General features: G+C 31.3%; 52 protein-coding genes (1 of these 52 running past the window's edge). 23 read left to right on the forward strand and 29 right to left on the reverse strand.

All coding sequences use genetic code 11. From position 1 onward, the window contains the following. Window positions 1-140: 140 nt before the first annotated feature. Window positions 141-1316: a tyrosine-type recombinase/integrase gene (locus G5V56_RS16895; RefSeq protein ID WP_166967307.1), complete on the reverse strand. Its 1176-nt coding sequence runs from the start codon at window positions 1314-1316 to the stop codon at window positions 141-143. An 81-nt stretch (window positions 1317-1397) separates the two neighbouring features. Between G5V56_RS16895 and G5V56_RS16900 the strand changes: the two genes are divergently transcribed. After that, window positions 1398-1811: a hypothetical protein gene (locus tag G5V56_RS16900; protein ID WP_166967309.1), complete on the forward strand. Its 414-nt coding sequence runs from the start codon at window positions 1398-1400 to the stop codon at window positions 1809-1811. Window positions 1812-2085: 274 nt separating this feature from the next. Here the strand turns inward: G5V56_RS16900 and G5V56_RS16905 are convergent, their stop codons facing one another. The 3 genes from G5V56_RS16905 to G5V56_RS16915 all read right to left on the reverse strand — a co-directional run bounded on the left by G5V56_RS16905 (window position 2086) and on the right by G5V56_RS16915 (window position 4824). Further along, the gene (locus tag G5V56_RS16905) at window positions 2086-3723 is read right to left on the reverse strand and encodes a recombinase family protein (RefSeq protein ID WP_166967312.1); all 1638 of its coding nucleotides are present in this window, start codon (window positions 3721-3723) and stop codon (window positions 2086-2088) included. 7 nt (window positions 3724-3730) lie between these two features. Continuing rightward, window positions 3731-3898 carry a hypothetical protein gene (locus G5V56_RS16910; protein ID WP_166967314.1) on the reverse strand — a complete coding sequence of 56 codons (168 nt, stop codon included), beginning with the start codon at window positions 3896-3898 and terminating at the stop codon, window positions 3731-3733. A 65-nt stretch (window positions 3899-3963) separates the two neighbouring features. Beyond that, on the reverse strand, window positions 3964-4824 hold the full coding sequence (locus tag G5V56_RS16915) for a hypothetical protein (RefSeq protein WP_166967316.1): 861 nt from the start codon (window positions 4822-4824) through the stop codon (window positions 3964-3966). 79 nt (window positions 4825-4903) lie between these two features. On the opposite strand from G5V56_RS16915, the gene G5V56_RS16920 reads away from it, so the two are divergent. The 3 genes from G5V56_RS16920 to G5V56_RS16930 all read left to right on the forward strand — a co-directional run bounded on the left by G5V56_RS16920 (window position 4904) and on the right by G5V56_RS16930 (window position 5897). After that, window positions 4904-5275 carry a hypothetical protein gene (locus G5V56_RS16920; protein ID WP_166967318.1) on the forward strand — a complete coding sequence of 124 codons (372 nt, stop codon included), beginning with the start codon at window positions 4904-4906 and terminating at the stop codon, window positions 5273-5275. Further along, window positions 5268-5456: a hypothetical protein gene (locus G5V56_RS16925; protein WP_166967320.1), complete on the forward strand. Its 189-nt coding sequence runs from the start codon at window positions 5268-5270 to the stop codon at window positions 5454-5456. Before G5V56_RS16920 ends, G5V56_RS16925 begins: the two co-directional genes overlap by 8 nt. 201 nt (window positions 5457-5657) lie before the next feature. After that, window positions 5658-5897 carry a hypothetical protein gene (locus tag G5V56_RS16930; protein WP_166967322.1) on the forward strand — a complete coding sequence of 80 codons (240 nt, stop codon included), beginning with the start codon at window positions 5658-5660 and terminating at the stop codon, window positions 5895-5897. A 148-nt stretch (window positions 5898-6045) separates the two neighbouring features. Here G5V56_RS16930 and G5V56_RS16935 read toward each other — a convergent pair whose 3' ends face one another. Genes G5V56_RS16935 through G5V56_RS16945 form a run of 3 tightly spaced genes read right to left on the reverse strand, consistent with a single transcriptional unit; the run spans window position 6046 to window position 8607 of the window. Beyond that, entirely contained in the window at window positions 6046-6957 is a 912-nt protein-coding gene (locus tag G5V56_RS16935) for a helix-turn-helix domain-containing protein (protein ID WP_166967324.1), read from the reverse strand. A gap of 8 nt (window positions 6958-6965) precedes the next feature. Continuing rightward, on the reverse strand, window positions 6966-7730 hold the full coding sequence (locus G5V56_RS16940) for an SDR family NAD(P)-dependent oxidoreductase (RefSeq protein WP_166967326.1): 765 nt from the start codon (window positions 7728-7730) through the stop codon (window positions 6966-6968). 10 nt (window positions 7731-7740) lie between these two features. Next, window positions 7741-8607, reverse strand: coding sequence for an SDR family oxidoreductase (locus G5V56_RS16945; RefSeq protein WP_166967328.1), 867 nt, complete (start codon window positions 8605-8607; stop codon window positions 7741-7743). Window positions 8608-9364: 757 nt separating this feature from the next. Between G5V56_RS16945 and G5V56_RS16950 the strand changes: the two genes are divergently transcribed. From G5V56_RS16950 to G5V56_RS16960, 3 genes are read left to right on the forward strand one after another with little or no spacing between them, the layout of a single operon-like run. Beyond that, window positions 9365-9907 (forward strand): DUF488 domain-containing protein, encoded by a 543-nt coding sequence (locus tag G5V56_RS16950; RefSeq protein ID WP_166967330.1) that lies wholly within the window; start codon window positions 9365-9367, stop codon window positions 9905-9907. Window positions 9908-9912: 5 nt separating this feature from the next. Next, the gene (locus tag G5V56_RS16955; RefSeq protein WP_166967332.1) at window positions 9913-10392 is read left to right on the forward strand and encodes a DUF488 domain-containing protein; all 480 of its coding nucleotides are present in this window, start codon (window positions 9913-9915) and stop codon (window positions 10390-10392) included. 3 nt (window positions 10393-10395) lie between these two features. Next, entirely contained in the window at window positions 10396-10998 is a 603-nt protein-coding gene (locus G5V56_RS16960) for a dual OB domain-containing protein (RefSeq protein WP_166967334.1), read from the forward strand. Between the two features lie 42 nt (window positions 10999-11040). On the opposite strand, the gene G5V56_RS16965 is transcribed toward G5V56_RS16960, so the two are convergent. Both G5V56_RS16965 and G5V56_RS19150 read right to left on the reverse strand, forming a co-directional pair. Beyond that, on the reverse strand, window positions 11041-11967 hold the full coding sequence (locus tag G5V56_RS16965; RefSeq protein WP_166967336.1) for a hypothetical protein: 927 nt from the start codon (window positions 11965-11967) through the stop codon (window positions 11041-11043). Between the two features lie 93 nt (window positions 11968-12060). After that, on the reverse strand, window positions 12061-12186 hold the full coding sequence (locus G5V56_RS19150; RefSeq protein WP_262886930.1) for a hypothetical protein: 126 nt from the start codon (window positions 12184-12186) through the stop codon (window positions 12061-12063). A gap of 136 nt (window positions 12187-12322) precedes the next feature. Here G5V56_RS19150 and G5V56_RS16970 point away from each other — a divergent pair, with 136 nt between their 5' ends. Genes G5V56_RS16970 through G5V56_RS16980 form a run of 3 tightly spaced genes read left to right on the forward strand, consistent with a single transcriptional unit; the run spans window position 12323 to window position 14130 of the window. Then, on the forward strand, window positions 12323-12976 hold the full coding sequence (locus tag G5V56_RS16970; RefSeq protein ID WP_166967338.1) for a hypothetical protein: 654 nt from the start codon (window positions 12323-12325) through the stop codon (window positions 12974-12976). Next, on the forward strand, window positions 12963-13370 hold the full coding sequence (locus tag G5V56_RS16975) for a hypothetical protein (protein ID WP_166967340.1): 408 nt from the start codon (window positions 12963-12965) through the stop codon (window positions 13368-13370). Before G5V56_RS16970 ends, G5V56_RS16975 begins: the two co-directional genes overlap by 14 nt. Then, window positions 13357-14130: an ImmA/IrrE family metallo-endopeptidase gene (locus G5V56_RS16980; RefSeq protein WP_166967348.1), complete on the forward strand. Its 774-nt coding sequence runs from the start codon at window positions 13357-13359 to the stop codon at window positions 14128-14130. Before G5V56_RS16975 ends, G5V56_RS16980 begins: the two co-directional genes overlap by 14 nt. Before the next feature lie 1231 nt (window positions 14131-15361). Here G5V56_RS16980 and G5V56_RS16985 read toward each other — a convergent pair. The 3 genes from G5V56_RS16985 to G5V56_RS16995 are packed head-to-tail and all read right to left on the reverse strand — an operon-like array spanning window position 15362 to window position 18200. Beyond that, window positions 15362-17587 carry a nitric-oxide reductase large subunit gene (locus tag G5V56_RS16985; protein ID WP_166967350.1) on the reverse strand — a complete coding sequence of 742 codons (2226 nt, stop codon included), beginning with the start codon at window positions 17585-17587 and terminating at the stop codon, window positions 15362-15364. A gap of 25 nt (window positions 17588-17612) precedes the next feature. Continuing rightward, window positions 17613-17948, reverse strand: a complete 336-nt coding sequence (locus G5V56_RS16990) for a cupin domain-containing protein (protein ID WP_166967352.1) — start codon at window positions 17946-17948, stop codon at window positions 17613-17615. A gap of 12 nt (window positions 17949-17960) precedes the next feature. Beyond that, window positions 17961-18200 (reverse strand): 2Fe-2S iron-sulfur cluster-binding protein, encoded by a 240-nt coding sequence (locus tag G5V56_RS16995; RefSeq protein WP_166967354.1) that lies wholly within the window; start codon window positions 18198-18200, stop codon window positions 17961-17963. 400 nt (window positions 18201-18600) lie between these two features. On the opposite strand from G5V56_RS16995, the gene G5V56_RS17000 reads away from it, so the two are divergent. The 4 genes from G5V56_RS17000 to G5V56_RS17015 all read left to right on the forward strand — a co-directional run bounded on the left by G5V56_RS17000 (window position 18601) and on the right by G5V56_RS17015 (window position 21565). Further along, entirely contained in the window at window positions 18601-19035 is a 435-nt protein-coding gene (locus G5V56_RS17000) for an RrF2 family transcriptional regulator (protein ID WP_166967356.1), read from the forward strand. Between the two features lie 49 nt (window positions 19036-19084). Then, window positions 19085-19816, forward strand: a complete 732-nt coding sequence (ric, locus tag G5V56_RS17005) for an iron-sulfur cluster repair di-iron protein (protein WP_166967359.1) — start codon at window positions 19085-19087, stop codon at window positions 19814-19816. A gap of 104 nt (window positions 19817-19920) precedes the next feature. Beyond that, window positions 19921-21132 carry a hypothetical protein gene (locus tag G5V56_RS17010; protein WP_166967361.1) on the forward strand — a complete coding sequence of 404 codons (1212 nt, stop codon included), beginning with the start codon at window positions 19921-19923 and terminating at the stop codon, window positions 21130-21132. Next, window positions 21104-21565 (forward strand): hemerythrin domain-containing protein, encoded by a 462-nt coding sequence (locus tag G5V56_RS17015; protein WP_166967363.1) that lies wholly within the window; start codon window positions 21104-21106, stop codon window positions 21563-21565. Before G5V56_RS17010 ends, G5V56_RS17015 begins: the two co-directional genes overlap by 29 nt. Before the next feature lie 31 nt (window positions 21566-21596). Here the strand turns inward: G5V56_RS17015 and G5V56_RS17020 are convergent, their stop codons facing one another. The 9 genes from G5V56_RS17020 to G5V56_RS17060 all read right to left on the reverse strand — a co-directional run bounded on the left by G5V56_RS17020 (window position 21597) and on the right by G5V56_RS17060 (window position 29972). After that, on the reverse strand, window positions 21597-22379 hold the full coding sequence (locus G5V56_RS17020; protein ID WP_166967365.1) for an ABC transporter permease: 783 nt from the start codon (window positions 22377-22379) through the stop codon (window positions 21597-21599). Beyond that, the gene (locus tag G5V56_RS17025) at window positions 22372-23079 is read right to left on the reverse strand and encodes an ABC transporter ATP-binding protein (protein WP_166967367.1); all 708 of its coding nucleotides are present in this window, start codon (window positions 23077-23079) and stop codon (window positions 22372-22374) included. The genes G5V56_RS17020 and G5V56_RS17025 overlap by 8 nt, the downstream gene beginning before the upstream one ends. Next, window positions 23073-24317, reverse strand: coding sequence for a nitrous oxide reductase family maturation protein NosD (locus G5V56_RS17030; protein WP_166967369.1), 1245 nt, complete (start codon window positions 24315-24317; stop codon window positions 23073-23075). The genes G5V56_RS17025 and G5V56_RS17030 overlap by 7 nt, the downstream gene beginning before the upstream one ends. Continuing rightward, window positions 24318-25718 carry a nitrous oxide reductase accessory protein NosL gene (locus G5V56_RS17035; RefSeq protein ID WP_317166448.1) on the reverse strand — a complete coding sequence of 467 codons (1401 nt, stop codon included), beginning with the start codon at window positions 25716-25718 and terminating at the stop codon, window positions 24318-24320. It abuts the gene before it with no gap. A gap of 26 nt (window positions 25719-25744) precedes the next feature. Continuing rightward, on the reverse strand, window positions 25745-26179 hold the full coding sequence (locus G5V56_RS17040) for a nitrous oxide reductase accessory protein NosL (RefSeq protein WP_166967373.1): 435 nt from the start codon (window positions 26177-26179) through the stop codon (window positions 25745-25747). Window positions 26180-26208: 29 nt separating this feature from the next. Next, on the reverse strand, window positions 26209-26808 hold the full coding sequence (locus tag G5V56_RS17045) for a hypothetical protein (RefSeq protein WP_166967375.1): 600 nt from the start codon (window positions 26806-26808) through the stop codon (window positions 26209-26211). A gap of 100 nt (window positions 26809-26908) precedes the next feature. After that, window positions 26909-28873: a Sec-dependent nitrous-oxide reductase gene (gene nosZ, locus G5V56_RS17050; RefSeq protein WP_166967377.1), complete on the reverse strand. Its 1965-nt coding sequence runs from the start codon at window positions 28871-28873 to the stop codon at window positions 26909-26911. Window positions 28874-28893: 20 nt separating this feature from the next. Further along, window positions 28894-29463 carry a fasciclin domain-containing protein gene (locus G5V56_RS17055; protein ID WP_166967379.1) on the reverse strand — a complete coding sequence of 190 codons (570 nt, stop codon included), beginning with the start codon at window positions 29461-29463 and terminating at the stop codon, window positions 28894-28896. Window positions 29464-29471: 8 nt separating this feature from the next. Next, window positions 29472-29972 (reverse strand): c-type cytochrome, encoded by a 501-nt coding sequence (locus G5V56_RS17060; protein WP_166967381.1) that lies wholly within the window; start codon window positions 29970-29972, stop codon window positions 29472-29474. Window positions 29973-30110: 138 nt separating this feature from the next. Here G5V56_RS17060 and G5V56_RS17065 point away from each other — a divergent pair, with 138 nt between their 5' ends. Next, window positions 30111-30542 (forward strand): RrF2 family transcriptional regulator, encoded by a 432-nt coding sequence (locus G5V56_RS17065; RefSeq protein WP_166967383.1) that lies wholly within the window; start codon window positions 30111-30113, stop codon window positions 30540-30542. Window positions 30543-30820: 278 nt separating this feature from the next. On the opposite strand, the gene G5V56_RS17070 is transcribed toward G5V56_RS17065, so the two are convergent. From G5V56_RS17070 to G5V56_RS17100, 7 genes are all read right to left on the reverse strand, one after another. Next, window positions 30821-32869: an IPT/TIG domain-containing protein gene (locus G5V56_RS17070; RefSeq protein WP_166967385.1), complete on the reverse strand. Its 2049-nt coding sequence runs from the start codon at window positions 32867-32869 to the stop codon at window positions 30821-30823. A 169-nt stretch (window positions 32870-33038) separates the two neighbouring features. Beyond that, on the reverse strand, window positions 33039-33674 hold the full coding sequence (locus tag G5V56_RS17075) for a response regulator (protein ID WP_166967387.1): 636 nt from the start codon (window positions 33672-33674) through the stop codon (window positions 33039-33041). Continuing rightward, window positions 33671-35590, reverse strand: coding sequence for a tetratricopeptide repeat-containing sensor histidine kinase (locus G5V56_RS17080; RefSeq protein WP_166967389.1), 1920 nt, complete (start codon window positions 35588-35590; stop codon window positions 33671-33673). The genes G5V56_RS17075 and G5V56_RS17080 overlap by 4 nt, the downstream gene beginning before the upstream one ends. 52 nt (window positions 35591-35642) lie before the next feature. Continuing rightward, on the reverse strand, window positions 35643-36554 hold the full coding sequence (locus G5V56_RS17085; protein ID WP_166967391.1) for a hypothetical protein: 912 nt from the start codon (window positions 36552-36554) through the stop codon (window positions 35643-35645). Between the two features lie 10 nt (window positions 36555-36564). Then, entirely contained in the window at window positions 36565-38145 is a 1581-nt protein-coding gene (locus G5V56_RS17090; RefSeq protein ID WP_166967393.1) for a leucine-rich repeat domain-containing protein, read from the reverse strand. Between the two features lie 20 nt (window positions 38146-38165). Then, window positions 38166-39536 (reverse strand): leucine-rich repeat domain-containing protein, encoded by a 1371-nt coding sequence (locus tag G5V56_RS17095; RefSeq protein WP_166967395.1) that lies wholly within the window; start codon window positions 39534-39536, stop codon window positions 38166-38168. A gap of 34 nt (window positions 39537-39570) precedes the next feature. After that, window positions 39571-40044: a hypothetical protein gene (locus G5V56_RS17100; protein ID WP_166967397.1), complete on the reverse strand. Its 474-nt coding sequence runs from the start codon at window positions 40042-40044 to the stop codon at window positions 39571-39573. Between the two features lie 711 nt (window positions 40045-40755). Between G5V56_RS17100 and G5V56_RS17105 the strand changes: the two genes are divergently transcribed. From G5V56_RS17105 to G5V56_RS17140, 8 genes are all read left to right on the forward strand, one after another. Next, window positions 40756-43500, forward strand: coding sequence for a substrate-binding domain-containing protein (locus tag G5V56_RS17105; protein ID WP_166967399.1), 2745 nt, complete (start codon window positions 40756-40758; stop codon window positions 43498-43500). A 348-nt stretch (window positions 43501-43848) separates the two neighbouring features. Then, window positions 43849-45165: a sugar porter family MFS transporter gene (locus G5V56_RS17110; protein WP_166967401.1), complete on the forward strand. Its 1317-nt coding sequence runs from the start codon at window positions 43849-43851 to the stop codon at window positions 45163-45165. A 10-nt stretch (window positions 45166-45175) separates the two neighbouring features. Further along, window positions 45176-46792 carry a glycoside hydrolase family 32 protein gene (locus tag G5V56_RS17115; RefSeq protein WP_166967403.1) on the forward strand — a complete coding sequence of 539 codons (1617 nt, stop codon included), beginning with the start codon at window positions 45176-45178 and terminating at the stop codon, window positions 46790-46792. Between the two features lie 11 nt (window positions 46793-46803). Continuing rightward, window positions 46804-49959 carry a SusC/RagA family TonB-linked outer membrane protein gene (locus G5V56_RS17120; RefSeq protein WP_166967405.1) on the forward strand — a complete coding sequence of 1052 codons (3156 nt, stop codon included), beginning with the start codon at window positions 46804-46806 and terminating at the stop codon, window positions 49957-49959. Between the two features lie 12 nt (window positions 49960-49971). Beyond that, window positions 49972-51714: a RagB/SusD family nutrient uptake outer membrane protein gene (locus G5V56_RS17125; protein WP_166967407.1), complete on the forward strand. Its 1743-nt coding sequence runs from the start codon at window positions 49972-49974 to the stop codon at window positions 51712-51714. Window positions 51715-51920: 206 nt separating this feature from the next. Beyond that, the gene (locus tag G5V56_RS17130; protein WP_166967409.1) at window positions 51921-54113 is read left to right on the forward strand and encodes an alpha-galactosidase; all 2193 of its coding nucleotides are present in this window, start codon (window positions 51921-51923) and stop codon (window positions 54111-54113) included. Between the two features lie 42 nt (window positions 54114-54155). Next, window positions 54156-55040, forward strand: a complete 885-nt coding sequence (locus tag G5V56_RS17135) for a carbohydrate kinase family protein (RefSeq protein ID WP_166967411.1) — start codon at window positions 54156-54158, stop codon at window positions 55038-55040. A gap of 139 nt (window positions 55041-55179) precedes the next feature. Further along, complete coding sequence (locus G5V56_RS17140; RefSeq protein ID WP_166967413.1) at window positions 55180-55812, forward strand: HAD family hydrolase; 633 nt, start codon at window positions 55180-55182, stop codon at window positions 55810-55812. Window positions 55813-56356: 544 nt separating this feature from the next. Here the strand turns inward: G5V56_RS17140 and G5V56_RS17145 are convergent. Next, window positions 56357-57671: the 3' portion of a PAS domain-containing hybrid sensor histidine kinase/response regulator gene (locus G5V56_RS17145; RefSeq protein ID WP_166967415.1), read on the reverse strand. Its footprint extends 2576 nt past the window's final position; the window shows 1315 of its 3891 coding nt (coding positions 2577-3891); its start codon lies beyond the right edge, outside the window; it ends in the stop codon at window positions 56357-56359.

Raw genomic sequence — 57671 nt, forward strand, 5'->3', positions numbered from 1 at the left:
TCACTGTATAGTATAATTTTAAATACGAAAATTAGTAAATTTTATTTGAAATATGAGAATTTTCTTCAAAATTATTTACTCTTGGTAGCATTCAAATTTAGTTTAATAACCAAATAATATAGTTCAGGAAGGAAAAATTATTAATAACGTTTTTTTAGCCTCAATGTATCTTGATTATTAGCTTCTTGGCTGATCTTTTTTACAGCAACATCTAATGGGCTTTCTATTCTTAGTAAATCCTTTTTTGAGACATGTGTATAAATCATTGTTGTTTCTGGTTTGGCATGCCCCAATAATTCTTGAATGTATCTTAAATCAATACCATTTTCTAATAAATGAGTTGCGTAGCTATGTCTAAGGGTATGAGGTGTTACTTTTTTTCTGATGTTGGCAGCTTTACAAGACCTTTTTAAAAATGCTCTAACACTTTCTGGACTGTATTTTTCTGAGGGTTTGCCTTCTGCGAAGAATACTTCTGGCTTATATGTATTTAAATAGTTTAACATTAATGGAATACAACTCTTGGCTAAAATGATGTTTCTGTCCTTTCTCCCTTTGCTGTTTTTTATAATAAGTTGTCTTCTTTGAATATCTATATGTGTCAATTGTAAGTTTATAAGCTCACTTATTCTCAATCCCGCAGAGTAAATCATGGCTATTATGGCTCTATGTTTTAAATTTTTAGTACATCTAAGGATATTAATAATTTCTTCGTTGGAAAGCACGGTGGGCAATATGTTGGATCTTTTTGGTCTATCGAGAGTAAGATTATCTATTTTGCTGTAAGGATAAAAATTCATAAACAGTTTTATGGCACTTGTAAACTGACGATGTGTGCTGATACTGTAATGTCTTGGAATAAATACGTTTTCTATGAAGAGCTCTACATGTCTGTTTGTTAATTCTTCAAGGGGGACAAGGTTAATAAAGTCAAAAAAATCAGCAATAAAAGAGAAATAGGTCTTAATGGTGCTTTCACTGTAGCATTTTCCTCTTAAATAGGATACATAAGCCCTAATGATTTCTTTGTTTTTTTCTGAAATCACCCGCTTCTTTTTGACTGATAATTGGGAGGGTAGTTTATAAATGGATTGGTCAATAGTAATTATAGCGATTGAATCAAAAATTTGATTTGTTAGTTCTAGATGATGGTCTGTGAATGGCGTGTGCCAGCACCTTCTTGAAACACTCCAATTAAAAACCTTTGTACGTTTTATTGCAGAAATTAATTGGTCATTATATTTAAAGTAAACAAAAATCAAGTCTTGATTTTTGTAATATCCTCTTTTAATGTTAACTGTTGGCAATGTATTCATAAGCTAAAATTCATGAAAAAAAACAGTATATTTAATTAATAAACGCTTATATACGCATATAAGCGTTTAAAAATAAGCTTAATGAATACACAATATTGTTTAGCATGTGGTAAGGAACTTAAAGGGCGTTCTGATAAGAAGTTCTGTGATAGTCAATGCAGGAGCACTTTTCATAATACGAATAGAGCACCTCATGAATTGGAGATTCAAAACATAAATAGTGCGCTACGTCGAAATAGAAGTTTGATGGCCCATTTTTGTCCAAGTGGCAAAAGCACTGTTGATAAAGATGTTTTGACAAAACTGGATTTTAAGTTTGATTTGTTTACCCATATTTTCCCTTTTAAAAGTGGGACCTACTTTTTTTGTTACGATTATGGGTTCTTACCCATCATGGATAAAGGAACCGAAAAGATGGTAATAGTTCAAAAACAGTCTTATATGGAAAATTTAAATTTTCATCCATGGGATTTTAATATTGTAAAGAATAAATAGGCTTGTATGAAAATTATAGCTGATGAGGCATCCTGATATCAAATAATGGACTTGACAGTTTTTAAATTTGGAACATCTGGGAACGGGTAACGCCGTAATTGGATTTAATGAAACTTTTAAATCCGTCAAGTCAATTAATAATTAATTTACTAAATTGCCTAAATATTATCAATAATCTGAAAACTAAAAACTGCATACGTTTTTGCATACGATTTTATAAATTGAAGGGGCTGTGAGCCCAGTAAATGTGCTTAAAATTTAACTAACACAGAGCTCATAACCCGAAGGTCACTGGTTCGAGTCCAGTTCCCGCTACTAAACAAGACTCAGGTATATTTTGTATTTGAGTCTTTTCTTTTTTACTGATATAATTGGCTTTAAATGAGTTTGTTAAATCAAAAATCATATTGACTTTACTGGTTCGACATTCCTTGTTTTTTAAAGAAAATTTAAAACCTTCAGGAAATACGATATTTTGGAATACCCTTTTATCGTTATAGTTTAGGGATTTATAGAATTCACTGGGGTTTTCAGCGATTTTAAGAAATATTTTCAATAACTTTTGGTGGTTCGACTTTTTTGAGGGCAAGTTTAAAAGTTGTTTAGTTTTTTCATCAATTTTAATTTTTAATTTCAATCCATGTTTTTCAAAAATATCGTCTGATATTTTGCCTAATGCAAATCGATATTCCATATCATCATAATTCTTCTGTAACTCCGTTATTTCAGTTTTTAAGATCCGTTTCTTTTCACTCAAGTTTGACATTTCAGTATCAATTATTTTTTCCAATTGCTTCGAAAAGAGATTGTGAAAAGGTTTTGAGAACTTAAATGAATCTATAGCTTTTATAAATTGTTGGTTCAGTCCATCATTAAGAGATTTGGATCTGGTATTTGCATTTGCAGTTTTGTTGCATTTACCGCACTTATAATAATAGATTTCTTTTCTTTTATTAAAGTAAGAAGTCATGGTATTATCACAATCGTCGCAAATAAGAAATTTTGGAACCAAGGGCGTGCTTGTCTTACCGTTAATCTTGGGAATACCAATTTGATTGGAATTGGACATCTTAGTTTGTAATAGTTTATATTCTTTCTTAGTGATAATTGGCTCCCAATGACCTTTTATTTCAACTCCTGGAACCAGGCTATTTGTAAAGTAACCCGTATAAAATAGTTTACTCCACATAGCGTTAAGGCTTTGTTTAGGTATATTAAGACCCTCTAAAAGAAGCCAGTCCAAGATTTCCTTGTCCGTGTAGTTTTTATAAAGCTTCAACCTAAATGCTTCTTTTAATAAAAGGCCTTCAGAATTAAGCTTAATTTCCTGTTTTGCCTGAACTTTAAGTGGATCTGTTACTCTAGGTCCAAAATGATTATAACCTCTTGGAGCTCGCCCTAAAAACGTACCTTTTTCTATGGCGTCTTTCATACCAGGAATAATAACATCCTGACGACTAAAATTTTCTTTTTGAGCTTGAAGTAATTGTGTGGAAAATTCATTTTCATTACGTTCTGTAAACGTGTTATCACCCGTACTAACGGAATAGAGAAACACATTGTATTTTCGTCTTAAACTTACAAAAAGTTCTATGTGTTCAGAACCCGCTCTTCCAAATCTGCTTGGAGACCAGATTAAAATAATTTTTGGACGTTTGCTAGCTGGAGTTTTCTTGATGGCATTGATAAGTTCGTTTAATGTTTTCTGGGTGTTTATTCTCTTGGAACTTTCATACTCAGCATCAAACTCTTCAGATATGATCAGATGGTGTTTTTCGGTAAATTCTTTAATGCGTTTCACTTGAGACCTAATGCTGCCATTATTCATGAATTGCTCTTTAGAAGAAACTCTGGTATAAGACCACACGATGGCTCCGTAGAAATCTAAAATGGTGTATTCTTTTCTTTTCATCTTTTAACTATTTGATGTTATCATAAATCAGTTTCGTAAATTGATATAAGCTCAAAGCAAATTCATCATCTTGATTTTTTTGTAAAACTTGATGTGAATCTGTCAAACATTCCAATATCTCTGATTTACTTAATAATTGTGTTTCTTGAAGTTCCTGATTTGATTTTCGGCCCATAGCGAGATAGGATTAAATCAGGCTGTATGTTCAGGAACTGAATGTGTTGTACAAAAGTTTTCATGTTATTTGGTGATTAATGTTAGTTTGTAATTATCTTGACTTCTCGGGTCAATTAATAGTTTGGAACCCTTTGGGATTTTATTTCTTAAAAAGAAATCTGCCAACTCCTCTTCTTTTACATGGCTTTCAGTAATTTTTCTAGTCTTTATATGGCCATGGTCAAAAGCTATTTCAACTGTTTTTGGCCTTTTAAATAAGACTATTTCCCTAATTTGATTTTCTAAATTGCTGAGATATGCTAAATTCTTATCTTTTATTTTAAGATCAATACTTATAATTTTTGATAATTTATCCAATATAGGAATTGAAATTATTGGATATTTAAATGTTAAGCTGCCAAGCTTTAAAAATTGCTCATTGTTGTTTGATAGAAATATATGTTCATTAGTAAGTGGGCTGTACAAGATAAAATGTGGTTGCCCAATATTATTAATACATGACTTGAGCATATCGGTAAAATGATTTATCTCATCTCTAAGTGTGTCCATGACCTTTTCATCTTGGAGTTGATTGGAGAGTATTGATTTAGCCATTTCTGAAAGACCAGACTTCGCTGAATTAATATTTTTTAAAATAACTTGGTCTGCATATTTATTTTCTTTTGGTACCTCCCATACTTTATATGTTAGTAACTTTAATTTTTCAGTACTTAACCCCATATCTGTAAGATCTTTAACAATCATGAGCCAGATTGCTTCAGGAATATTCATCCGTCCATGCTTTTGATCAATTTGGAAAAAATAAGGAATCACTTTATTTTTTCTCCAATAGGAAACCTGTCTGGAACTTACTCCTAATTCTTTTGGAAGAATATATTTTTCGTAGAAAGATTCGCCAAATTTTATATAATATTCATCGGTCATAATTATTAAATTTACACAAATGTAAATAATTAATAATAAAAAATACTATATTTGTAAATATAATTTAAATTTAGTCTATATGGAAACTGTAGTTAATAAGCGTATTTGTCCCCATTGCGGAAAAGAGTTTGTTCCAAAAAGATCAAACCAAGTTTTTGATAATGATAAATGTAGAACAGATTATAATAATAAAAAGAATAATGATAAGCGAAGGCTATTAGCTTCAATTAATAAACCATTGTTGAAGAACTTTGATGTATTTAGTTCGATTGTTGGTGATGAACCATTTAAAATTGTTCATAAAGAGTTTTTAAGAGGAGCTGGATTAAACTTTTCTGTTTTTACACACCTATTTAAAGATGAAAAAATTAATAAATACTGTTATTCAATTTATCATTTCTATTACTTTAAAGTTGATGAGAATCACTATAAAATTGTAAATAATGGTTGATATAGATTTAGAAAATATTCAAATGCTTACTCCCAAAGATATTGATATGGTTGAACTATCCAATGTCAAAGAATTGAACAAAGAAAACACTTATTTAAAATATGGTTTAATTATAAGTTTCCTTTTAATTATTGGTTTTTCAGCTTATGTGATGCAAAAAAAGAATGATGAAAAAAATTAATTTTAATTATTCTCTCACTAATCTCTTCTTCTGAAATTTTAGTTAAGTTTTTTCTTACTAAAATTTTATATATTTAAACTCTCCTAATAATTATTTTATGGCTTTGCGGTTTTCCGCAATTTAGGTTTATGTCTTGTATTTTCATTTATAATGCTAAATTATAAAACCTATATTATTAACTAAATACTTAAATAATATAATATGGATCAATTAATTATTGAAGCAATTGGAAAACAGAATGTAATTGAATTTTTTTATGAAGGAAATCTTAGAGTTGTAGAGACCTATCGTGAAGCTATCGATGGTTGTAAATTTATTAGATTGAGAGTACAAAAACAGAATCAAATGGCTTTTATCAAGTTGTTGAAGCACATTTTATTTGTGGGGAGGGAGTGCAAAGCACGTAGCAACACAAGTCAGCTTCAGCTGATTGTGACCTAACGGTAAATTGTATGAGTAGTGGCAGATTGCGTGGTAGTTACCTGTCAAACCGCTACGCTGTTTGAGCGGGCTACAAACTTTAATATTTACTACATCACCTGCCATTACTTATACAAAATGTTAGCTGTAGTGGTTTCTGTAATGTTAATTAATTATATAATTTCCGAAATTCTAAAGGTGTCAATTCCGTTTTTTTCTTGAATAATTTCCCGAATGATTGTGGGTGTTCAAATCCTAAGCTGTAAGCAATTTCATTTACTGATAACTCTGTAGTTGAAAGTTTCTCTTTTGCTAATTGCATCAATTTTTCGTGAATAAATTCTTGAGTACTTTTACCCGATAGTGTTTTTAATAATCTGCTTAAATAATTGGGTGATAAGTTTAATGAACTAGAGAGATAATTAACTGTTGGTAATCCATTTTCCTGTAAGTCTTTGTTTTTAAAATAATTATTTAAAAGTGTTTCGAATTGCTCAAGTATTCTATGGTTAGTTTTTTTACGAGTAATAAATTGACGTTGGTAAAACCGCTCTGAATAAGTGAGTAATAATTCCAATTGTGAAATGATAACATCTTGACTGAATTTATCAATATTTGAATTGTATTCTTGATTAATATTTTGCATCAAATCGGTTAACGTATTTTGTTCCTTATCCGAAAGATGTAGTGCTTCGGTTAGTTCGTAACCAAAAAAGTCATATTTCTCAATTTTTTGAGCCAAAGATGTATGCCATAAAAAATCGGGATGAAAAATAAGCAACCATCCCGAATGATTTAGTTTTTGTTCATCTTCTACCTCAATACGCATTACTTGATTTGGTGCGATGAAAGCTAATACGCCTTCGTCAAAGTCATATTCCTGTTGTCCATATTTCATTTTACCATTAAATACCTGTTTCAAGGCAATCGAATAAAAACCGTGTGTAAAACTTGAAACCGTCAAATTTTCTTTTCTTTTAATATCGGCAAAATTAATTACGCTAACCAATGGATGTTGTGGTTTTGGTAACTGCATTAATCTATGATATTCGGTTATATTTTTTATGTGAAGTATAGACATAAGTTTTTTTAAATCATTTGTCCACCAGACACTTCAATGCGTTGTGCGTTTATCCATTTTGCATCATCGGAACATAAAAAGGCAACAACACCTCCAATATCATCTGGTAACCCAACACGACCCAAAGCTGTGTTAGTGGCTATAAAGCTATTCATTTTTTCATTATCTCTAACTACTCCACCACCAAAATCAGTTTCAATAGCTCCTGGTGCAATGACGTTTGAGCGAATTTTTCTTTCGCCTAATTCTTTTGCTTGATACTTTGTTAAGGTTTCAATAGCACTTTTCATAGCTGCATACGCTGAAAATCCGTTTAATGCAAAACGTGTAAGTCCTGTTGACACATTGACAATTCCACCACCATCATTTAGAATGTTCAATGCTCTTTGAGTTAATAAATAGGTGCCTTTAAATTGAATATTATAAATTGTATCCAATTGTTCTTCCGTAGTTTTAGCAAAAGGTACGTTTAATCCAATTCCTGCATTATTAATGAGGTAATCGATTTTTTCAACTCCGAATTTGGATTTAATTGACTTTTTAACAATCGCAAAGAACTCTTCAAAATTATTGAATTCAGTAACATTTAATTGAACCGCAATAGCTTGTTGTCCTAAACGCTCAATTTCTTTGATAACCTCTTTAGCTTTATCTTCGTTGTTGTTATATGTTAGAATTATATGAATTCCTTTTTTTGCCAATTCTAAAGCCATATTTTTTCCTAATCCACGACTTCCACCTGTTACTAAAGCAATTTTTATTTCGTTTTTCATTTTGTTTGTTTTATAAATTGAATAATATTTTTAAGCCCTCTTTTAGGTTTTTTGGTTTACGTCCGAGATATTGTTGCAATTCATTTGTAACCATTTCCTCTTGTCCGTTTTTAATATCAAGATTAAAACCAACTATCTTTTTGACCATTGATTCAGGAACTCCGTTTTCTAACATTATTTTTTTGAATGGCTCAACTTCAATAGGTTTGTAATTTACCTGTTTGCCCGAAAGTTCAGTCAGTGCAGTTGCAACATCATAAAAAGAATATGCATTAGAACCCGTAAAATTTAATGTTTGGTTTTTGAAACTTTCGTTCATTAAAACATTAGCGATTGCCTCGGCTTGTTCAGCTTTTAAAACATAGGCAACTTTTCCATTTCCAGCAGGTTGTAATATACCTCTCTCCAATACGTTTTTGCCAACAAAAAGTGGTAATACATCCATATACAAAGCATTTCTGAAAATGATATATTTCAATCCGCTTTGTTTAACATAGTCTTCAGTCAGGAAATGTTCTATCATTAGTTTATTTACTAACGTGTTTTTGTCTTTTAAAGAACGACTTGTATAAGCAATGTTCTGAACACCTTTCTTTTTTGCAGTATCAATAACGTTTCTATGTTCTTGCATTCTATCGCCTTGGTCTCCCGAAGAAATTAGTAAAACGGTATCTACATTCTCCATCGCTTTTTCAAGTGATTGCACATCGCTATATTGCCCGATAAACGCGTTTAATCCTCTTTTTTCAAATTCAATTTTGCTTTCTTCTTTTCTTGTAAGCACCGAAATATTTTCAGCTGTCCCAGTTTTTAGAAATGTTTTAATAACTGTACTCCCTAATTCTCCAGTTGCTCCAGTAATTAATATTTTTTTCATTTTCCAATTTTTAAAAGTGAAGTACAAAGGTTAAATAGATAAGTGATAGTTTTGTAGCCAAAACTATCTTTGTATCAGCCAAATCGGATAAATGACTGTAGTTTGTTGATTAGCAAGATGTTTTTTCGCCATTACAGCTAACATATGGATAAACGCAATTGCGTTTATCAACATTATATTTATCATGATAAATATACTTAATTTTCTTACATATCCAGAGGGTTTTAAATAAAAATATTTACTTGATTTTTATATGGGAGAAGAGATAAAGGATAAATACAAGTTAATTGAGAAAGAAATCAACGATTTATAGCAACTTGAATTGTTTTTAATCCAATAAAATAAAAATTTAAATGTTTTTAAAGCTATTTAAAACAAATTAAAAGGTTTTGAAAACGTATTAATTGGAATTTATATGTTCTAATTTTTATTTTATTGCTTGTTTTTTCCAAGTTATTCAATGAAATATTTTATTATGAAGGCTTCGCTACATTTTTAAGTGCGTTGTTTTTTCAAAAAACATAACTAACTATAATTGATTTCAGAGGCCTAATAATTTGTACTATAATGTACCGCGTTATGTAACTTGAGCTTTGGTTAAAAGCGAAAGTTGTTATTACAGTTTTTGAAAAAATTTATTCTAAAAAGTTTCTTCTACAATGTTAAAGGAACACTTTTTATGCGACGACGTAGGAGGGAAGCGTAATGTGTGTGGAATGGGCTTTGTTATATAAATTTTATAGCTTAACTTTGAGATATGGCAGATGTAATTTTTTCAATTGGGCATGGAAATAAAAGTATTGATTCATTTATTGATGAATTAAAACAATTTGATATTGAATTTTTATTAGATGTTAGGACTTCACCAATGTCTAAATTCAATCCTCAATTTAATAGACCTTTACTTGAAGAAGATTTGAAAAAGCATATGATTACTTATGTTTTTGCAGGTGAACAATTAGGTGGGCTACCAAAAGATCCGACCTGTTATACAAATGGTAAAGTAGATTATTCTAAAATAAGAGAAATGCCTTTTTTTCAAGACGCTATAAAAGTTTTAGTTGAAGCGAACAACGAGAACATGAAAATTGCTTTAATGTGTAGCGAGTCAAACCCTTCAGAGTGTCATAGAAGTAAATTAATTGGTCAGGAATTATTAGAACATAATATTTCACTAAATCATATTGTATCAAATAAAATAAAAGATCAAAAAACAGTGATAGATGAGCTTACAAAAGGTAAAGGCCTTGATAATTTATTTGGAGAAGAAGGCTTGACTTCTAGAAAAACATACATCTAAAATTTATGAACTTTTATACAATTGGAGTTTATAACTCTAACGAAAAAGAATTCTTCGATAAATTAATTACAAATAAAATAGACGTGTTTTGTGATATTCGTCAAAGACGTGGTGTTAGAGGTTCTAAATATTCTTTTGTTAATAGTAATAAACTTCAAAGTAAATTACAAGATTCAGGAATTAAGTATTTTCATTTTCTAGGTTTAGCACCAAACAAAGAAATTAGAGAGTTACAAAAGTTAGCCGATTTAAACAATCATGAATTAAAAAGAGATAGAAAAACTTTAGGACAAGTATTTATTAAAGAGTATAAAAATCAGGTAGTTAATCATTTTAACTTTGTTGAATTTTTGGAAGAACTAAAAAAAGCCAACGCAAATAATATTGTATTGTTTTGTGTTGAAGAATCATATAAAGCTTGTCATAGGTCATTAGTCGCAGAAAAATTAAACAGTGAGTTTGGGTTCAATGTCAAAAATATTTAAATATTGGAAGTACTAATAACATCAAAAACTCACGTAGGAAATTCAGCATGTGTTGGAGGAATAGTTTTAGAAACATTACAATTTGTAAGATTATTAAATGGTAAGAACACTTATCAACCTGGTGACACAGAATTAGAAATAGGTCAAATTTGGGAAATAGATTTTGCTTCACATCCTGATGTTGCACCTCATGTTGAAGACGTATATGTAATTAATAAAAAATTTATTAGAACTTTAGCTGACGTTAGAGCATTTGTTGTTAAAAATCTAAATGTTTGGGAAGGTAAACCTGAAATTTTATTTGATGGATTACTCAAGTGGACAGGTAATGGAAGTGGTTTTTTGGATAACCCAAATAATTTACCTCAAAATAGTGTAGGTTTTTGGATTAGTGATCGTGATTTAATTTTAGAAGATAATCGCTACTTTGTTTATAAAAGAAAACGAATATGGAAAAGTCGTAAATTTAGTTACGTAGGCTTTCCAGATAGGATTTCAGTAATTCCAGCCGGCACCTTGATAAGAGTTTCATTAGCAAAATGGTGGAAACCAGAAGATATTGCGATTGGACATCGATGTTATTTACAATTATCTGGTTGGTATTAAATTAAGAAAAGGAGGAAACCCTTTTCTTAAAGAGTTTCCTACCTATGACACTTTACCATATAATTGAATTAATTTATCTATATCTATTGATGGATAATGAGATTTTACATAATCCTGAAAATCAATAAGTGAACCACTATAGCTTTTCACATATTTAATTAATTCATGTTTTGGCTTTCTAAAATGGCTATTAATATTCTTAATTATTGCTTTCTTTGTGCCATCTTTTAACTCATTAATAAAACTATCGTTGTTAGTTTTAATCTTTCCATCCAAAATATCTTTTGAGATATAATTGCTAGATACAAACCAATTATAATGATTAGTATATATTCTTTGGCCACTAGTCAAAAATTGAGGCACTAAAATTATGTGCTTGCCTTTATAATAAGGAAGTTTTACTTTTTTAGTACTCCATTTTTTAGTTAAGTGATCATAATATTCAATTTTTGTATCCGCAACCTGAATACTATACTTTATACATTGTTGCAATGTAAATTCAGCTAATATATCTCTACATACATTTGCTAATGTATCTGACATATTATCTTGTCCAATACCTTTAACTAATAATAATACATTGTGTGCTTCATTTGTTATTGTTAAACCAGCTTTCACTAATTTATTTGCTCTTAGAGAATCAAATACTATTTCTGCTTTTGTAGAACCAATACCTTTGCCCTTATTATTGTGTGAATATCCTAAATGATATTCATTAGCTTCACCCAAATAAGACAAGAATTTTAAACCATTATTTCTATCATTAGGAATAACATAGGTTCTATTTAGTGTTTCTAAAAATGATTTACTTCTTAAGTATAACCTTTTTGCTATCATACTGCTCATATTATTTGCAATATGATATGGGTCAATAAATGCTTCTAAATCATTTTCCATTAAAATGTTTAGATGTTCTGTGGTATTGCTTTTAATACCAAAATGTTCATTAAATGTTTCTAATTTTACCATTTGTTGTGTTGTTTAAAATTTATAAATAATTTATTTTAAAATCCATCTATAGAAATTAATCTATAGACAGATTTTGATATGATTTTAAGATTATTATTTACCTTTACTATCACTTCTGTTACTTCTTACGTGAGGCTTAACTTTTATTATTTTACCTCCAACATTTTTAGTATAACCAGGAATTCTGTTGTATTTTCTACCTTCTGAATCTTTTGCCATATTTTACACCTCCTTTCATACTTGTACATTATAATTATTTATGTAAATTGTTAACCATTTACTATCTACATAAGACTATTAACTTTAGAAAATAAAAGTTCCCCAAAATGGGGTAAAAAAATAATTTGCAATAAATATGACTATAGAAGATGTTGGTCCTTTTTTTGAAAGCAATTCGCTTAAGCTAGAAGAAATAAGCAAAGTTGAGTGGGAAATTGCTTTAAGAAAAGCTGAAAAACATTTAGACTATAGATTATGGAATAAAACAGTATTTGGTGCTCATACAGTTGAAAATCTTGAAGTACCTGCTAAAGAATACTATTTCAATTATGCTTATATGAGTATATTAAATGGTTCTTGGGAATGGAAAAATGAATTTGATTTACCTCAACAGTTAATTAGAATTATTGATAGCAGAATATCAACAGTGGTTAAAGCTTATCGTAATGCAAAATTAAAAAATGAAGAAAGAGTAGAGGAATGTAAGTATGAATTCACAAATTCTATAGAAATTCAAGACATTGAGAGTACATTCTATGACCTAGAAAGTGAAAAAGAAATTAGTGAAGAAGAATTATTAAAAGTAGAGGAGGAATATAATAGAATTGATCAATTTGTTTCAGAGAGTGAAGACGAAGATTTTATTATGTTTTGGGATTGTGTAAAAGAAGGTTATACTAGAAGTGACATTGCAGAACTTATTGCTAAAACTCCAAAGCAATTGGATAAAATTAAAGAGAAATTTTTGAGACATTTAAGAAAAGAATTAAAAGAAAATGGAAACCAATAACGAATTAAAAGCATTAAAAAATTTTTATGGTTTACTTATGGAAATGAATTATCATAAGGAACCTGCCGATTTTGTTGAGGAACTCCAAGAAGAAAACCCTTTTGTTTCATTACACTTAAAAAATGTAATGCTTCATCGAACTAAAGCAAAAGCAATTTTAAAAAAGAAAAAGTATTTAGCTTTAAAAGAACAATTTTTTGCTTTAAAAGAATTAGGTCTAGATAAATTACAAGAACTATTTGCTCCAAAGGAGAGAACTGAGATGGTTAAATTATTTAGAAAATTTGATGAACTCACAGAAAAAGATATTGATGCTATTAATGATGATCAGGATTTTTTAATTTTTATTTCTTCTTTAAAGGATAAATTAGAAGACAAGGATGGCACTAAATAAACCACAAATTGAAGCAAATAAATTATTAAATAATTTAGGATGGTCAAAACCAGGAGATTTAACGTTAAATGAAATAGCTTTTGCTTCTAATGCTTTTGTAGAAGAATCCATAATTGAAGGTTCTGAAGGTAGGATTGTTATGAGAGGTAATGAAGCAATAATTACAGTTAGCTCAAAAATAGAGTTTGAACCAAAGAAAAAATTTGTTCTTTCTCACGAAATAGGACATTTAATATTGCACAAAGATATTTCTGAACTTTTTTCAGATACTGATAAAACACTATATGATTGGTTTGCAAATGGGAAGCACGAAATTGAGGCTAACCAATTTGCATCTGAATTATTAATGCCGAGTGAATTATTTAAATCAAGGGTTATAGGAGAAAAAATGAGTTTAGATTTAATTCGAGAAACAGCTGATTTTTTTGGAACTTCTCAAACTGCTACGTTATTAAAGTATAAAGATTTAGGAGACTTTTCAGTTTCTATTATATATATGGAAAATGGAATAGTAAAATGGAAGACTGAATCTACAGATTTTCCTCTTAAATTTTTAAAAATTGGAAGTAAAGCTCCTGATGGTTCTGTGGCAGGAGATTTTTTTAATGGTCAAGGTTTAGAAGAAGCCCCTGTTTTGGTCGAAGCTTTGGAATGGTTTCCTGATGATTTTGGAATAGAAGAACATTTAGAGACTGAATTGTATGAACATAATTTCCGAATTGGGACAAATGGATTATTATGTTGTCTTTGGATGCAATAACATTATGTAAAATAGAATCTCGATGTTAAACTTGGCCTCATAAAATTTTGGTTAAAACAATAGGAGAAATGAGCGTGCATATTTTAGGGGTCTAGTAATAAAGTTTCTTAAGATTTTCAATTATAAAAGGGATTTCAAAGCAATGTTAATAGTAAAAAGGTTTTCTAAAATATAGCGAATGAGCCGTTAATTGTTTCCAAAATTATATGGAGCCTTGAATTTTTGTTTCTTTTGTTTCAAGACAAAAGATAATGAAAACGAAAAAAAGGATTAATTGAAGTTCTGCATATAACAAGTGTATGGAAATTTATTTTTCTTAAATTTTATACTCTTGTGGCAAGCTTACGAGAATGTTGTGAAATTTTTTATAACGTACATTTTATTGAATACGCGATTTTTAATAAGAGCAAAAAGGTTAGCTTTTATTTTGGCGTTGGCAAGCGATGGATAATTGTGTGTAAAATAAATTGCCAGAGCAATTTATTTTATAAAGCAATCGAGCGTTTGGCAGCGGCTATTTTACATAACGGCTAATTATAGATACAAATGTTTTATAAACGCTGCGAAGCAAACCGCTTATTAGTTTAATGACCCAAGTTCCAATTATTTTAATGAAAATGTAAGTATCTGGGATATTTTACATAATATTGAATTATAGCTATCAAATGGAAACATTGTACTAAACAACATAAACCAACATTTGTACTATAATTATTCTTATGTCTAACAGTTTATAGTTTAAACTTGTATGAAGCTTGCAAAGTAAGATAAAATAAATTTATAATAATGTTTCACTATTATTTGAATTAAATATTTTGATAACTCGGAAATGCAGTAAATAGAGGTCTTTTAAAACAAGGTTCGGACCTTTGGGTTATTAAGTTATTGATATATATGTTCTTAAAGATACCTTTAATTTGTGCAAAGTTAACCCTAAAATATACTTCTTGAAGGATTATAGATTTTGAAGAAGAAGGGCCTTTTGTATTCATGATTGGAATGAATTAAAAACTTTAATGTAAGAAGTTATTATAAAGGCCACAGAACCCAAAAAAGAATTTCCTTTCAATAAACTCCTGTTGCCTTCTACAGAGCGTATTGAAAGGAAATTAAAATGTATATTATTTTATCAAAAACAGAGTAAACGTTAATATGATTATTATTTTGGGTTTATGGTCCATACAAATTCCATAAACAACAAGAAAAGGCCAACTTTGATTTGTTATTGTTTTTATTTCTTGTCTTTTCTTTTGAGATTATATAACGTTTCATCAATTGTAAACCAACAGAAGTAAAAAATACCAACTGAGAATATAATATCGCCAACTATACGTAACCATTTAAGTATTTGTACAGTAGGAGAGTAGAGTAATTCGGAATCCCTAGCAAAAGAATACCCTTTAGTTATAGATGTATAAGCTTGAATAATACCTACGGGAAGTAAGCTTAAAATTATCATGGCAATTAAACCAATATTAAGTAGCCAAAAAGCTCTTTTTAATTTTGTGCTTACCCAGGTTCTATCAGAATAGAAACGTAAACAGATTAAAATAAATCCCATACCTAACATACCGTACACCCCAAATAAAGCCGCATGAGCATGTACCGCAGTAGTATTTAAGCCTTGTATGAAATACAAAGCAATAGGTGGGTTAATTAAGAAACCAAAAACACCAGCGCCTATAAAATTCCAAAAAGCAACCGCTATAAAGAAAAATATAGGCCATTTGTATTTTTGCATCCATTGTTTGCTTTTTAAAAGATTCCAGTTTTCTCTAATTTCAAATCCCATAAGTGTAAGTGGTACGACTTCTAAAGCACTAAAAGTGGCTCCTAAAGCTATAGCCTGAATAGGTGTTCCTGAATAATACAAATGGTGCAGGGTGCCAATAATACCACCAGCTAAAAATATAGAAGCTGAGGCAACAGATACACGTCCGGCAGTTTTTGTAGATATGATTTTCATTCTTGAAAATATAAATGCAATAACTACGGTTGCAAATACTTCAAAAAATCCTTCTACCCATAAGTGTACTAACCACCATCTCCAATAATTAATAACAGGTAGGCTACTATTTTCACCGTACATAAGTCCAGAGAAAAAGAACATGCCAATGGCTAATACTGATATTAATAATATAATAAGTAAGTGTTTAGATTCGTCATTTTTACGAATACCATAAATTAGATGACGGCTTACCATAATAACCCAAAGCACTAAGCCTATACCCAGAAATATTTGCCAAAACCGACCTAGATCCATGTATTCGTAACCTTGGTGACCAAAAAGGAAATTAGTTGTTAAATCTAAAAATTGGTGTATGCCCAGCCATTCACCAAACATGGAACCAAAAACTATAATTATTAAGGCAATGAATAAGAAATTGATACCAAAAACTTGGTATTTCATTTCTTTGCCCGAAATCATAGGAGCTAAAAAGAGTCCAGTACTTAGCCATATAGTAGCAATCCAAAATATAGCAAGTTGTGTATGCCATGTTCTAGTTACGGAATAGGGGAGAATACTTGACAAATTGAAACCAAAAAAGGATTGCCCTTCAACGGTATAATGTACGGTGATAACTCCTAAAACAACCTGTAAGGCAATAAGTAAAGAGATAACTATAAAATATTTTAACAGGGCTTTTTGAGAGCGATATAATTTGAGGTCTTTAAGGGGATCGGTATCCGGTTTTGTAACCAAATCGCCTTTTTCATGGTTTAATAGATAATAATACGTAAGAATACCAATAAATAGTAAAAGTAATACAATGGATAGACCAGACCATATTAACGAGCCCTTGGTAATTGTATTGTCAATTAGAGGTTCGTGTGGCCAGTTTGATGTGTAGGTATAATCTTTACCAAGTCTGTTGGTACTGGCAGCCCAAGATGTCCAGAACAAAAAAGCATTGAGTTGTTCTAATTTTTTAGCATCCGTTAAAGCACCTTTAGGAATCGCGTAAACTTCTTTTCCTTCAGAAAAAATAGTTGTGTAATGTTTAATATTATCTTTAATGGCAGCTAATTGACTTTCCGATATGGTTATCGATTTGTCTGCTTTATTATAGGTGTTAGTTTTAATATCTTTAATTAAACGGGCTTTTAGAGCAGCTTTATTTTCAACATCTAAATCTTCATATTTAGAATTAAAATCTTTTTTTGCCCATGCATTGAGCATAAATACAGCTTCTTTATGTATCCAATCGGCAGTCCAATCAGGGGCTACATAACTACCATGTCCCCAAATAGAGCCTACTTCCATACCTCCAATAGATTCCCAAACGTTTTGTCCTGTTTGAATGTCTTCTTTGGTGTAAAGAACTTCTTGGGTTTCTTTAACAATAACGGTATCTGGTATAGGAGGTTGTGTTTGGTAAACCTCGCTTCCAATCCAAATTAGTGTGATGAAGGATAATACAATGACACTAATAAATGCAATCCATGTTTTTTTCATTGTGATTAATTTTAAATTTTTGGGGTTATAATGTTGCGTTAATACGTTCAATACTGTCATATTTAGAAACCGATAATCGAACGATACAATCTGATATGCAAGTTAAATCGTGTGGTATGTTTTCATCTAAAGCAATTAAATCACCTTTTTTAAGGATCTGGCTCTTACCGTTAACACCAAAATCTACAGTACCATCAAAAAGTTCTATTATGATTGGAAAAGGGGCTTTGTGTTCTTTCATAGCTTGTCCTTTTTTCATAACGATTCTAACTTCTTTGGAGGTTTTTGTTTGTAGCAAGACCGTGACAGATGGTTTGTTTTCTTGGTAGGTAATATTATTTAGTAATGATGCTGTGTTCATAATATTATAGTTTTATTTGTTGTCTGTAATTATTTTAAAAGTGAGATTGTTAATTTTTTCATCTAATATGATTTGACAGGATAAACGACTCGTTTCGTCAAAATAATTAACTTGATTAAGGGTTTCTTTTTCGGTGACAGTTATTATGTCATTTAGCGAGCCTTCAATAAGTTTTACATGGCACGTACCGCATAATCCACGACCTAAGCATTCTCCAATATCTTCATAATACGTATCTACAATAAGCTCCATTAAATTTGGGTATTCATAGCGATTGAAAGGAATTTCAACACATTTATTATTGTTTGTTATTATATGTACTTTATAAGGCAATTTGTTTGTTCTTAATTTATTAATGTACTTTTTGTGTGAATACAATTATTATTAGAGTACAAACTTAAGTCTTAATTTTAAATAGGACAAATATATCCGAATTAAAATTTGTTTTTTTATTGGAAATAGGGTGGTGTGATTCAATCACCTTTTAGGAACCTAAGTGTTTTGATTTAAAATACATTAAATTCAGAATGGCAATTAGTACGCTTGCTGCATACCATCAAACCAAGTGGAAACAGAATTATATTTTTTAATTAAGACAAATAAGTCCTAATTGAAAAAAACTTCATATATTTGTATAAAATTATAACCCAATATGTTTTCAAAAGCGTGTGAATATGGTATTAAAGCTGCAATTTTTATAGCAATCAATTCCAAAGAAGGTAAGCTGGTGAGTCCAAAAGAAATTTCTGAAGAGATTGATTCCCCACAGGCTTTTACGGCTAAAATATTGCAGGAATTAGTTCGACATAAAATAGTTTCTTCAGTAAAAGGAGCATATGGAGGATTTGAAATTGATAAAATCAGGATTGATAGTATTAAATTATCTCAAATAGTAAAAGCTATTGATGGTGATAAAATTTACATTGGTTGTGGTCTTGGTTTAGAAACTTGTAATGAAAATCATCCTTGTCCTGTTCATGATAAGTTTAAAACTATTCGCGACGAATTGAAATACATGTTGGAGCATACTAGCCTTCAAGAATTAGCTTTGAGCATAAAGGCTGGAAATTCATTTTTTAAAGTGTAAAAATTTTTTAATTATAAATAGGATAAAATTATCCGAAATAAACAAAGTTATGGAAGTATTATATAAAGATTCAGAAAAACAAATCGGTCAATTTGTAGCAGATGATTTTAGAACTGCAGCCGTATTTAGTAATTATGGTATAGACTTTTGCTGCAAAGGGGATAGAACTTTAGGTGATGTTTGCAAGAAGAAAGGGATAGAAACCACAGAAGTTTTAGACAAACTTAATGCGGTTTTAAATTCAAAAACAGGTCAATCCATTGATTACAAATCTTGGCCACTAGATTTATTGGCAGATTATATTGAGAAAAAACATCACCGCTATGTAGAAGAAAAAATCCCTGTATTACTTCAGTTTTTAAATAAACTTTGCAGTGTTCATGGAGAAAGACATCCGGAGTTATTTAAAATAAATGAAGAGTTTACAGCTTGTGCCAATGCATTAACATCACATATGAAAAAGGAAGAGCTTGTTCTGTTTCCTTTTGTAAAACGAATGGTAAAAGCAAAATTAGATAATGAAGCCATTCAATCGCCACAATTTGGAACTGTTGAAAGTCCTATTGCCATGATGATGCAGGAACATGATACTGAAGGCGAGCGTTTTAGAAAAATTGCCGAACTCACCAATAATTATAATCCACCTGCAGATGGATGCAATACGTATCAGGTAACGTTTGCAATGTTGGACGAATTTGAAAAAGATTTGCATTTGCACATTCATTTGGAAAACAATATTTTATTCCCTGAGGCTATAAAATTGGAAAAACGGCTTAGTTAATAACAATCCATGTTTTTAGATGAAAAAATTCCAGAATGTTGCCCCTAAAGACATTTTGGAATTTTTATTTTTAGGGTTACTCATTTTATTATAAAAAAATAACAATGCCTAAAAAACTTGTAGTTGTATGTTTGCTTAATTTTTTTGTTGCTGCCTCATTAGGTCTAGCTCTTCGCTATTCATTTATTGATCCGCTTCCTATTAATTATCGCTTTTTAACCCACGCTCATTCACATGTTGCCATGTTAGGTTGGGTGTATCTAATGTTGTATACCTTAATAGTCCATTATTTTGTTCCAGTTAAAAACCCTGTTTTCAATACATTGTTTTGGCTTACTGAAATTGCTGTGCTTGGTATGATGGTAAGCTTTCCCTTTCAAGGTTATTCCGCCGTATCTATTTCATTTTCAACCTTACATATTTTATGCAGTTATTACTTTGCTTATCTAATTTGGAAATATCATAAAACCAACTCATTAGTAACACGCTATTTACTAAGAGCTTCTCTTTTATTTATGTTGTTATCAACCATTGGTGTATGGTGTTTAGGACCAGCGGTAGCTATGGCTGGGCAAGCGTCTGCTTTTTATCAGATTGCTATTCAATTCTTTTTACACTTTCAGTTTAACGGTTGGTTTATCATTGCAGTTATAGCTTTGTTTTTCCACCAATTGCAATTGCACGACTCTAAGAAATTTAGACTGTTTTTCAAACTTTTGGTTGTATCAACAGTACTTACTTTTGCGTTGCCTGTGTATTGGTTTGCTCCTCATATTTCATTATTGTGGATCAATGGACTTGGTGTTCTACTACAATTAATAGCATTATTCATGTTCTTAAAACTTAGCAAGCCTTTACTTTTAGTTGTATTAAGAGGCCAATCAAAACTCATTGTTTATTTGTACAGTTTTGCTGTTTTTTGCTTTATATTGAAAATTGTATTACAATCAGTATCGCTCATCCCCGAAATTTCAAAAGTGATTTATCTGTATCACAATTTCGTCATTGGGTTTATCCATTTAACCATGTTGGGGATTGTTACAGGGTTTTTATTTTCTTTTATTGTGAAAAGTAATTTGGTAAAAATGAATAGATGGTTGCACTTGGCTGTTTACATATTTATATTAGGATTTGTTTTAACAGAATTAACATTAATCATTCAGGGATGTATGTTTTATTTAAAGCAAGGCTTACTTACAAACTACTATCTTTTACTTTTTTTATTTAGCATGTTTTTGCCTTTAGGAATTTTCATGCTACTGTTTAACATTATCACACACAAAAATCATGAAGAACAAATCGCAAAAACGACATAAAGCTTTGCAACCTTTAAGCAGAGATCACCATCAGGGATTATTGTTGTCTTGGAAAATTAGAACTGGCCTTAGCAAAAATATTGATACAGAACGTATATGGCGGTATGCCAATTGGTTTTTTGAAACGCATTTAATTCCGCATTTTGATATGGAAGAAGCACACATTTTTACACTTTTAGACGATAAAAATGAACTTAATAGAAGAGCATTAGCTGATCACAGGCGTTTAAAACGATTATTTTCCGAAAGCGAAAAGAATGCAAATACATTGAGTAAAATTGAAGAAGAATTGGAACAGCATATTCGTTTTGAAGAACGTGTGTTGTTTCCAGAAATTCAAAAAATAGCTACTGAAAAACAATTGAATTTAATTGAAGAAATACATCAAGAAGATGATTTTGTCGACAAATTGGATGATGAATTTTGGAAATGATACTAATTAACTTCAATAATTATTTAGTGCATTAAAAATCCTTTCTTTTTGATTTATATACAATTCTATAAACAGGAAAAATAACCCAAAGCACTAACATAATAAAGGAAACAATCAACCCAAAATTGGTGCCGAAAAATTGTTTAAAAACAGCGCCTGTATAACCCAACAATGCTGAAATATCTAATTTTAGTAAAATAAGGGTTCGCGATAAATCAATAGGATTTAGCATGGTGCCTATTAATGATAATTTATCAAGTGGATAATCTTCAAAAATGATAAGAGACATTAAAAAAAGACCATCATATATAATAGCTAAAAACAGCCAAACTAAAATAGCAAAACCAAAGCCTTTAATTTTATTTTCATTGGATAAGGCTATGTTAAAAGCGAGCGCTGTAAATATAAATGTAAGGAAAGTCCCTGTTATAATTAATAACGAAAAATCCCATATGGCGTTTGACCTAAATAGCCCGTAAAAAATAAAGGGAAGTCCTAACCCTAACACTAAACTCATTGATAGAGAGAGAGCAACACCTAAATATTGACCTAAAAATATAGACGAGCGTTTTAAAGGTTGAGCTAATAAAAGCTCAGTAAATTCTTTAGAATTATAATAATACATGACACCGAAGATGGTCCCAATTAAAGGCACTAAAACGATGATGACATTCATTAAGGTAATAACGGCTTTTGATAGGTCGCTGTTTAAAAACAACAGCACAACACTAAGTAATAAATAGAAAGCGAAGTACACGTAACTCCATCGGCTACGCATTAAATCGTAAAAACTATATTTTAATATTTTAAGCATGATTATTTGTTAATATAGATGCAATGGCGTGTTCAAAATCTGATTGACCCGTCTTGGTTTTAAGTTCGTTAATGGTTCCTTTGAAATAAATTTGCCCTTCTAAAAGAAAAACAATCTCATCTGATATTTCCTCTACAAAACTCATAATGTGCGATGTAATTAAAATGGTTTTTCCTTTAGCTTTTTCAGATTGAATTAAATCCTTTAAGCGTAATAATGAAATAGGATCCAATCCTGATGTTGGTTCGTCTAAAATAATGAGCGGACTATCAAACATAAACGTTAATACCAGATTTACTTTTTGTTTAGTACCACCTGAAAGATTACCTAGCTTTTTGTCAAGAAACGGTTCAAGTTTGAAATGGGTTATCAAGTCATCATCATGGTTTGTAAAACTTCTTAAGTCTTTAATCATCTTTATAAGTTCTTTGACTTTAAGATTGCTAGGAAAGTTTGCTATTTGAGGTAAATAATCAATTTTATTTCTATAATTAGAACTATTTTTTATGCTTTTTCCAAGAACAGAAATAGTTCCTTTGTCAGGGATTACCATACCCAAAACAGATTTAATCAACGTTGTTTTTCCAGAACCATTAGGGCCAAGTACTGCAAAAATACCTCCTTCTTTAATATCAAGGTTAACACCACTTAAGACGTTATTTTTTCCAAATTTTTTATGTAGATTTTGAATACTTACCATGTTATCTTTTTAATTAAAGGATGATTATCCATTAGGTTGTCTGGTGTAAAAACTGGAGACACTTTTTCAGAAAAATCAATAATATCTATGAATAAACTTCTGAGTAAAATAATGGTTTCGGGAGTTCTATTAACAATGTAGGAAAATAATTTTACAGGGCGGTATGGCACATCTCCAATACCATTTTTATCTAAATCATAACCTGTATAGTTGCTCCAGTAGTTTTTGTCAAACGTATTATCATTTATGTTGCTGTTATACGATATATCAAAAGAGTTGTACAAAAAATTATTGCCTATAAATTTATTGGAATAGCAAGCTCCCCGCACTTTAATAGCCCAACCATTATTAATAAAATTGTTGTTCATATAGTTTATTCTATTAGAGCCTTCAATATTGATACCTATTGTGTTTTTCTCAAAAGTATTACCTTTTATTTCTGCATCATTAATTTCTTTTAATAGCATACCATAAGACGCCGTTCCCCAATTTTCTTTAAACACATTGTTAAGCATTTTTATTTTTTTTGAAAACATAACGGCTACGCCGGCACCATTGTTAGTAAACTCATTATCTTCATAGATATCATTATTTGAAAACATAAAATGTAAACCATACCGTAGATTGTTAGCACTTACGTTGTTTTTTATAAGACAGTCATCAGAAAATTCTAAATAAATACCATCCCTTACGTGTTGCACATTGTTATTTTGGATGTCAATTTTTTTGCTGTACCATAATTGAATAGCATTGCCTGAATTATGCTCTTCAACGGCTTGACCAATTACTTTATTATTATATACCTTACCGTCTTCTGCCTTTTCAAGGTAAATACCAAAAAAAAGCTTTTCAAGGATTAAATTTTTTATTTCGAAATGTTTAGTTCGTTTTACCCGAATGGCGGCATAATCTTCGGTATAACTTGTTCCCACATTAATAATATGTAAACCATCAACAATCACATAGTCTGAAACAATAGTGATAATTTCCCCTTTTAATTCACCATCAATGACTGGATGATTTTCACCAATTATGGTTAAAGGTTTATCTACTATAATACTATGCTCTTTATAAGTTCCTTTTTTAACAACAATGGTATCAAAATCTCTTGCCTTAGAAATAGCGTCCTTTAAAGAGGAGATTTTACAATTATTACAAACTTCCACCACTTGACAAAGGGATAAGTGGCTTGTTAAAATTATAATTAAAAGAATACTATGTTGTAAAAAACGCTTCATTTAAAGTACATTGTATTTCACTCCAAAGTTTAAAGTTAGGTCTTCATTCATTTGAATACCGTTGTAATTTTCATAAATTGGCGCACCAGCTTCAAATCCAAATCTTAAATCTTTTAAACTAGAAGTTTGAGGAAATGCCAAATTAAAACCAATAAAAGTTTTAATTTTATCACTTCCATAATTGTTTGTGTTTGCCGTAGTAACCATCGTTGGATTTAATTCTGGATCCATTCCTTTTATTTTTCCTTCAGAAATTCCTAAAAATCTTGCAGAAACACTAAAGTTACTGGATAATTTGTAAGCTCCCCAAATATTTAATTGAGCACTATTTCCTAAACGATAACCCTCATTATTTGTTCTGGTTCTTAATATACTTAAAAATTGTGTTCCCCAAGAGCTGTTCGAAAAATTCTGTTTAAAAGTTCCTCCTATTGTAAAATCAAAAGTACCACTACCCAACTGCATGGCATAAGGAAGTTTCATGTCATTCATCATAGGTGTATCGTCGTAATTTTCGATATCTCCAACAGGAACACTTACACTACCATTTAAGTGGAATGATGTTTTATGATTATTAAATATCCCGTATAAAGCACCAATTTTTAAATCTCCTAAAACTGAAGATGTTGTTGAAAAATCATGCAGCATAGGCATCCCGTCCATCATCATGAGCGCCGTTAAATCCATATCTTTTTTTATGAAGTTTTGCACAGCCATAATTGTTAACCTTTCTGATGGTGAGAACATAATACCCAACATATACATGTTCATATTCATTTTTTGTGGAGCCACCATATAGCTATTATAAATACTGGTATTCCCAATATTATCGGAACCAGTTTTATTCCCCTCCATAATCATATTCATATACCTTAGGGACACCATAAGTTCTCCTTTTGGGTGCAAATGATCTCCCATAACGCCAATAGGCGCATGAGCATCTGGCCTATAATGATTATGGTGGTTATGATTTGTGATTTCTCCATTAGAATCTTCAAACTTTGTTCTAATCTCTTCCCAAGTATAAAGTTCACCACCTTTATCTTTCTGAGTTTGTTTAGCACTTACTTCACTTTTAAAAGCTGACAAATTCGCACCCATTGGGCTTGGAATAGCCTCACTTTTCAAATATGTGGCTGTTCTTGCATTAGTTAACTGTTTTGATTCATAATCTGTTACTGCTAATGATGAAAACTCAGTTCCATTATGCGCTTTTAAATAATTTATGAGGCATTCAATTGCATCAAACTGAAGTGTTTTGTTATTTGCCATAGCAGAAGATTTATGCAAATCATCTCGAATTATCATATGACAGTTAGCGCACTGATTCGTGTTTTGTGCTTCTGTGATATTGAAAAAAAGACATAGAATGAACATAGAAAGAGTATATGCACTTTTCATAAATAAGAAATTAGATTGTTTTTAGCTTAGTTTAAGTGTTTTAAAAGTTCATTCCAGGTGTACAATGTCCCTTCTTTTTCTAATTGGACTTTTACTGCATCTTCTTTGTTTTTAAAAGCTGTAAGAAAGGCTCCCATTGGACTAGGAATATTTTGGCTAATTAAAAAAGTTGCTTTAGTAGCATCCGTTAATTTTTCAGGCTCTGAAAAGTAATTAGACAAATATAGCTTTACTTCAGAGGAATCAAATTCTTTTAAAAAATTCACCATACATTCAGCGGAATCAAACATATATACCTTGCCTTTTTTTGTAACAATTTCTGCAGCATGTATCTTGTCAACAATAGTCATTTTGCAAAAGTGACAACCATCAGATCCATAATTAATAGCTTGAGGTGATACATTACAACTTAATAAGAACAGTAGTAGTACAAATATTAAATAGTGTTTTACTGGTTGCATATTTAAATGTTTTATTCGTTTGACTTATTTTATATATTCAAAACTTTTTTATGACTCTTTTTTCCAATAAAAAAGGCTAATAATGATGTTGCAATGCCCAGTCCTAAAAAGAATGCTCCTAATCTTGGATAGGAATGTGCTGTAAAATTGAGGATGTGTTTAGTGCCAAATAAAGGCGGTTGAAAGCCCATAACAGATCCATCTGGATTGGTAAATTTCATGATGGCTTTCGGATCCAAGTTATGACCGTAATCGTGTTCCCAAATATAAAAATCATAGATACCAGCAGAGCTTAATACAATCATTAATACAAACCACCCTAAAAACCATTTATAATTTCCTTTGAAAGCAATTAGTAAACCTATGATTGTAGATACAATAATGCCTATAGGGAATATTTTAAACTCAGGTATGGCTTCTGGAATATATTTCATGCCCACATAGTGGTTCATTAAATTAATATTTTTGATATCATATGGATTGGCGTCAGCAAAATCGTTAATATGAATATTCATTCCTAACGGAATTGGATATTGTGGAGCTTCAAGTGTTATATTCCACAACGGGAATATAAAAAGTGCTAAAGGAAAAATAGCTGCCAAAAGCATTATAATATTTGACTTTTTCATGAAATTAAATATTTAGTTAAAAAGTGTTTGATAGAAAGGCGAGAGCGAAATGTGACTCTCGCCTTTATGGGAAGTAAACACTAATAAGATTTTTCCTGTATTAAAAATCGTCTCCTAATGACCAAGATAATTTAATGTCAGATGATGAAGGGGAGACCCTTACATAACCTTGCATTTCTTGGTGTAAAGCAGAACAGAAATCAGTACAATAAAACGGCCACACACCAACTTGTTTAGGCTCCCAAACAAATGTTTCGGTTTGTCCAGGCATAATCAATAATTCTGAAGTATTTGCTCCAATCATTGCAATACCATGAGGTACATCATAATCTTGTTCTAAATTAGTAACGTGGAAATACACTTTATCTCCAACTTTTACACCTTCAATATTATCTGGTGAGAAGTGACTTCGTATCATGGTCATTTGAATATGGACTTCATTTCCATTTCTTGTCACTTTTGTGTCTGCATCACTTTTTGCGGCATATGGATGTTTATTATCTTCTAATTTATAAAGTTTTTTAGAATTAGCTGTTATTAAATTTGCAGGAATTCCAGCAGCATAATGAGGTTCTCCAATGGTTGGAAAATCTAATAACAACTCCATTTTATCACCTGAAATATCAAATAATTGCGCCGATTGCGTTACTTCGGGACCTGTTGGTAAATATCGGTCTTTGGTTATTTTGTTCATAGCTAACAAATATTTCCCAAAAGGGTTTGCTGAATTTCCACCTGGAATCATTAAGTGACCAATAGAGTAGAAAGTTGGTTTTCTGTCTAGCACTTCCCAAGTTCCTAATTTCCATTTCACTACTTCAGAAGAAATAAAGAAAGATGTATAAGCATTACCTTTACCGTCAAATTCAGTATGTAAAGGGCCTAATCCTGGTTGTTCTACTACACCAGCTAAAACATCTTCAAATTTTAAAATGGGAATACCATAAGCTTCACCAGCAAATTTTTTGTTTTCAATGGCGTTTAACATTTTTGTGAATGAATGAACAGTTAGGTTAGCTGATAACTTTCCATTTCCAACAATATATTCACCTGTTGGATCTACATCACAACCGTGTGGAGATTTAGGTGTAGGTAATAAAAATATAGCTCCAGGAACATCAGATGGTTTTACTTGTAAAACCTCGTGCATCATTGTTGATGTAGCGGTATGGTTTTCATCACTATATAAATTATGGGCATATTCTGAAGGTATTTTTGTACCTCCACCATTGTTAACGTATTCTTCAATTTTTTTCCAATTAATGGCAGCAATGAAGTCTTTATCATTTTGTGAGGCATTAACTTCTAGCAAGGAGTTAGCTTCCTCCGTATTATAGGTAGTAAAAAAGAACCATCCATGAGATTTTCCGCGACCAGGATGTGATAAATCATAATCAAAACCTGGCATTAATAGTTGAAATTTTATTGACATTTCACCATTTTCCGGATTTACCTTTAAAAATGATAAAGATCCTTTAAAGTTTCCTTTATAGTCTTTTATAGGCATGTCTCTTTGAGGAATTGGAACTGAAAAACGAGTTCCAGCGACGACGTATTCAGTATTTTCCGTAACAAAAGAAGAACTATGATTTCCAGCGCTATTTGGGATTTCAATAATCTCTGTTGTTTCAAAGGTTGTTAGGTCAATTTTTGCTATTCGTGGCGTATTGTTGGCATTAATATATACATATCTGCCATCTAATTTTCCTCCAGTTTGTGAGATATCAGGATGGTGCGAATCATCCCAAGGAATAAAACCATGAGAAGTATTTAGCATCGGTTTTGTTTCTTCATTATATCCATAAGCTTTTTCTGGATCTTGTGAAAATACTGGAATAACCTTGAACAAACGTCCAGAAGGCAGTCCATAGACGGATAATTGTCCACTAAATCCTCCAGAGATAAATGCATAGAATTCGTCATACTCCCCTGGAGCAACATACACTTTTTCCGCGGCATTAGAATTTAATGCGCTATTTGATTTGGATGATTTACTATTATTACAACTCGTAAAAGCCATAGCAATCATTAAAAATCCTACTGATAGTTTAAAAATTTGTTTCATAATATATTTGTTTAGTTTGTTTAGTTTTTTGGTATTATTACTTTGTCTACCACATGTACAATACCATTCCCAGCAGAGATACTAGCAATAATTTTAGCACCTCCAACATACACATCATCTCCTTTAACTTCAACGGTAACATTTTCATTACTAGCTTGTCCTAAGTGTTTGAATTTTTTTAAAAATTCTTTTGAATAGTTACCAGGAGTCACATGGTGTTTTAAAATGAGCGCTAGTTTTGCTTTGTTTTCTGGCTTTAACAAATTAGCAACTGTACCTTCCGGTAGGGCTGCAAAAGCTTCGTTTGTAGGAGCAAAGACCATTAATGGTCCTGCGTTTACCAAAGCATTTTCCAATCCAGCAGCTTGTACAGCGGCTACTAAAGTGGTATGGTCTTTTGAATCCATTGCAATTTGTAATACATTGGGTTTTGAACCATCATCTTTAATAAAAGCTTGTCCTTGTTTTTCTGCAGTTTGATTAGTTACTGTTGTTGAGTGCTCTTCAGTTTGTGTGTTCTTATTGTTTTTACAATTAAAAAAACACGCAACAAGCAAAATAGAAAATAGAATGTTTAATTTAGTTTTCATAAACTTGATTATTTTAATGTTCTAAAATACTCTAAAACTGCTCTAGCTTCCTCTTGGGTGAGGTTTTGATTTGCCATAGGAGCTCCGTTAAATTCTGCTAATAATTCTTTAGCTAATGGATCTTTTTGAATCATTACCTCAGGATTCAATATCATGTTCATAATCCATTCAGGAGTTCTTCTTTCCATAATACCTGCTTGTGCAGGACCTATAAATTTTTTATTAGGTCTATGGCATGCGGTACACATTTTATTGTATATTCCTTGTCCTTGTGTGACCATAGCTTGATTGATTTCAGAACCTAAATCCACCGATGTAATAGGTCCTATACCTTTATCGGTAAGGTTAATTTTTTTTGATGCAGTTACCTTAATTTCTGGCGCGGTTTTTTGAGTTGTAGTTGCTTTTTTTTCATAAGAAAAGGATTCTTTTTTTTTGTCTTCTTTACCACCACAACTAATAAGTAAGCTGATACATAAAAGTGAGAATAATTTTAGCATTGTTTTCATAATAAATTAATGTTATATTTCAAGTATAATTGATTTTATAAGGCAAAAATAAAGTGTAAAGAGAATCTAAAATATGATTTAAATCATATTTAAGACAAAAATATCTTTTTTAATTTGTAACCATAAATTAGTCATGAAATGATTTCAAACTCATCCAAATATGCCATTAAAGCTGTTTTATTTTTAGCAATACATTCTAACGAAGAGAATAAAATTATGGTAAAAGATATTGCAGAACCCATAAATGTTCCTCAGGCTTATATTGCTAAATTATTACAAGAACTTGCCAAACGAAAATTGATATCATCAACACGTGGTCCAAAGGGGGGGTTTTATTTAAGTAGTGAAGATAAAGAAAGGAATGTTATGGACATTATCAGTGTTATTGATGGTGAAAAAAAAATAAATTCATGTTTGTTGAGTTTAGAGCGTTGTAATTCAAGCAATCCATGTCCAATCCATCATCTAGCAAACCAATCGAGGATCGTTCTAATTGAAAACTTAAAACAAAATTCAATTAATGAATTAGCATTAGATGTTAAAAACGGCAAATCAAAGCTGCCTCTTTAATATAAAACAAAAACCAAAAGGGATAGAGCCTATAATTTAATTATAGGCAAAAATTTATTCAATTCAAATACAATTTGGTTCGACATTTTTTCTGTACGCTCTACATGTAGAACCTTCAACCAATTTTGGTTGAAGGTTCTTTGTTTTCAAAAAAGACATTTTAATGTTTGAATAATTTTTGATAGAACTTGATTTTAGTCGACTCTTTTAATGTCATTTTATCAAATTTTTCTAATTGTGGAAAAGCCCTTTTTATTATTATCACTAAAAATTTAATCTTATTCCTGAGTTATTTTAACAATTCTATAATTGCTTCTGTCTGCTATAAATAAGTCTCCATTGGCATCTACCGCTATGCCCTCTGGTGAACTAAAAATTGCAGTTGTTCCATCTCCGGCTAAGGTAGTTACGTTACCTTCTGATGAAATTTTACGTATTCTATTATTATTTTCATCTGTTACATAGATATCTCCTTGTTTATCCACGGCTATACCTGTTGGATAAAAGAATTGTGCGACTGATTCTTGTCCATCAGCAAAACCTTTGGTGCTACCTGCAATGGTAGTCACATCTCCGTTAGGTGTTATTTTACGTATTAAATGGGTTCCACTATCTGTTGTTACATACAAATTATCTTTAGTGTCTACAGCTATTCCAAAGGGACGGTTAAATCGGGCATTGGTACCGTTACCATCAGTAGTACCTGCCTGAGTACCTCCTGCAAAAAGACTTACCTCCCCGCTTGCACTTATTTTGCGTATATTGTGTTTGTCGATTTCTACGACATATACATTACCTTGGCTGTCTATGGCCACTCCGGAAGTTTGTTGAAATGTTGCACTTAATGCTGGTCCGTTATCAGAACCGTTCAAACCACTTCCTGCAAAAGTTGTGACAACACCAGCTGTGGTAACTCTTTTTATTTTATGGGTATTACTATCTGTCACTAACATATCACCCGCTGCGGTAAATGCTATATCATTAACTCCCATAAACCTTGCTTCTGCCCCTGTGCCATCTTTTTCTCCTGACTCTCCGCCAAACCCAGCTAATGTTGTTACGTCTCCGTTTGGTGTAATTTTTCGTAAAATATGATTTTCAGTATCTGCTACATATAGATTACCCACTTCATCTACCTCGATGCCTTGCGGCGATCTAAATTGTGCTGCACTGCCAATACCATCTTTATATCCTATACTGCTACCAGCAATTGTTGAAACTCCAATTTCAGATACTATATAAACGAATTCTGGACCTGTTAATTCAGTGCCATCGACAAATACCTTAATTAATCCAGTGAATGCTTTTGGTGGTACTGTAGTAGTTATTTTATTGTTCTCAACAGTAAGAACTTCTGCTTGTTTACCATTAAAAAAAACTTCCACGGAAGTAATATTGGTTCCGAAACTACTTCCATTTATTGTGACCACTGATTCTTTAATACCGCTTTCAGGACTAATTGATACAATTTCAGGAAGAACAGTAAAAGGCACACCAAGTCCGTCATTTTCTGTAATTATATCTAGATCGCCAGTAGTTGCACCCTCAGGAACCAATACTTTAATTTCTGTATCTGTTAATGACTGTATTGTAGCTTCAATATCATTAAAAAACACCTGTATCTTGGTTGCATCTGTTCCAAAAGTATTCCCTATCAGGGTTACTTCGGTCCCAACTGGACCACTTTTAGGAATATAATCAGTTAATGTTAGCTCCAAAAGTGTAAACTCAGGTCCAGCCAATTTGCTTCCATCTACTTCCATTCTTACATTTCCTGTCACTGCTTGCTCCGGTACAACAACTACTACCTCTGTATTAGAAACAGACTCAACTACAGCTTCGATCTCATTTGGGTTGTTCATGGACCTATCAGTAAAGAATACTTTTATTTTAGATGCATCAGTACCAAAATTACTTCCGATAAAGGTTATTTTAGCACCTTGTTGGGCACTTTCAGGAGTAATACTACTTAATGTTGGTTCGAGGTACGTAATTACAGGTCCAGAAACTGTTTTTCCGTTAACAACAATTTTTATGGCACCTGAGCTTCCATTGCTTGGGGCTACTGTTTTAATTTGTGTATTTGTAACCGACTGTACTACGGCTTCTGTAGTATTAAAAAATACTTTTACTTTACTTTTATCAGTACCAAAATTTTCACCTACGAGTGTTACTTCCACTTCTTTAATGCCGCTTTCAGGACTAATACTACTAAGGCTAGCTGCAGGTATTGCAACTGGGGAAGAGGTATCATCATCTTTGCTACATGCAAAGATTATAAAAGCTACCATTAGGGGAATTAAAATAATTTTAAAAATTGTTTTCATAAGATTTTTTGTTTAATAATTAACAAGTGCAAGTTGCTGTTAATCCTGTAAGAATACATCAGGTAAATTATGTGGTTTTAAAAATCAGGGAAAACCCTAGTAAATTAGTTTAATTAGAAAATAATTATAAAATTCTTGTGAGATGAAAATAAAGTATTGATAAGTAATTCTAATCTATTAACCCTTTTTCTATCGCAATTCGTATCAAACCAGCTGTGTTGCGAACACCTAATTTTTGGATGAGATTATTTCGATGGCTTTCTACTGTTTTAGTACTTATAAAAAGGATATCTGCAATTTCTTGATTTATATATTCTTTAGAGATAAGGTCAAGAACTTCTTTTTCTCTACGGGTCAATTTAGGAATAAAAGTTATTTGCGAAGGATTGCCAATGCTATCATTGAGTAGTATATCTTGAATACTTCTTGGCAAATATTTACCTCCTTTATATACAGTAGTAATGGCAGTAATTAATTCTTGTTTATCTGTGTTTTTTAATAAATACCCTTTAGCTCCATTTCTAAGCATATTTTTTATAAATCCTGTCTCGCTATAATTAGATAAGGCTATAATTGCTAATTCGGGGTGTATTTTGGTAAGTTCTTTACACAAATCAATTCCGTTACTATCAGTTAAATTAATATCTAATAATAACACATGGGGTACATTGTTAGAAATATTATCTAATAATTGTTGACCTCTACTATAGGTGTCAATTATTTTAATGCTATCTGAGTCTTCGAGCATCGTTTCTATACCTCTCAACACCATATTATGATCATCTAAAATAGCAACTTTTATCATTTTTTTTTGATTTTATTTAAATCGATTTCAATACTAAAAGTTGTACCCTTCTTACTCGAACTGATATCTAGATTCGCTTTTAAAAAATTGACCCGTGATTTTATGTTTTGCAGCCCTATTCCATTCTCAGAAGAATTCGTATCAAATCCTTGACCATTATCTTCAACGGTAATAATTAGTTTATCTTCATGATTATTTAGTTGTACCAATGCTTCTGTCGCATTAGCATGCTTTATTACATTATGTATTAATTCTTGAATAATTCGATAAATAGCTGTTTCATTTTCACTTTTTAATGATAATCTATTTCCAAAATATTGAAAACTGATATTTAGAGAATTGGAGGCATTTTGTTTCGAACAGAATTGCTGAATGGCCTCTACCAAATCGAAATTATGTAAGGATGGGGGTGCAAGGTTATGTGAAATTCTTCGTACTTGTTCTACGGCATTATCTAACATGCTTATAGCGTCATCATAAAAAATCTTTTCCTTTTTCGAAAATTTGTTAGGTTCGATGGAACTTATCTTATACTTTATAACTGCTAAATCCCCGTTAATACCATCGTGAAGGTCTTGTGCCAATCTATTACGCTCCTTTTCCTCACCGTCAATTAAAGCTTCTAATTTTAACACCTCTTGTTGGGTTTGTAATGCTAATATTTCATTATTTTTTAATTTTTGCCGTTGCCTGTAGAACAGCCAAAGACCAATGCTACCTAATAAAAAAAAGATGCCACTACCTAAGGCTATGTTATATTGATTCTTCTTTTTTAGAATATCATTTTCTTGTTCTTGTAATTGTAGTTTTTGTAATGCGATTTCGTTATCTTTTTTTTTGGTTTCGTATTGAATTGTAAGATTCGAAATTATTTGATTACTCTCTTGGCTTAAAATGCTGTCATTAAGTTTAATAAACTTTTCTGCGTAATTATAAGCCCTTCTGTAATTTTGTTTTTTAGCATATAATTCAGATAAACTTAATAAAACATTTCTTTGAGTTCCATTTAAATTTATTTTTTTTGCAAGCTCATAAGATTTCAAATTATAGTACTCTGAGTTATCAAAATTGCCAATTTTAAAATAAATATCTCCAAGTAAATTCAAACAATAAGACATTTCATTTTCTAAGTTTGTATTATGTAAATTGTCATATGCTTCTAAAGCATATTTTAATGAATTAGTATAGTCTTCTGCATAGTTTAAATAATATTCTGATAAGTTTTTAGCTAAATGATATTTAGTTTGGGGGTTATTTAGTTCTATTACCAACGGTTCAATTTCTTTTAATTGATTAAATGCTTCATTTGGTTGTTTTTGATTTAAATATAATAATCCCAAATTCAATCCAATAGCAGCAATTTTAGCTTTAATATTTGCTTCTTTTGATAATTTTAATCCAACTTTACTATATTCTTCAGCTTTTGTATACTGCTTAAGATCCATAAAAATCATTCCTAAATTTTGATTAATAGTGATTAGAGCTATTGTATCATTTAAAGTAGTTAAGTAGGGCATGGCAAGAATGTATTTCTCTGTTGCTTTCGAATATTCTGACGTATGTGTGAACATAGTGCCAAGATTCGCATAACTAGTGCCAATTCCTTTATTATAATTCAATTGCTTTGCAATCTTAAGACTTTGCTCACCGTAAATAATTGCTTTATCATACTCATTGGAATAAAACCAAACATAGGCTAAGTTTAAGTATGCATCATATTCTCCCATTTTAAAATTAACTTGTTTTGCATGCTCAATGATTTTTTGGTACAGTGAATCTGCTTTTTTTGGCTCAGTAAACCTTAATTCTTTAGCAACTTTGAGATTTTTATTAATAGAAATTGTATCATTCTGGGCATGAATATTTACAAAAAATAAAATCAGATAAAATGAAAAAAAGAAGAAGTTAGGCTTCATAATGGGTTGATTATCATATTATAAATATACAGATTTGAATTTATATTCTTATTTATTCACAATCGGGTGAGTATTTGCCAGAATCTTTATAGGTTCTAAAATAGCGTTCGCCATTTAAATAGGTTTTATCGTCTTCATCAATGGTAATTATATAGTCGTAAATTTCACCATTGTAAAAGTTTAATTGCAATATAGTTTGATTTTGTTTTTTTAGCATCCTCCAAGTTCCCGCCCCTTGCTTGTTGTTTCCTCCATAACCAGAACTCTCGCCTGTATCCATAGAAACACTGCTTACAGACGAATGTTTAAAATAACCCTCGCCGCAAAGGTCTATGGTAGTGCGATTGTTATAACCACCACCAGATGTACTGTAAGATTCCATGTAGGTTAAGCGACAGTTTTTAAATATTTTACTCAATCCAATAGATTCCTCTTGTGTTGAATTAATAATTGTTTGTGTTTTTGGATTATAGAACATAACAGATGCCGTTACCATAAGTCCTGCGGTTTTAAGATCTTCTGTAAACTGGGTAGTTTCTGCGGCACATAAAATAGTTAGTCCGTACCCATATGGGTTTATCATGCCTACAATTAGAGCCTTGGTAGGTTTTGTATCTATAGTTCCTGTGTATAAACCTGCAATGGCATTATCCATAATTTTTTCTACACCATTTATAGGTGTTAGAAGTGTGTTTTTGCTGATTTGAAAGCCATTTTTTGCTTCTTGCTCCATGTCTGCAATGCTATGTTCATCATGGGTGATTATTAATACAACACCTTCAGTTTCTGAAGATGTAATTGCAAATCCCGATGCCACTTTGTTACCTACCCAACCTTCGGGCACATGAAAAGAAATACCAAAATTAGGGTAGTCTACTTTGCTAGTTTCTTGAGCATTCAAAGTTTGCATTTCACAAAATAGCAATAAAACAATGCCGCTATATAAGCTTATAATAATTTTCATTTTTATTTAATTACTGGCAGGTTGTTTGACTATCTAATTTAACATTTGTCCCTGTATTTGCCAGATTGCATATTTCTGTAGAAATGGCAAATAAATCAGGATTTAATGTCAGGTCTAAAACCGTTAAATTGATTAGGTTTTTTATTTCAAGGGGAACAGCTATCAAATCGTTATTCTTAAAAGATAATTCTTCTAAATTAGAAAGTAAGCCTATACTACTACTTATCGACTGAACATCATTATTATCAAGATATAGCCTTTTTAATGCGGTCAATTTTGAAATATTGGAGGGTACAAATTTTATGGAATTATCATTTAAATTTAGATATAGAAGATTAATTAATACTTCAATTTGGCTTGGTATTGACGTTATTTGGTTAGTGTCTAAGCGTAAATTGATTAGACTAGGAATTTGAAAAAGAATAGTAGATATACTAGTGAAATTATTAGAGGAGAGGTCTAGTATTTTTAAAACTGAAACTTGTTTTAATTCATCTGGCAAAGCAGTTAATTGGTTATCATTTAAATATAATGTAGTTAACTGACTAAGGTTTCCAATTTCTGGGGGTAATGATGAAAGATTTAATCTACTCAGAGATAAGACCTCTAGATTTGAAAGTTGCCAAACGACCCCAGGAACAGATGTAAAATCATTATTATTTATATACAAAACTTTCAGATTTGTAAGATCTTTAAACTCTTGTGGCAAATTGGTAAGTGAATTGCTGAATATAAATAAGGTTACTAAATTTGATAATTTCCCTATTTCGGAAGGCAATATTGTGAGATTTGATGCATTGATTTTTAAAAAATTAACTTTGCCTTCATTATCTAAATCAACACCAATCCAATTATCAATTTCAGGGTCATTCAAATCCCAGCCAAGGGTGTTGTTAGGATTGGCATTATATATAGCTGTTAGAGCATCTCTGTCGGTAAACCTAATTTCTAAGATTACTTGATAGTCTACTGACGAACCATCTTCGGCAGTAACAGTATAAACAACAGGGCGACTAAAATCTTTAGCTACAATTGGGCTAACAGAGGCATCAGGAGACACTTCAATACTTGGTTTCAATAATGCTGCATTGGCACTATATGTAACCATAGCCATTATGGTTTTATTTTCTTCGTCAACGCTTGCTATTATAGTTTCATCACCATATAATTGGTTATTCTCTTTTTTAAAGGCAAAACTTAAAATTTGTTTCGCGCTGTTAAGTGCGATGCCAACCGTTACCTTATAAGTGGTTTTTGTACCGTTTTCGGCAGTAATGGTATAATCGACCGGAGCTGAAAAATCTTTTGACCCTGATTCATTGACAGTAGCTTTGTCAGAAACTACTATAGTGGGTGTTAAAGATTTTACATCAGTACCATTGGCTACTATTGCACTAATTGTTTTATTAGTTTCGTTTATTACCGCGGTAACGTCTTCGGTAATCACATTATTATCAACTGCTTTAAAAACAAAACTGGTAATTTGTTTGGCACTGCTTTTTGTAGGTTCTTGAACAGCATCATCTTTATTACAAGATGCCACGGTCATTAATAATACAGTGATTAATAAATATAAATATTGCTTTTTCATTTTTAACGATTTAAGTTTTTTTACTCGCACTTAACATCTGGGTCAAGTTGAATTTCTGTTCCTGTATCCTCTAATTTGCATACTTCTTGAGGTATGCTGGTCAACAAATTTGTGGTTAAATACAATCTTCTAAGATTTGTTAGGTTACCTATTTCTATTGGAATTTTAGCTAACTTATTGTTGTTCAGAACTAAAAAGCCTAGATCTTCTAGCTGTCCTAATTCCTTGGGTATTAAAGTTAATAGGTTGTTTGAAACGAATAGGTCCTTTAATGACACCATATTTTCTATTTCTGTTGGTAATAAGGTTAAATTATTAAAATCAACCCTTAAATTATCTAGTTTTATTAATTTTCCAATTTCTGGAGGTAAGGCGGTTAATTGATTTTTTTCCAATCGAAGTACAATTAATTCGGAAAGATCACCAATTTGAGTAGGTAGCTCAGTTAGTTTATTATCATCCAAGCTTAAATACTTTAGATTACTCAATTCTCCTATTTCAGGTGGAAGTATATTTAAATTATTTCCTTGCAATTGAAGACCAACTAATCCTTTTAAGTTTCCTATAGTTGAAGGAAGTGATTTTAAGTTGTTAAATGGAAAATTTAACTCTACTAAAGCTTTTAAGTTTCCTATTTCAAATGGTAATTTGGAGAGCGAATTATTGCTTACAGAAAAATACGCCAGATTAAATAATTGACCTATCTCGGCGGGTAATGAGACTAAATTGTTTTTATCTATCCCAAGTTCTAATAAATTATTAAGTTTACCAATTTCAGGAGGTAGTGAACTTAATTTATTTGTATACAACTCTAACTTTTGCAAATGGTAAAGACGTTTTATTTCAGAAGGTATTTTTTCGATTTCGTGATTAGACAAGTTCAATTGAAAAACATGTCCTTCTTCATTTGTACTAACCCCTTGACAATTATTGATATCAGGATCGTTTAAATCCCAATCGAGCGTGTTATTTGGGTTTGCGTTATAAATGGCTATTAAAGCATCTCTCTCGGTAAGAGTAATTTCTAATATTACTTGATAATCTATAGTAGTACCATCTTCAGCTGTAAGAGTATAGACCACAGGATTGCTAAAATCTTTTGCTCCTGTTTGATCTATAACTGCTTTTTCAGAAACTACAATGGTAGGTGTTAATGATGTGACATCAGTACCATTGGCAACTATACCACTAATTGTTTTATTAGTTTCGTTTATTACCGCTGTAACATCTTCGGTAATCGCATTATTATCAACTGCTTTAAATACAAAACTGGTAATTTGTTTGGCACTGCTTTTTACTGATTTCTGAATACCATTGTCATCGTCTTTACTGCAAGAAGTCATTGTCAATGCCAATGTGGAAACGAACATGTATATTAATTGCTTTTTCATAATTGTATATGTTAAGTGTGTAGTATTATTTTTTTTAGTTTACTCGAACAAACTCGGTATATTTTTCGCCTTCATCAACTAGTTCAATAATCCGCATTGTATTATTCGCATTCGAAAATGTTACGACATCAGGTGTTTGTGAGTCGCTTTCGCTTTGCTGAGTGTTTGCATTAAAATAATTAAAGCTAAATTGATATTGCCCTGTAGTGAATTTTACCCAAGTACCATCTATTATATAACTCTCGTCTGGCACACAACCTCCTCCTAATTCATCATGAAATTCGATATAAGTAAAGTTTCCATTTGCAGTTAAGGTATATCTGCTGGTTTGCTCGCAAGTTGTCTTTTCAAACACCTCTGGTGTTCCGTCACTGGCAAAACCTGCTTCTCTAACTGGTTTCCAAGTACCTATTATTAAATCTTCGTTTTGATTAATAGTGGTTTCTTTTGAGCAAGAAACTGCACCTATTAATAATAATATGTAACATATAACATCTATTTTTTTCATAATACTTGGGCATTAAATTATAGATGCAAGTTGATTATAATACTACTTTAATACATCAGGTAAACTATGTGATTTTAAAACCTAGGGTTTTACCTAGTTTGTTGGTTTTCATTTAAACACCTTTGGATTAAGGTTAATGAAGATTATAAATTTGTAAATGTTGAAAGTTTAAAAAAAAGATAAAAAAACATAATGAAACTTATAAAAAATTTCATTGCTTTAAGAAATTCTGAAGCGGCACTTTAATATGAGAGTTATATAGATTTAACTTTTTCAGATGGTTAAATTTTATATATCAGAAAATATAATAAGGAATTTATTACTTGTTATTTTAATTTTAGCGATTCATCACATAAAGCACTAAATTTATCTAACTCTGAAATGACTAATCGGTTCGACATTTTTTCTGTTAGCTCTACTTGTAGAACCTTCAGCCTTTGTGGTTGGAGGTTTTTATCATTTAATCTTCTGCTCAAGGCGGGACTTGAATCTTTAAAATTATTTGATTTTGATAAATGGAGTGATTTATAAAACTTAAGAATAAAAGTTATTTTAGTTATGACCGAACCTAATTTTGTGTTAATAGAAAAATTATATTGCAAATGCATTTTATAAAAATGTCATAAGTTATTGCTTATTGTAAATACCATAAGTAAAAATCAAATTTTAATTTAAAAATCTTTAATTTAGAAATCTGCACAAAAATAAGAAATGATTAAGATTCGTAAATTTTATTTTTTAAAGTTGTTTATTCTAATAAACTTTCTTTTTGGATGTTCAAATAATTCAGAAATCAAAAAATATACTATTGGGTTTTCTCAAACAGGTTTTAATGACGAATGGAGAAAATCAATGAATGAGGCAATGGAAATCCAAATTGGGTTTTATCCTAATGTTAATCTTCAAATATTAGATAGCAAAGATGACATTGATAAACAAATAAAGGATATTGAGCAACTCATTTCAGAGAAAGTAGATATACTAATAGTATCGCCCATAAAATCAAAACCTATAACACCAATTGTTGAAAAAGCGTTTAAAAAAGGCATTCCCGTTTTGGTTGTAGACAGAAAAATAGATGGCGATAATTATAGGGCTTATTTGGGTGGGGATAATTATCAAGTAGGTAATAATGCGGCTAATTATTTGGCTGCATTAACAAGAAATCCTAAAAGTATTATAGAAATTAAAGGTCTTAAAGGTTCTTCACCCGCTTTAGAGCGTAGCTCAGGTTTTAATGATATTATTGATACAACTCCTAATTTAAAAGTTGTTAAAACTATTGAGGGGAATTGGGAGAGTTATTCAATTAAAGATAATTTACGTCATGTACTTGACAGCTTAAAAGATATTGACTATATATTTGCACATAATGATAGAATGGCTTTGGGAGCCTATGAAGTAACGAAAGAAAAGAAGCTTGAAAATAAAGTTAAAATTATAGGTGTAGATGGTTTAAATGGTCCAAATGGAGGCATCCAATTAGTTAAAGAAAAAAAGTTGTTAGCGACTATTTTATACCCAACAGGTGGTGATGAAGCCATCAGATTAGCTTTGAAAATATTAAATGGTGAGCCTGTTGCTAAAAACAATATATTAAGCACTATTGTAATAGATTCTCGTAATGCTGATATTATGAGCAATCAATTTGATAAAATCAATCAGCATCAACATGACATTGAGCGCCAACAGGAAAAAATAAAACAACAGGAAAAAACATATACTACACAAAACAACGCTTTAAAACTACTTTTAGGCTTATTGATATTAAGTGTTCTTTTAATAGCCTATAGTATTTATTCAGGATACAACATTAGAAAGAAAAAGCGCGAACTAGAGTTACGAAACAAAAAGATTACTATCCAGCGAAACCAAATTAAAAAAATAGCCGAAGAAGTTAAAATAAGTAATGATGCCAAGGTTAACTTTTTTACAGGACTATCACATGAATTTAAAACACCCATAACACTCATTTTGTCATCAATAGAATCTTTAAAAGAAAATAAGGTAATACGTGATAATAAGTTATTGAATGAGATAAATTTGATTTTTAATAACTCAAAACGATTGTTGCGATTAATAAATCAACTATTGGATTTTAGAAAAATTGAAGACCGTAAATTTAATTTAAAGGCATCGAAAACCAATTTATCTAAATTTTCAAAAAAAATTTTCAAGGATTTCGAACGTGAAGCTCAAAAACGAAATATTAAATTTTCTATTAAAACAAATAATGAAGATTTATCTATTTATTTGGACAGAAACTTAATGGATAAGGTGTATTTTAATTTACTTTCAAATGCCTTTAAATTTACCCCCAATAATGGTACAATAAGTATTGAAATCATTGATGACCTCAACACCAATTTTGTTAAAATACATTTCAAGGATTCAGGAATTGGAATACCAAAGCAAGAGTTACAGAAAGTGTTTAAGGCTTTTTTTCAAGGATCTAATAATAATAAAACCAGTTCTGGTATAGGGTTGCACCTTTCAAAAGAGTTTGTTGAGTTGCATAAAGGAAGTATTGATGTTATTTCAAAGCACGGAGCCGAATTTATCATTACCCTTTACAAAGACAATGTCCATTTGAATTCTGATGAAATTATTTTTGAACCTGACATTATTGATGAATCTATTACAGACTTAAATATAGAAGATTATGAAGATGACTCCTTTAGTGAGAAACCTTTGTTACAAGGTGAAGAGCGCTATTCTATATTGATAATTGAGGATAATTTAGATTTGATAAAATACTTAAAAGGCAAGTTCTCTTCGGATTATGTTGTATATGTTTCTGATGGTAGTGACGGAATTGAAAAGGCTTTGGAGTTCATTCCAGATATCATTATCTGTGATGTTAATTTGCCAGGTAAAAGCGGTTTTGAAATTTGTAAAACCTTAAAAGCTGATCTGAGAACGTCTCATATTCCAAATATTATACTTACCGCACTAAACAATAAAGAATCATATATCAAGGGATTGGAATCTGGTACAGATCTTTACTTAACTAAACCTTTTAGTTTTGCAATTCTCTCGCAATCTGTTAAAACTTTATTATACAATAGAGAGAAGTTACGGTATTATTACATCAATAATGTACATACTATAGATGCTCCAGAGCGTTTTGGAACATTTGAACAGGATTTCATTTCAAATGTTAATGAGCTAATTACTGAAAATTTAGACAATTCCAGATTTTCAGTTGAACAGCTGGCCAGTAGTTTAGATATTTCAAGAATTCAACTTTATAGAAAGATAAAGGCCATACTTGGTGTTAACATTAGTGATTACATTCAAAATATACGATTGGAAAAAGCCAAAATTCTACTTCAAGAATCGTCATTAACCATATCAGAAATAGCTTATTCCACTGGATTTTCTTCTCCTAATTATTTTTCCACAAGTTTTAAAAACAAGTACAATAAGTCGCCTAAGGCGTATAGGGAGGAATAAACTAAAAACAACATGGTTTTATCTTGATAATTCAATAATTTATGAATTGTTTTTTTAAGTATTTGTTTTTATTAAACACATTGAATTTTTAATTTAATAAATGTTTATCATATTTTTTGTGAATTCAATATCTCCTTAATTCGTTTTATCGTAACAATTTTGAATAGACAAGTAACAATTTTGAAACTTAAAATATGATTTTAAAATCATAGTAACTTTAATGTATTGATTTTGAGTTGATTAAATAAATATTAAAAAATCATTAACAGATTCATAACATATTGTTACAAATCTAAACCTCAATAATTCGCTTTCCTTGTAATTTGCCAATAACTAAACTAAACTAGAATGAACAAAAAAATATTGATATGGTCAATTACAGCCGCATTAGCAGGTTTTTTATTTGGATTTGATACTGTAGTCATATCAGGAGCAGAAAAAAAATTACAACTCTTATGGCACTCCTCAGATATGTTCCATGGAGTTGTGGTCATTGGAATGGCACTTTGGGGAACTGTAGTGGGAGCTTTTTTTGGTGGCATTCCAACAAATAAAATTGGTAGAAAAAACACATTGATTTGGATTGGTGTTCTATATACCATATCTGCCGTGGGATCAGGCTTGGCCAATGACCCATGGACATTTGCTGTGTTTAGATTTATAGGAGGACTTGGTGTAGGAGCTTCAACCATTGCAGCTCCGGCCTATATATCTGAAATAGCACCAGCAAAGGATAGAGGTAAGTTAGTAGGACTTTACCAATTTAATATCGTTTTTGGAATACTGATAGCATTTCTTTCAAATTATTTGTTAAATAATGTAGGAGAGAATGATTGGCGTTGGATGATTGGCGTTGAAGCTTTTCCAGCTGCTTTGTATACCGTATTTGCTTTAACGGTACCAAAAAGCCCAAGATGGCTGCTTACTAAATTCAGAAATGCTGAAGCCAGAAAAGTGCTTCAAATAATAAGTCCAGATCAAGATCCTGAAAAATTAATGCTCGAGATTAAGGATGAAATGGAAAACACAGTTCCTCATGAAAATATATTCCTTAAGAAATACCGGTTTCCATTAATACTGGCTTTTTTGATAGCATTTTTCAACCAGTTGTCAGGTATAAATGCGTTTTTATATTATGCTCCTAGAATATTAACGGAAGCAGGGTTAGCCGAAAGTTCGGCACTTTTAAGTAGCATTGGCGTAGGGGTTACCAATTTATTGTTTACATTTTTGGGCATCTTTTTAATTGATAGGTTAGGAAGAAGACAATTAATGTACATCTGCTCCTTTGGTTACATTATATCGTTATCCTTAGTGTCCATGGCGTTTTTTCTTCATTGGGAAGGCGGTTTTATACCGGTATTTTTGTTCATGTTCATTGCATCGCACGCCATTGGGCAAGGTACCGTTATTTGGGTGTTTATTTCCGAGATTTTCCCAAATCATTTAAGAGGTTCGGGGCAATCTTTTGGAAGTTCGGTGCATTGGGTTTTGGCTGCGGTAGTGCCATCGTTGGTGCCCGTGCTGTTTGGAACCATTGGAGCGGGCTTCGTATTTTTAATCTTTGCGGTGATGATGGTCTTCCAACTCTTGTTCGTCATCTTTATGATGCCAGAAACCAAGGGTGTTCCGCTTGAGGAGTTAAGTAAAAAGCTAATTAAATAAGATGAATAAAATGAAAACCTTAATCAAATCCAATCTAGTTGTAATGCTTATGGTTGTGTCCTTTCTTTTAGGATGCAAAGGTAAAGCACAAAAGAATCAAAATGTTGATAAAGCAGACCAGGTAACTTATTCTGAGGAAGAACTATACCGTCCAAACTTTCATTTTACTCCAAAAAAAGCTTGGATGAATGACCCAAACGGGATGTTTTACAAAAATGGGTACTATCATTTATATTTTCAGCATTATCCAGATGGGAACACCTGGGGTCCTATGCATTGGGGGCATGCCATAAGTACAGATATGGTAACATGGAAAGAAATGCCCATAGCCATATACCCCGATGAAAAAGGATATATCTTTTCAGGAAGTTCGGTTGTAGATGTTAATAATAGTTCAGGGTTTTCCAAAAATGGTATTGAGCCTATAATAGCCATGTTTACTTATCATGATATGGATGGTGAAAAATCTGGTAATATAAATTACCAATCTCAAGCCATTGCATATTCTTTAGATGAAGGACAAACGTTTACTAAATATTCTGAAAATCCCGTAATTAAGAATCCAGGAATAAAAGATTTTAGAGACCCAAAAATGGTTTGGGACTCCATACACGAAAAATGGCTAATGGTATTGGCCGCTGGACAAAAAATCATGTTTTATAGCTCTTCAAATTTAAAAGATTGGAAACTAGAATCGGATTTTGGCGATGGTGTTGGAGGTCATGGCGGTGTTTGGGAATGTCCAGATTTATTTCCAATGAAAGTTCAAGGAACAGATGAAGTTAAATGGGTATTACTTGTTAGTATTAATCCTGGTGGCCCCAATGGTGGTTCTGCAACGCAATATTTTATTGGTGATTTTGACGGTAAAAAATTTACAATTGATGCTTCTTTTGAAAATGACCTAAATAAATCTGAGTATAAATCCATATGGATTGATTATGGCAAGGATAATTATGCGGGTGTAACCTGGTCCAATATCCCAGATAGCGATGGCAGAAAATTATTTATAGGATGGATGTCAAATTGGGAATATGCCAATGTAGTGCCTACTGAAACATGGAGAAGTGCTATGACAGTAGCAAGACAAATTGAACTTCAAAAAGTAAATGCTAGTTATAGGTTATTATTTCAACCTGTAAGAGAATTAACTAATTATAGAAGCACCAAATTTAAAAAGGAATCAATAGCAATAAAAGGAGACACAAAAATTATTGATTCAAAAGCAATCGATTTATCAAGTACAGAAATCAATTTTAAAATTTCGAACTTAAAAAACAGTGGTTTCTCCTTCAAACTTACAAATAAACAAGGAGACACCTTAGCTTTTGGATATAACCACAGTAATAAAAACTTTTTTGTAGATAGAAGAAAATCTGGTAAAACAGCATTTTCAGAAAAGTTTTCAGATCGTGTTTCAATGGCTAACAGAATATCAATAAATCCAGATTTTATAGGTACCATCATTCTTGATAAAACATCTATAGAACTGTTTTTTGATAATGGCGAAACCGTCATGACAGAAATATTTTTTCCGAACTCACCATTCGACAAACTAAGTATTGAACCTAAAGACCAAGAATTTATTCTTGGCAACATTGAAATCCACAAACTAAATTTTAACTAAATTAATTTATTATGAAATTAAAACAACTTTTATTTCTGCCCGTATTTGCTTTTATAAGCGTTTGGGCACAAGCACAGGTTAGAGGTACTGTTACCTCTCAAGAGGATGGCATGCCTTTGCCCGGTGTGTCTGTAATTGTATCGGGTACAACCCAGGGTGCCGCAACAGATTTTGACGGTAATTATGTACTGGAAAATGTTGATAAAAATGCAACATTGGTTTTTAGCTATGTAGGCTTTAAAACTCAACAAATACAAATAAGTGGACGTTCTGTGATAGACGTGGTATTGGAAATAGATGCAGCTGAACTAGATGCGGTTGTAGTAACAGGTTATGGTAAAGAACGTAAAGTAGATATTACTGGCGCTATAACAGTAGTAGATTTAGCTCCTGTTGAAGGGCAAAGTTTAAGCTCGGGTAATGCCATGCAAGCACTTCAAGGTCGAGTACCTGGTTTGTTTGTTGAAAAATCTGGAGACCCAACAGGATTAAATAGCAGAATACTTATTCGTGGCGTTACTACACTAGGTAATAACGATCCATTGTATGTTATAGATGGTGTTCCTACAAAACGTCAGGAAGTTTTTGCAAGTCTAAATCCAAACGCTATTGAGTCTATTCAAATACTAAAAGATGCATCTGCTTCCTCTCTTTATGGTTCAAGAGCTGCAAATGGTGTTATAGTAGTAACAACAAAAACAGGTTCAAAAGGCGAAAGAGTAACAGTAAGTATCAACTCCAACGTATCTGTTCAATCTGAGAAAAAACAGCGTTATACTATGTTAAATGCGCAACAACGTGGTCAAGCATTATGGCAAGCATCTGTTAATGATGGTGCAGATCCTAATGGGGGATATGGAGAAATTTACAATTTCGATTGGAATGGCGATTTTAGTAATCCTGTTCTTAATAATGTTACCGTTAAGCCATTTGTTGGAGGAGACCCTAACGTGCCTGTTGGAGATACAGATTGGCAAAATGAAACTTATGAAACAGGTTATGTATTTAATAACGAAGTAACAGTTGCAGCAAGCAGTGAAAAATCATCTTTACTAATTAATATGGGGTATTTAAAAAATACGGGCATGCTTAAAAATACCAATTATGATAGGTATACATCTAAGATTAATGGTTCAACTAAGTTATTTAATGATAAACTTAAGTTTGGTGTAAACACTCAATTTTCAACATCTGATGAGACACTAGCAGCTAATGACGTTGGTAATGCTCCAACTCCAGGTTTAGCGATTACTTTGGCGCCAACAATTCCTGTTTACGATGCCAACGGAAATTTTGCAGGGCCATTAGGGGCTGGGTACTCAGACCGTAACAACCCTGTGTTAATGCAGTATTTAAATAGATGGGATAATGCCGTAAAAAATAATTTCTTTGGTAGTGTTTATGCCGAATTACAAATAATAGATAATTTAACATTCCGATCTACTTTGGGTATTGATTTTAGTGATTTTAAAAAGAAAAATATTGAACCAAAAGTAAATAACGGATTTATTACCAGAGGCAATAATAGACTTATTTATGATACCAATAAATTATCATCGCTCGTTTTTTCTAATGTTTTAAATTATAATTTAGAACTTGGGGAAAGTAAATTTGGAGTTATTTTAGGAGTTGAATCGGTTAACGAGAATTTTGACACATTATTTGCCCAAGCAGATGATTTTGCTGTAGAATCTGAATCATATTTTGTATTAAATGCTGCTACTGGGGCTCGAACTAGTAATGGTATTTCTACTGCATATAGTTTGCTTTCACAATTTGGAAAATTGAATTATTCTTATGCCGATAAATATTTGGCAACGTTCACATTACGTAGAGATGGTTCTTCACGTTTTGGAAAAAATAACAGATATGGTATTTTTCCAGCAGGTACAGTTGGATGGAAAATTTCAAATGAGGATTTCTTCCCAAAAACAGATGCTATTTCAGATTTAAAACTTCGTGTTGGATATGGTGAAGTAGGTAACCAAGAAATTGGTAATGTAGCTCGTTTCGGATTATATGAGTCAAGATATGGACAAAATCAAGCACAACTTTCAGGAGGATTTTTCGAAATTTATCAAAACGTTGGTACTGCTTATGACATTAATGGTAATGACACGGGTACTTTACCATCTGGATTTGTTTCTACACAAGCTGAAAATCCAGACTTAAAATGGGAAACAACTAAAGAATATAACTATGGTGTTGATTTTAGTTTATTCAATAATGCTATTAATGGCTCGTTCGATTATTTTACCAGAAAAACGAGTGATATTTTAACTACACCACCAATTCCATCTGTATTAGGAGAAGGGCAGCAACGTGTCTTAAATGGTGCTTCTACCGCAACAAAAGGTTGGGAATTAGCTTTAAGTTATTCTAAATCTTATGATAATGATTTTAGTTTTACCGTTTCTACAAATTTTGGAGCCTTTAAAGATAAAATCACTTATTTACCAGCAGATGTTCTTGCAGGATACCCTGGTACAGCAGATAATTCTATATTAGGCCATTCAGTATTTTCAATATTTGGTTATAAAACAGATGGATTATTTCAAAGTCAGGCTGAAGTGGATGCGCATCCAAACGGTGGGGTGCAAACAAGTAATGCCAGACCAGGAGGCATAAAGTTTGTTGACCTAAATAATGATGGAAAGATTGATGGTAATGATAGAGATTTTATTGGAACTACAGTACCTGATCTTGAATATGGTATTAGAATAGATTTAAACTACAAAAACTTTGACTTTTCATTGTTTGGTTCAGGAGTTGCAGGTAGAATAGGAATCGATCCATATATTTTCTATAATAATTTCGTACAAGGTCGTGATAATGCAGCCCCAGGTGTTTTAAATGCATGGACACCAACAAATACGAATACTGATATTCCTTCATTATCATTAGTAAATAATATTGGTGGAGACAATGACTATGTTTACAGAAATAATTCCTATTTTAAATTACGAACCATGCAATTAGGATATTCTTTTCCTGAAAGCTCTATAAGTAAATTGGCTGGAATGACAGGGTTACGTGTTTACTGTCAAGGAGAAAATTTATTTTGGTTTACACCTAAAGGCTATATAGGTTCAGATCCAGAGCGTATAGATATAAATAGAATTCCAGTACCTACAACATTATCTGTTGGATTAAATATTAATTTTTAAAATAAAAAAATCATGAAAAAAAATATAAAGATAATTAGCTGTTTACTTGCAACAATAGTATTGTCTGCATGCAGCAAAGATTTTTTAGAATACGAACCAGAGGGTGTACTCTCTAGTGAAAATGTTGCAACGGCTGATAATGCAGAGGCATTAGTTATAGCTGCTTATGCTGCAATTGGTAACGATGATATGATTGGGCCTATAACCTCTCAATGGGTTTACGGTAGCGTGCGTTCTGATGACGCTTATAAAGGCGGAGGAGGTCGTGGCGATGTTGATGTTATAGATAAATATGAGCAATACAACCTTACCGTAGCAGATATGGGTGACTGGATGACACCAAGAACGTGGACACTTTATTATAGAGCCATTTCAAGAGCTAATTTTGCCTTATCTGTAATTAATGAAATTCCAGATGCAGACTATCCAAATAAAACTTTAAGACAAGCTGAACTAAGGTTTTTAAGAGCACACTGTCATTTTATGTTAAAACTGATTTTCAATAAAATACCTTATATAACGGAAGATATGACAGCTGAAGAAAAAGCATCAACTTCCAATGATATTGTTAATGATGAATTATGGAATAAAATCGCAGACGATTTTTTATTTGCTTATAACAATTTACCACAAGCTCAAGACCAAGTTGGTAGAGCCGATAAAAATGCAGCTGCTGCTTATTTAGCAAAATTGCGTTTATATCAAGCCTATGAGCAAAATGACACACATCAAGTGACTAATATCAACACTTCAAGATTACAAGAAGTTATAGATTATGCCAATGATGTCACTGGATCCCTAGAGCCTGACTATGGCAATAATTTTTTAGACGGATATGACAATGGCCCAGAATCTATATGGGCAGTACAATTTTCTATAAATGATGGGACAACAGTTGGTAGATTAAGCTATGTTACGGGGTTAAACTCTCCTCATGGGACTGGGCTTTATGGATGTTGTGGATTCCATTTAGCAAGTCAGAATATGGTAAATGCTTTTAAAACCGATGCTTCAGGATTACCATTATTAGATACTTTTAATAATACAGATATTTTCAACGTCATTGATGGTAATGGTGAAGCGCCATTGGCTTCAGGAGTTACATTAGATCCTAGGATTGATCATACAGTAGGAATTCCGGGAAGACCATTTAAATATAAGAACACAGTGAATACTCCTGGTGATATGATTTATAATTTTAGCTGGGCAAGAGATCCTGGTGTGTATGGGTACTTTGGAAACATGAAAGAACAACAATCACCAGATTGTTCATGCTATGTAAAAGAAGGCCCCTTTGTAGGAACTTCTAAAAATATTGACTTTATACGTTATGCCGATGTATTATTGTTTAAAGCAGAAGCATTAATTCAATTAAATCAAGTAGATGCAGGTGTAACCATTATTAATCAAATTAGAACACGTGCTGCCGCAAGTACTCAAAGACAAATAGCTGCCGGAGCTTCAAACGTTTATAATGTAGGTATGTACCCAATGGGAATGACTAAAGCTAATGCTTGGAAGGCTTTAATGTTTGAAAGACGTTTAGAATTTGGTATGGAAGGGCCTAGATTCTTTGATTTAGTAAGATGGGGAATCGCAGAGCCAGTACTTAATGGCTATTTAGCTGTTGAAAAAACAAGAAGAGATTTTCTTGCTAATGCCCAATTTACAGCTGGTAGAGATGAGTATTACCCAATACCACAAAGAGAAATTGATTTCACAGGTGGACTATATGACCAAAACCCTGGATATTAATTTTATAATAAAGTAGTTTGATTTTTTGAGTTAGTTTTTTAAATTCCAGAAGAAATGATTAATTTTATTTCTTCTGGAATATTTTTAAAAATAAGTTAGTAATCTTATATTCTTGGTAAAGTTTTCAAGAGTATTTATTCGATTTATAAATTTATTACCTACCTCAAATACTACTATCTGCATAATCATTTAATTAAACATATATTATGAAAATCGAATTTAATAAAATGATAATTTTATTTTTTGTCATTTCTTATTGTAGCGCACAAACTATAATTCCTATAGAAACCAAAGATTTTGCAATGGTTTTTAAAACGGATAGCCAAAACCGGTTATGGAATATTTACTTTGGAAAAAAATTAAGTGATAATTTAGACTATCAACATATTAATGAGCAATATTATTTTCCTAGTTCAAATGCGGGAATGTATAATGCTGCATATACGCCATCGGGTACTTGGAATTTATCTGAACCAGCCTTACAAGTAAAACATTTTGATGGAAATTTATCGACCGAATTACATTTTGTTAATGTTGAGACTCAAATAAATAATGAAGAAACCATTACAAAAATTAAATTAAACGATCCGGTTTATAAATTAACGGTGGTTTTAAATTATAAAGTATGGTCAAACTTGAATGTGGTAGAACAATGGACTGAAATTACCAATAATGAGGATGGTACAATTGAGCTAAACAAGTACGCTTCAGCAAATTTATACTTTACTAATAAAGATTTTTATTTAACACATTTTCAGGGTGAGTACTTAAAAGAAATGCAACCTGTAGAAGAAAAACTTACTCAAGGAATAAAAACCATTGAAACTAAGTTGGGTACTCGTGCCATGCTATTAGGTACTCCTAATTTTATTGTTTCATTTGAAAATCCTCAAAACGAAGATGATGGTTTGGTTTTACTTGGTCAACTGGCTTGGAGTGGCAACTATAAAATAGATTTTGAAATAGATTCATATAAAAACTTAAGATTAATAGCAGGAATTAATCCATATGAATCTAATTATTCCTTAAAAAAGGATGAAACTTTTAAAACCCCATCTCTTATTTATTCAATATCTAATAAAGGAACAGGTTTAGCATCCAGACAATTACAATCTTGGGCAAAAAAATACAGGGTTTTAGATGGGGAAGGAGATAGATTAACCCTTTTGAACAATTGGGAAGCTACTTATTTTGATTTTAATGAAAGTAAACTTTCTAAATTAGTTAAAGACACAAAAGATTTAGGGCTAGATTTATTTTTACTTGATGATGGTTGGTTCGGAAATAGATATCCTAGAAATAATGATGATGCAGGATTGGGAGATTGGCAAGAAAATAGAAAAAAGTTACCAAATGGATTGGGTTACTTGGTTAAAGAAGCTAAAAAAAATAAGGTGAAATTTGGAATTTGGATTGAACCAGAAATGGCTAATCCAGAAAGTGAATTGTTTAAAAATCACCCTGATTGGATTATTAAGCAACCAGAACGTCCTGAAAAGTTATATCGCAACCAGATGGTATTGGATGTTACTAATCCAGAAGTACAAGATTTTATATATGATGTTGTCGATAACCTGTTTACTCAAAATTCTGAAATAGCTTTTATAAAGTGGGATTGTAATGCGGTAATTTACAATGCTTACTCTGCCTACCAGCAGCAAAAAGGAATCTCACAAACACATCTTTATGTGGATTATGTATTGGGATTATATAAAGTGCTAAAAAGAATTAGAGAAAAATATCCTAAAGTTCCCATGATGCTGTGTTCTGGTGGTGGCGGTAGAGCTGATTATGAGTTTTTAAAATATTTTACCGAGTTTTGGCCAAGTGATGATACCGACCCGATAGAACGTATTTTTTTGCAATGGAATTATTCCTATTTTTTTCCTGCAATAACAATGGATTGTCATGTAACCAATTGGGGAAATCAACCCATTAAATTTAAGGTTGATGTTGCAAGTATGGGGAAATTAGGGTTTGATGTAGATGTGAGCCACATGAGTGTGAAAGATTTGGAATTCACGAAACTTGCAATTAAAAATTACAACGGTTTTAAAAATATAGTGCTTCATGGTGAGCAATATCGTTTGTCTAGTCCGTATAAAAATTCGTTTGCATCTTTAATATATGTCGATAATAATCAATCTCAGGCTGTTATGTTTAGTTATCTTAGTTCTAATAGGTTTATAGAAAGAATTACTAAACGACCAATTAAACTGAAAGGTTTGGATGCTAATAGAAAATACAGGGTTAAAGAAATAAATCTATATCCAGGGGTAAAATCTACATTAAATGAATTGGTTGTTTATTCTGGCGATTTTTTAATGACATTAGGTGTTAATCCTGAAGTAGACACCAAAAGAACTAGTGTATTATTATTGATTGAAGAAGTAAATTGAAATATTTTTTTAATAACTTGTTGAATATTAAAAGAAAAATATATGCCTAAAATAACATGTTTTGGAGAAGTGTTGTGGGATGTGTTCCCTACACATAAAAAAATAGGTGGAGCACCTTTAAATGTTGCAAACAGGCTACAGGCTTTAGGTAATGATGTCACTATGATTAGTGCCATTGGAGAAGGTGAAAACGGTACTAAATTGCTTAATTATATTAAGGATGTTGGTATTGATCCTAGTTGTATTCAAGTACACAATGAATTTAAAACGGGCAAAGTAAAAGTGATGCTGAACGATAAAGGCTCAGCGTCATATGATATAAAATACCCAAGAGCTTGGGACAAAATTAGATTGACAGAAATAAACAAAAAGGCCGTAAAAAACTCGGATGCTTTTGTTTTTGGTAGTCTTGCCGCAAGAGATGAAAGTTCAAGAAATACGTTATACAAACTTATAGAACTTGCTAAATACAAAATTTTCGATTTAAATCTTAGACCACCTTATTATACTAAAGAGCTTTTGATTCAATTAATGAATAAAGCTGATTTTATTAAGTTTAATGATGACGAGTTGTATGAAGTTAGTGGGTATTTAGATTCTAAATACCGTTCCATGGAACAGAATATTAGGTTTATTTCTAAAAAAACAAATACCAAACACATTTGCGTTACAAAAGGACATCATGGAGCGGTTTTACTATATGAGGACAAATTTTATTATAATAGTGGTTATCTTATTAAAGTGATTGATACCGTTGGCGCAGGTGATTCATTTTTAGGTTCTTTGATAAGTCAATTACTAAATAAAGTGAATCCACAAGAAGCTGTTGATTTTGCGTGTGCAGTTGGTGCCATGGTAGCTCAAAGTGAAGGGGCCAACCCCGTTTTGTTAAAATCTGATATTGATACGTTTATTAACCCTTATTAAATTTAAATACAAAAGAAAAAGACGATTGTCTATATATTACTGTTGACAATACCACATGATTTTTTCTGTAAAAATATCCCATACGAAAACGGGACTATGATACACAAACGTTGATTATAAGCTGCTAAAAACAAAAAGGATGACTAAAAAATTTTTAATTTTAGATTTAGACAATACAATTTATCCTGTCTCTTCAATTGGACATGAATTATTCAAACCTTTATTTCAGTTGATTGAAAAAAACGGAGAATTTTCAGGAGAAATTGAATCGATAAAAAAAGCTATCATGCGTAAACCTTTTCAAAAAGTTGCAGAAGAATATAGTTTTAGTGAAAAATTATTAAAAGATGGTTTAAAAATGCTCAAAAACACGATTTGCTCTATGAAAATGAGCACGTTTGAAGACTACGAAGAAATTAGAAAAATGCCTGTTGAAAAGATTTTAGTGACTACTGGATTTACTAAAATGCAACGAAGCAAGGTAAAACAGTTAAATATTAAGAAAGATTTTAAAGAAATTCATATAGTTGACCCACAAATTTCGCAAAAAACTAAACGAGATGTTTTTAGAGATATTTTAGAACGACTTGATTTAAAAACCGAGGATATTCTAGTTATTGGTGACGATCCAAATTCAGAAATTAAAGCAGCAAATGAGTTAGGAATTGACACTATTTTATATGACAAATTGAATTTCAATCCTAAAAGTCAAAATATTAGAATAACAAATTTTAAAGAATTACAAAAAATACTAAGCGATGGCTATAAGTAATACATGTTAAAGCGCTAATATGAAAGTAATTTTTAAAATCTTGGATAACACATAACCGAGACCTTTTTACATAATTAACGCAGAGTAAAGAAACAGCTAAAAACATATAAAGGAATAATGAATTCAAAAGCAAAATCCTTAAACTATGTCTTGTTATGTTTCCTACTGGGGTCATTGACACCTATCTTTTCGAAATTGGGGCAGGAGGGATTTGAATCTTTAAAATTGTTTGATTTTGATATTTAAACTAATTAGTAAGAATTATAATATTGAATAAAATTTCTCTAATTCTGATATTAAAAGGTTCGACATTTTTTCTGTTCGCTCTACAAGTAGAACCTTCAGCCTTTTTGGTTGGAGGTTTTTTTTAATTAATTATTACGGTTTATAATATTATAGAATTAGAATTGCCTCATTAATTTAAGAGGAAATTGATAAGTTTTACATTTCTTTCTAGAAAAGGAAGATGGAACAGGAGAAGTTGTTTAGAAGATATTTTGCTAACAATAATGATGATATCGGTATTAGTATAAATTACTATTTTTTAATTAAAATATTTTTCCAATAAGTTTAATAATGAATCTTTTTTTATAGGCTTGGAAATGTAATCATTGCAGCCAGATTTTAAAGCTTTCTCTCTATCTTTTGCGAGACCGAAAGCAGTCTGAGAAATAATGACAATGTCTTTGTTAAATTTTCTAATTTCTTTAGCAGCTTCATATCCATTGATTTTAGGCATTTTAATGTCCATGAGAATCAAGTCAATGTCTGGATTATTTTTACAAGTCTCAATAGCCTCAAAGCCGTCATTTGCAAATAAAATTTCTTTACTGTACCTATTAACTAATTCAGAAATTAATAATTTTGAATTTTCGTCATCATCAGCTATTAATATTTTTAAATCTCTAATTCGTTCTTTTTCTAAATTGGTAAGGATACTATTTTGAACATTATTTTCTTCGCTATGTTTTGTATTATGAGGAATTGTAAAATAAAATGTTGAGCCTATACCTTCTTCGCTTTCTAACCAAATTTTTCCACCAAGCATTTCTACGTAAGATTTTGTAATAGCCAAGCCTAATCCTGCTCCTTGAAAAGCTCTCGAATCTTCAATATCAGCTTGAATAAAACGTTCAAATATCGCCATCTGCCTATTTTTTGGAATGCCAACGCCTGAATCTTTTACGAAAAATTCAATGAATTCTCCATTTAATTTACATCCTAATTCTATTGAGCCTTGGTCTGTAAACTTAATAGCATTCTTAACAAGATTGGTCAATATAGCAAATACCTTTTCACGGTCGGTTTGAACAATAGCCTTTGTTTCTGGCAAGCTGTTTTTGATGACCAATTGGATACCTTTAGTTTCTGATTCAGGTTTAAAGAAAGTATATATATATTCTAGTTGTTTATTAATATTAGAGTCTTTAGTAACAAATTTCATTTGTCCAGATTCAATTTTAGAAATATCGATAATATCGTTAATGATATTAAGCATCCTCTCGCCACTTTTCTTTATAATATTTATATATTGCTTTTGTTGTTCTCCAGTTAGTTTTGGCTCTTTTAATAATTCAGCAAAACCTAAAATGCCATTCATAGGTGTGCGAATCTCGTGACTCATATTTGCCAAAAATGCCGATTTTAAACGATCGCTTTCTTCCGCTTTTTCCTTAGCAATTATCAAATCTTCTGTAGCTTGTTTTTTTTCGGTGATATCGTTGAAATTTAAAACAAAACCTTTTATTATTTCGTTGTCTAACAAATTTGTAAACGTTGTTTTTATCCAACGATATTCACCATCTTTTTTTCTAAAACGATATTTTGCAGTTGCTTTTTGTTCGGGATTACTCACAATT

Source organism: Yeosuana marina (assembly GCF_011762485.1).
Taxonomy (GTDB): Bacteria; Bacteroidota; Bacteroidia; order Flavobacteriales; family Flavobacteriaceae; genus Yeosuana; species Yeosuana marina.

Bases quoted from the DNA above. Each gene is read 5' to 3' on its own strand.
- G5V56_RS17065 (WP_166967383.1), top strand. From the start codon at position 30,111: ATGATTTCAAACTCATCCAAATATGCCATTAAAGCTGTTTTATTTTTA.
- G5V56_RS17095 (WP_166967395.1), bottom strand. From the start codon at position 39,536: ATGAAAAAGCAATTAATATACATGTTCGTTTCCACATTGGCATTGACA.
- G5V56_RS16975 (WP_166967340.1), top strand. From the start codon at position 12,963: ATGGAAACCAATAACGAATTAAAAGCATTAAAAAATTTTTATGGTTTA.
- G5V56_RS17090 (WP_166967393.1), bottom strand. From the start codon at position 38,145: ATGAAAAAGCAATATTTATATTTATTAATCACTGTATTATTAATGACC.
- G5V56_RS16985 (WP_166967350.1), bottom strand. From the start codon at position 17,587: ATGAAAAAAACATGGATTGCATTTATTAGTGTCATTGTATTATCCTTC.
- G5V56_RS17110 (WP_166967401.1), top strand. From the start codon at position 43,849: ATGAACAAAAAAATATTGATATGGTCAATTACAGCCGCATTAGCAGGT.
- G5V56_RS16945 (WP_166967328.1), bottom strand. From the start codon at position 8,607: ATGAAAAAAATATTAATTACTGGAGCAACTGGAGAATTAGGGAGTACA.
- G5V56_RS17070 (WP_166967385.1), bottom strand. From the start codon at position 32,869: ATGAAAACAATTTTTAAAATTATTTTAATTCCCCTAATGGTAGCTTTT.
- G5V56_RS16935 (WP_166967324.1), bottom strand. From the start codon at position 6,957: ATGTCTATACTTCACATAAAAAATATAACCGAATATCATAGATTAATG.
- G5V56_RS17130 (WP_166967409.1), top strand. From the start codon at position 51,921: ATGAAAATCGAATTTAATAAAATGATAATTTTATTTTTTGTCATTTCT.
- G5V56_RS17135 (WP_166967411.1), top strand. From the start codon at position 54,156: ATGCCTAAAATAACATGTTTTGGAGAAGTGTTGTGGGATGTGTTCCCT.
- G5V56_RS17115 (WP_166967403.1), top strand. From the start codon at position 45,176: ATGAAAACCTTAATCAAATCCAATCTAGTTGTAATGCTTATGGTTGTG.
- G5V56_RS16940 (WP_166967326.1), bottom strand. From the start codon at position 7,730: ATGAAAAACGAAATAAAAATTGCTTTAGTAACAGGTGGAAGTCGTGGA.
- G5V56_RS16955 (WP_166967332.1), top strand. From the start codon at position 9,913: ATGAACTTTTATACAATTGGAGTTTATAACTCTAACGAAAAAGAATTC.
- G5V56_RS17060 (WP_166967381.1), bottom strand. From the start codon at position 29,972: ATGAAAACAATGCTAAAATTATTCTCACTTTTATGTATCAGCTTACTT.
- G5V56_RS17030 (WP_166967369.1), bottom strand. From the start codon at position 24,317: ATGAAGCGTTTTTTACAACATAGTATTCTTTTAATTATAATTTTAACA.
- G5V56_RS17040 (WP_166967373.1), bottom strand. From the start codon at position 26,179: ATGCAACCAGTAAAACACTATTTAATATTTGTACTACTACTGTTCTTA.
- G5V56_RS17000 (WP_166967356.1), top strand. From the start codon at position 18,601: ATGTTTTCAAAAGCGTGTGAATATGGTATTAAAGCTGCAATTTTTATA.
- G5V56_RS17010 (WP_166967361.1), top strand. From the start codon at position 19,921: ATGCCTAAAAAACTTGTAGTTGTATGTTTGCTTAATTTTTTTGTTGCT.
- ric (WP_166967359.1), top strand. From the start codon at position 19,085: ATGGAAGTATTATATAAAGATTCAGAAAAACAAATCGGTCAATTTGTA.
- G5V56_RS17125 (WP_166967407.1), top strand. From the start codon at position 49,972: ATGAAAAAAAATATAAAGATAATTAGCTGTTTACTTGCAACAATAGTA.
- G5V56_RS17120 (WP_166967405.1), top strand. From the start codon at position 46,804: ATGAAATTAAAACAACTTTTATTTCTGCCCGTATTTGCTTTTATAAGC.
- G5V56_RS17080 (WP_166967389.1), bottom strand. From the start codon at position 35,590: ATGAAGCCTAACTTCTTCTTTTTTTCATTTTATCTGATTTTATTTTTT.
- G5V56_RS16950 (WP_166967330.1), top strand. From the start codon at position 9,365: ATGGCAGATGTAATTTTTTCAATTGGGCATGGAAATAAAAGTATTGAT.
- G5V56_RS16995 (WP_166967354.1), bottom strand. From the start codon at position 18,200: ATGGAGCTTATTGTAGATACGTATTATGAAGATATTGGAGAATGCTTA.
- G5V56_RS16905 (WP_166967312.1), bottom strand. From the start codon at position 3,723: ATGAAAAGAAAAGAATACACCATTTTAGATTTCTACGGAGCCATCGTG.
- G5V56_RS17025 (WP_166967367.1), bottom strand. From the start codon at position 23,079: ATGGTAAGTATTCAAAATCTACATAAAAAATTTGGAAAAAATAACGTC.
- G5V56_RS16910 (WP_166967314.1), bottom strand. From the start codon at position 3,898: ATGGGCCGAAAATCAAATCAGGAACTTCAAGAAACACAATTATTAAGT.
- G5V56_RS19150 (WP_262886930.1), bottom strand. From the start codon at position 12,186: ATGGCAAAAGATTCAGAAGGTAGAAAATACAACAGAATTCCTGGTTAT.
- G5V56_RS17035 (WP_317166448.1), bottom strand. From the start codon at position 25,718: ATGAAAAGTGCATATACTCTTTCTATGTTCATTCTATGTCTTTTTTTC.
- G5V56_RS17055 (WP_166967379.1), bottom strand. From the start codon at position 29,463: ATGAAAACTAAATTAAACATTCTATTTTCTATTTTGCTTGTTGCGTGT.
- G5V56_RS17140 (WP_166967413.1), top strand. From the start codon at position 55,180: ATGACTAAAAAATTTTTAATTTTAGATTTAGACAATACAATTTATCCT.
- G5V56_RS17015 (WP_166967363.1), top strand. From the start codon at position 21,104: ATGAAGAACAAATCGCAAAAACGACATAAAGCTTTGCAACCTTTAAGC.
- G5V56_RS17075 (WP_166967387.1), bottom strand. From the start codon at position 33,674: ATGATAAAAGTTGCTATTTTAGATGATCATAATATGGTGTTGAGAGGT.
- nosZ (WP_166967377.1), bottom strand. From the start codon at position 28,873: ATGAAACAAATTTTTAAACTATCAGTAGGATTTTTAATGATTGCTATG.
- G5V56_RS16930 (WP_166967322.1), top strand. From the start codon at position 5,658: ATGGATCAATTAATTATTGAAGCAATTGGAAAACAGAATGTAATTGAA.
- G5V56_RS16970 (WP_166967338.1), top strand. From the start codon at position 12,323: ATGACTATAGAAGATGTTGGTCCTTTTTTTGAAAGCAATTCGCTTAAG.
- G5V56_RS16895 (WP_166967307.1), bottom strand. From the start codon at position 1,316: ATGAATACATTGCCAACAGTTAACATTAAAAGAGGATATTACAAAAAT.
- G5V56_RS16900 (WP_166967309.1), top strand. From the start codon at position 1,398: ATGAATACACAATATTGTTTAGCATGTGGTAAGGAACTTAAAGGGCGT.
- G5V56_RS17105 (WP_166967399.1), top strand. From the start codon at position 40,756: ATGATTAAGATTCGTAAATTTTATTTTTTAAAGTTGTTTATTCTAATA.
- G5V56_RS17085 (WP_166967391.1), bottom strand. From the start codon at position 36,554: ATGAAAATTATTATAAGCTTATATAGCGGCATTGTTTTATTGCTATTT.
- G5V56_RS16915 (WP_166967316.1), bottom strand. From the start codon at position 4,824: ATGACCGATGAATATTATATAAAATTTGGCGAATCTTTCTACGAAAAA.
- G5V56_RS16920 (WP_166967318.1), top strand. From the start codon at position 4,904: ATGGAAACTGTAGTTAATAAGCGTATTTGTCCCCATTGCGGAAAAGAG.
- G5V56_RS16925 (WP_166967320.1), top strand. From the start codon at position 5,268: ATGGTTGATATAGATTTAGAAAATATTCAAATGCTTACTCCCAAAGAT.
- G5V56_RS17045 (WP_166967375.1), bottom strand. From the start codon at position 26,808: ATGAAAAAGTCAAATATTATAATGCTTTTGGCAGCTATTTTTCCTTTA.
- G5V56_RS16965 (WP_166967336.1), bottom strand. From the start codon at position 11,967: ATGGTAAAATTAGAAACATTTAATGAACATTTTGGTATTAAAAGCAAT.
- G5V56_RS16990 (WP_166967352.1), bottom strand. From the start codon at position 17,948: ATGAACACAGCATCATTACTAAATAATATTACCTACCAAGAAAACAAA.
- G5V56_RS17020 (WP_166967365.1), bottom strand. From the start codon at position 22,379: ATGCTTAAAATATTAAAATATAGTTTTTACGATTTAATGCGTAGCCGA.
- G5V56_RS16980 (WP_166967348.1), top strand. From the start codon at position 13,357: ATGGCACTAAATAAACCACAAATTGAAGCAAATAAATTATTAAATAAT.
- G5V56_RS17100 (WP_166967397.1), bottom strand. From the start codon at position 40,044: ATGAAAAAAATAGATGTTATATGTTACATATTATTATTAATAGGTGCA.